Annotated in this window: 45 protein-coding genes (1 of these 45 running past the window's edge); 22 read left to right on the top strand and 23 right to left on the bottom strand. The window is 66.4% G+C overall.

The window, feature by feature from the left end:
- From GSQ76_RS17795 to GSQ76_RS17785, 3 genes are all read left to right on the top strand, one after another.
- Window positions 1–643, top strand: partial view of an amidohydrolase family protein gene (locus GSQ76_RS17795; protein ID WP_158745479.1) — the 3' portion only. 602 nt of this gene lie to the left of the window's left edge; the window shows 643 of its 1,245 coding nt (coding positions 603–1,245); the start codon falls outside the window, past its left edge; its stop codon occupies window positions 641–643.
- A gap of 518 nt (window positions 644–1,161) precedes the next feature.
- Window positions 1,162–4,326 carry a DUF4214 domain-containing protein gene (locus GSQ76_RS17790; RefSeq protein WP_158745478.1) on the top strand — a complete coding sequence of 1,055 codons (3,165 nt, stop codon included), beginning with the start codon at window positions 1,162–1,164 and terminating at the stop codon, window positions 4,324–4,326.
- A 43-nt stretch (window positions 4,327–4,369) separates the two neighbouring features.
- Window positions 4,370–6,406, top strand: coding sequence for a glycosyltransferase (locus GSQ76_RS17785; RefSeq protein WP_158745477.1), 2,037 nt, complete (start codon window positions 4,370–4,372; stop codon window positions 6,404–6,406).
- On the opposite strand, the gene GSQ76_RS17780 is transcribed toward GSQ76_RS17785, so the two are convergent.
- Together GSQ76_RS17780 and GSQ76_RS17775 are read right to left on the bottom strand one after the other, a co-directional pair.
- Window positions 6,362–7,147, bottom strand: coding sequence for an anti-sigma factor (locus GSQ76_RS17780; RefSeq protein ID WP_158745476.1), 786 nt, complete (start codon window positions 7,145–7,147; stop codon window positions 6,362–6,364). The two genes, GSQ76_RS17785 and GSQ76_RS17780, sit on opposite strands and share 45 nt — an antisense overlap.
- Window positions 7,144–7,614 (bottom strand): sigma-70 family RNA polymerase sigma factor, encoded by a 471-nt coding sequence (locus GSQ76_RS17775; RefSeq protein WP_335904912.1) that lies wholly within the window; start codon window positions 7,612–7,614, stop codon window positions 7,144–7,146. The genes GSQ76_RS17780 and GSQ76_RS17775 overlap by 4 nt, the downstream gene beginning before the upstream one ends.
- Window positions 7,615–7,837: 223 nt before the next feature.
- Here GSQ76_RS17775 and GSQ76_RS17770 point away from each other — a divergent pair, with 223 nt between their 5' ends.
- From GSQ76_RS17770 to GSQ76_RS31190, 6 genes are all read left to right on the top strand, one after another.
- A complete protein-coding gene (locus GSQ76_RS17770) occupies window positions 7,838–8,455 on the top strand; it encodes a hypothetical protein (protein WP_158745475.1) in 618 nt (205 codons plus the stop codon).
- Between the two features lie 120 nt (window positions 8,456–8,575).
- Window positions 8,576–9,187: a cytochrome b/b6 domain-containing protein gene (locus tag GSQ76_RS17765; protein ID WP_254070476.1), complete on the top strand. Its 612-nt coding sequence runs from the start codon at window positions 8,576–8,578 to the stop codon at window positions 9,185–9,187.
- Window positions 9,184–9,945, top strand: coding sequence for a molybdopterin-dependent oxidoreductase (locus GSQ76_RS17760; RefSeq protein ID WP_158745473.1), 762 nt, complete (start codon window positions 9,184–9,186; stop codon window positions 9,943–9,945). The genes GSQ76_RS17765 and GSQ76_RS17760 overlap by 4 nt, the downstream gene beginning before the upstream one ends.
- Window positions 9,946–10,012: 67 nt before the next feature.
- Complete coding sequence (locus GSQ76_RS17755) at window positions 10,013–11,701, top strand: AMP-binding protein (protein WP_216851120.1); 1,689 nt, start codon at window positions 10,013–10,015, stop codon at window positions 11,699–11,701.
- A gap of 68 nt (window positions 11,702–11,769) precedes the next feature.
- Window positions 11,770–13,257 (top strand): ATPase domain-containing protein, encoded by a 1,488-nt coding sequence (locus tag GSQ76_RS17750; RefSeq protein ID WP_216851119.1) that lies wholly within the window; start codon window positions 11,770–11,772, stop codon window positions 13,255–13,257.
- Window positions 13,258–13,283: 26 nt separating this feature from the next.
- Complete coding sequence (locus tag GSQ76_RS31190) at window positions 13,284–15,326, top strand: hybrid sensor histidine kinase/response regulator (RefSeq protein WP_216851118.1); 2,043 nt, start codon at window positions 13,284–13,286, stop codon at window positions 15,324–15,326.
- 1 nt (window position 15,327) lies between these two features.
- Here the strand turns inward: GSQ76_RS31190 and asnB are convergent, their stop codons facing one another.
- The 3 genes from asnB to GSQ76_RS17730 are packed head-to-tail and all read right to left on the bottom strand — an operon-like array spanning window position 15,328 to window position 18,979.
- On the bottom strand, window positions 15,328–17,079 hold the full coding sequence (asnB, locus tag GSQ76_RS17740) for an asparagine synthase (glutamine-hydrolyzing) (RefSeq protein WP_158745471.1): 1,752 nt from the start codon (window positions 17,077–17,079) through the stop codon (window positions 15,328–15,330).
- Window positions 17,079–18,092, bottom strand: a complete 1,014-nt coding sequence (locus GSQ76_RS17735) for a glycosyltransferase (protein ID WP_408836840.1) — start codon at window positions 18,090–18,092, stop codon at window positions 17,079–17,081. The genes asnB and GSQ76_RS17735 overlap by 1 nt, the downstream gene beginning before the upstream one ends.
- Window positions 18,089–18,979, bottom strand: coding sequence for a glycosyltransferase family 9 protein (locus GSQ76_RS17730; protein ID WP_158745470.1), 891 nt, complete (start codon window positions 18,977–18,979; stop codon window positions 18,089–18,091). The genes GSQ76_RS17735 and GSQ76_RS17730 overlap by 4 nt, the downstream gene beginning before the upstream one ends.
- 79 nt (window positions 18,980–19,058) lie before the next feature.
- On the opposite strand from GSQ76_RS17730, the gene GSQ76_RS17725 reads away from it, so the two are divergent.
- A complete protein-coding gene (locus GSQ76_RS17725) occupies window positions 19,059–19,877 on the top strand; it encodes a folate-binding protein YgfZ (protein ID WP_158745469.1) in 819 nt (272 codons plus the stop codon).
- On the opposite strand, the gene GSQ76_RS17720 is transcribed toward GSQ76_RS17725, so the two are convergent.
- From GSQ76_RS17720 to GSQ76_RS17705, 4 genes are all read right to left on the bottom strand, one after another.
- On the bottom strand, window positions 19,874–21,058 hold the full coding sequence (locus GSQ76_RS17720; RefSeq protein WP_254070475.1) for a methyl-accepting chemotaxis protein: 1,185 nt from the start codon (window positions 21,056–21,058) through the stop codon (window positions 19,874–19,876). The two genes, GSQ76_RS17725 and GSQ76_RS17720, sit on opposite strands and share 4 nt — an antisense overlap.
- A 63-nt stretch (window positions 21,059–21,121) precedes the next feature.
- The gene (locus GSQ76_RS17715) at window positions 21,122–21,577 is read right to left on the bottom strand and encodes a thioesterase family protein (RefSeq protein WP_158745467.1); all 456 of its coding nucleotides are present in this window, start codon (window positions 21,575–21,577) and stop codon (window positions 21,122–21,124) included.
- 2 nt (window positions 21,578–21,579) lie between these two features.
- Window positions 21,580–22,440 carry a DUF2076 family protein gene (locus GSQ76_RS17710; protein ID WP_158745466.1) on the bottom strand — a complete coding sequence of 287 codons (861 nt, stop codon included), beginning with the start codon at window positions 22,438–22,440 and terminating at the stop codon, window positions 21,580–21,582.
- Window positions 22,441–22,540: 100 nt separating this feature from the next.
- Window positions 22,541–22,978 carry a CoA-binding protein gene (locus GSQ76_RS17705; RefSeq protein ID WP_158745465.1) on the bottom strand — a complete coding sequence of 146 codons (438 nt, stop codon included), beginning with the start codon at window positions 22,976–22,978 and terminating at the stop codon, window positions 22,541–22,543.
- 76 nt (window positions 22,979–23,054) lie between these two features.
- Here GSQ76_RS17705 and GSQ76_RS17700 point away from each other — a divergent pair, with 76 nt between their 5' ends.
- The 3 genes from GSQ76_RS17700 to ppdK are packed head-to-tail and all read left to right on the top strand — an operon-like array spanning window position 23,055 to window position 28,658.
- Window positions 23,055–23,936, top strand: a complete 882-nt coding sequence (locus GSQ76_RS17700; protein WP_158745464.1) for a glycine--tRNA ligase subunit alpha — start codon at window positions 23,055–23,057, stop codon at window positions 23,934–23,936.
- Window positions 23,936–25,987, top strand: coding sequence for a glycine--tRNA ligase subunit beta (gene glyS, locus GSQ76_RS17695; RefSeq protein WP_158745463.1), 2,052 nt, complete (start codon window positions 23,936–23,938; stop codon window positions 25,985–25,987). The genes GSQ76_RS17700 and glyS overlap by 1 nt, the downstream gene beginning before the upstream one ends.
- 1 nt (window position 25,988) lies before the next feature.
- Entirely contained in the window at window positions 25,989–28,658 is a 2,670-nt protein-coding gene (ppdK, locus tag GSQ76_RS17690; protein WP_158745462.1) for a pyruvate, phosphate dikinase, read from the top strand.
- Window positions 28,659–28,700: 42 nt separating this feature from the next.
- Here the strand turns inward: ppdK and GSQ76_RS17685 are convergent, their stop codons facing one another.
- Window positions 28,701–29,711, bottom strand: a complete 1,011-nt coding sequence (locus GSQ76_RS17685; RefSeq protein WP_158745461.1) for a TRAP transporter substrate-binding protein — start codon at window positions 29,709–29,711, stop codon at window positions 28,701–28,703.
- A gap of 121 nt (window positions 29,712–29,832) precedes the next feature.
- Here GSQ76_RS17685 and GSQ76_RS17680 point away from each other — a divergent pair, with 121 nt between their 5' ends.
- Window positions 29,833–31,014, top strand: a complete 1,182-nt coding sequence (locus GSQ76_RS17680) for an acetyl-CoA acetyltransferase (RefSeq protein ID WP_158745460.1) — start codon at window positions 29,833–29,835, stop codon at window positions 31,012–31,014.
- A gap of 43 nt (window positions 31,015–31,057) precedes the next feature.
- Here GSQ76_RS17680 and GSQ76_RS17675 read toward each other — a convergent pair whose 3' ends face one another.
- The gene (locus GSQ76_RS17675; protein ID WP_158745459.1) at window positions 31,058–31,288 is read right to left on the bottom strand and encodes a DUF1127 domain-containing protein; all 231 of its coding nucleotides are present in this window, start codon (window positions 31,286–31,288) and stop codon (window positions 31,058–31,060) included.
- A gap of 95 nt (window positions 31,289–31,383) precedes the next feature.
- Between GSQ76_RS17675 and GSQ76_RS17670 the strand changes: the two genes are divergently transcribed.
- Both GSQ76_RS17670 and GSQ76_RS17665 read left to right on the top strand, forming a co-directional pair.
- Window positions 31,384–32,280 carry a LysR family transcriptional regulator gene (locus tag GSQ76_RS17670; RefSeq protein WP_158745458.1) on the top strand — a complete coding sequence of 299 codons (897 nt, stop codon included), beginning with the start codon at window positions 31,384–31,386 and terminating at the stop codon, window positions 32,278–32,280.
- Between the two features lie 160 nt (window positions 32,281–32,440).
- Window positions 32,441–34,576, top strand: a complete 2,136-nt coding sequence (locus GSQ76_RS17665) for a hybrid sensor histidine kinase/response regulator (RefSeq protein WP_158745457.1) — start codon at window positions 32,441–32,443, stop codon at window positions 34,574–34,576.
- Between the two features lie 114 nt (window positions 34,577–34,690).
- On the opposite strand, the gene GSQ76_RS17660 is transcribed toward GSQ76_RS17665, so the two are convergent.
- The 4 genes from GSQ76_RS17660 to GSQ76_RS17645 form a co-directional block, all read right to left on the bottom strand.
- A complete protein-coding gene (locus tag GSQ76_RS17660) occupies window positions 34,691–35,368 on the bottom strand; it encodes an ABC transporter ATP-binding protein (protein WP_158745456.1) in 678 nt (225 codons plus the stop codon).
- Window positions 35,361–36,611, bottom strand: coding sequence for a lipoprotein-releasing ABC transporter permease subunit (locus GSQ76_RS17655; protein WP_158745455.1), 1,251 nt, complete (start codon window positions 36,609–36,611; stop codon window positions 35,361–35,363). Before GSQ76_RS17655 ends, GSQ76_RS17660 begins: the two co-directional genes overlap by 8 nt.
- A 37-nt stretch (window positions 36,612–36,648) precedes the next feature.
- The gene (gene proS, locus GSQ76_RS17650; RefSeq protein ID WP_158745454.1) at window positions 36,649–37,965 is read right to left on the bottom strand and encodes a proline--tRNA ligase; all 1,317 of its coding nucleotides are present in this window, start codon (window positions 37,963–37,965) and stop codon (window positions 36,649–36,651) included.
- A 68-nt stretch (window positions 37,966–38,033) separates the two neighbouring features.
- A complete protein-coding gene (locus tag GSQ76_RS17645; protein WP_158745453.1) occupies window positions 38,034–38,408 on the bottom strand; it encodes a YraN family protein in 375 nt (124 codons plus the stop codon).
- Between the two features lie 62 nt (window positions 38,409–38,470).
- Here GSQ76_RS17645 and GSQ76_RS17640 point away from each other — a divergent pair, with 62 nt between their 5' ends.
- The 4 genes from GSQ76_RS17640 (at window position 38,471) to GSQ76_RS17625 (ending at window position 44,408) form a co-directional block, all read left to right on the top strand.
- Window positions 38,471–40,132, top strand: a complete 1,662-nt coding sequence (locus tag GSQ76_RS17640) for a gamma-glutamyltransferase family protein (protein WP_158745452.1) — start codon at window positions 38,471–38,473, stop codon at window positions 40,130–40,132.
- A gap of 128 nt (window positions 40,133–40,260) precedes the next feature.
- Window positions 40,261–41,169 (top strand): bile acid:sodium symporter family protein, encoded by a 909-nt coding sequence (locus GSQ76_RS17635; RefSeq protein WP_335904911.1) that lies wholly within the window; start codon window positions 40,261–40,263, stop codon window positions 41,167–41,169.
- 64 nt (window positions 41,170–41,233) lie between these two features.
- The gene (locus GSQ76_RS17630) at window positions 41,234–43,528 is read left to right on the top strand and encodes a penicillin acylase family protein (RefSeq protein ID WP_158745451.1); all 2,295 of its coding nucleotides are present in this window, start codon (window positions 41,234–41,236) and stop codon (window positions 43,526–43,528) included.
- A gap of 103 nt (window positions 43,529–43,631) precedes the next feature.
- Complete coding sequence (locus tag GSQ76_RS17625) at window positions 43,632–44,408, top strand: arginyltransferase (RefSeq protein WP_158745450.1); 777 nt, start codon at window positions 43,632–43,634, stop codon at window positions 44,406–44,408.
- Between the two features lie 258 nt (window positions 44,409–44,666).
- Here the strand turns inward: GSQ76_RS17625 and GSQ76_RS17620 are convergent, their stop codons facing one another.
- From GSQ76_RS17620 to GSQ76_RS17610, 3 genes are read right to left on the bottom strand one after another with little or no spacing between them, the layout of a single operon-like run.
- Entirely contained in the window at window positions 44,667–46,487 is a 1,821-nt protein-coding gene (locus tag GSQ76_RS17620; RefSeq protein ID WP_158745449.1) for an acyl-CoA dehydrogenase C-terminal domain-containing protein, read from the bottom strand.
- 22 nt (window positions 46,488–46,509) lie between these two features.
- A complete protein-coding gene (locus GSQ76_RS17615; protein WP_158745448.1) occupies window positions 46,510–48,723 on the bottom strand; it encodes a 3-hydroxyacyl-CoA dehydrogenase/enoyl-CoA hydratase family protein in 2,214 nt (737 codons plus the stop codon).
- Window positions 48,724–48,732: 9 nt separating this feature from the next.
- Window positions 48,733–49,140, bottom strand: a complete 408-nt coding sequence (locus GSQ76_RS17610) for a MerR family DNA-binding transcriptional regulator (RefSeq protein WP_254070474.1) — start codon at window positions 49,138–49,140, stop codon at window positions 48,733–48,735.
- 107 nt (window positions 49,141–49,247) lie between these two features.
- Here GSQ76_RS17610 and GSQ76_RS17605 point away from each other — a divergent pair, with 107 nt between their 5' ends.
- Window positions 49,248–50,546, top strand: a complete 1,299-nt coding sequence (locus tag GSQ76_RS17605; protein WP_158745447.1) for an aspartate aminotransferase family protein — start codon at window positions 49,248–49,250, stop codon at window positions 50,544–50,546.
- A gap of 4 nt (window positions 50,547–50,550) precedes the next feature.
- Here GSQ76_RS17605 and GSQ76_RS17600 read toward each other — a convergent pair whose 3' ends face one another.
- The 5 genes from GSQ76_RS17600 to GSQ76_RS17580 are packed head-to-tail and all read right to left on the bottom strand — an operon-like array spanning window position 50,551 to window position 56,602.
- Window positions 50,551–51,756, bottom strand: a complete 1,206-nt coding sequence (locus GSQ76_RS17600) for an ABC transporter substrate-binding protein (RefSeq protein WP_158745446.1) — start codon at window positions 51,754–51,756, stop codon at window positions 50,551–50,553.
- 58 nt (window positions 51,757–51,814) lie between these two features.
- Complete coding sequence (locus GSQ76_RS17595; RefSeq protein ID WP_158745500.1) at window positions 51,815–52,327, bottom strand: GNAT family N-acetyltransferase; 513 nt, start codon at window positions 52,325–52,327, stop codon at window positions 51,815–51,817.
- Between the two features lie 47 nt (window positions 52,328–52,374).
- Window positions 52,375–54,321 carry an RNA polymerase sigma factor RpoD gene (gene rpoD, locus GSQ76_RS17590; RefSeq protein ID WP_158745445.1) on the bottom strand — a complete coding sequence of 649 codons (1,947 nt, stop codon included), beginning with the start codon at window positions 54,319–54,321 and terminating at the stop codon, window positions 52,375–52,377.
- Between the two features lie 29 nt (window positions 54,322–54,350).
- Window positions 54,351–56,150, bottom strand: a complete 1,800-nt coding sequence (gene dnaG, locus GSQ76_RS17585; RefSeq protein ID WP_158745444.1) for a DNA primase — start codon at window positions 56,148–56,150, stop codon at window positions 54,351–54,353.
- A complete protein-coding gene (locus GSQ76_RS17580) occupies window positions 56,150–56,602 on the bottom strand; it encodes a GatB/YqeY domain-containing protein (RefSeq protein WP_158745443.1) in 453 nt (150 codons plus the stop codon). The genes dnaG and GSQ76_RS17580 overlap by 1 nt, the downstream gene beginning before the upstream one ends.
- A gap of 130 nt (window positions 56,603–56,732) precedes the next feature.
- Between GSQ76_RS17580 and GSQ76_RS17575 the strand changes: the two genes are divergently transcribed.
- On the top strand, window positions 56,733–57,671 hold a 939-nt coding region (locus GSQ76_RS17575), incomplete at its 3' end, for a carbamoyl-phosphate synthase small subunit (protein WP_158745442.1).

Here is a 57,671-nt window from a genome sequence, read left to right as displayed (position 1 = left end):
CGTCGACATCGACATGCATCTGGACATGGGTGAGACGACGGACGGCATGCAGGCGGATTACGTTTGTCATAAGACCGAAGAATACGGTTGGGGCGGCCGGGTCGCGATCGGGCATGTGAGCCAATCATCATTGCTGCCGCGCGCAGCGTTTCTGGCACTGGCGGCGCGCTTGGCCTCCGCGGGAGTCGCGGTGACGGTGTTACCGGCGACGGATCTGTTTCTGACGGGCCGTAGCCACGACCATGCCGTGCCGCGCGGCGTGCCCCAGGCGCAGTTGCTGCGGGGGGCGGGCGTCACCTGCTCGGTGGCGACGAATAATGTGCTGAACCCTTTCACCCCGTATGGCGATGCGAATTTGCTCCGCATGGCCAACCTGTTTGCCAATGTTTGCCAGGTCGCGCGCCCGGCGGAGTTGGCGGGCTGTTTGGAGATGGTAACGTCGGAGGCTGCGCGGCTGATGCGGTTGCCGGATTATGGCCTGCGCGTGGGTGGCGTGGCGGATCTGGTCCTGTTGGATGCGACGACTGCCGAGGGCGCGGTCGCACAACTGGCGCAACCGCTTTGGGGCATGAAGGCGGGCCGCATGGTGTTCACCCGCCCTCGGCCGACGCTGCACCGCCCGGGATGTGATTGCCACCCATAGCTGCGGCGGGGCGGTGTGCGATAAGATGACTGCGGACGTCACACGCTGAGCGCCCGCCGGATCCGGCGCGTTAAACGAGGGGGGTATGCGACATCGGTCGCATACCCCCTTTTTCATGGAGTTCCTGCGTGCCGGGGCAGTTCGCTGCCGGTTGATTGCACGGACGTCACGGGTAATTTATTCTGAATTCACGATGACCATTTACTGTATGGCGACGATGTTCATGGTTTAACTACTTTGTTTTTAAGTATTAAACCAGAATAGAGGTCGTTTTAATAACGTTTCTTCAATCAGTTTCCGAGAATATCTGGGTCAGCGCGCCTTGTCGGCGCTGTTGTTGGGTCTCTGCACTGTCTATGCCAGTGCGCGCGTTGCGTCGGACTACGATGTTTTCGGGAAAAAATTGGCGGGAAGGCCTGTCCTAACCCAGACCATGTTCCGGGCTACACGGATCGTTTTGGACTGTATCGATGTGCTGCGCTTCGTGGCCGTCGATACTACTATAGGAAGCGCATAACATGTCTGGCACACAGTCTGAGATCATCACGCTCGGTGGGTTCGATGCTGCCTTACTCGGGCAAATTACACTGTCCGTCGTATCCTCGCAGTATTTAGCGGGCGGCATCGCCATTGGCAGCACGAGCACCACGGTGGGCCTGCTGACCCTTGGTGGTGTGGATGGGAAGGGCGACAACTGGGGTTTCAGCTACGTCGCTGCAATTCAACCCACGGCATATACGGTCGAAGTGCTCGACAGCACAGGTTACACCGCGGTTTTCACCGTTACCAACGGGGTTGCGGCCTGGACGTCCGGCACAACGGCGCCACACTACGTCGCCACGGTTGGGCTGGCCGGCACAGCGGGTGTAACGGGCGCAGCAGGCGCGACCGGGGCCGACGGTGCGACCGGCGTCACCGGTGCGGCAGGTGCTACGGGTGCGGGCGTGACGGGTGCCACGGGCGTCGCCGGCGCGACGGGTAACGCCGGCGCGACAGGCGCCGCGGGCGCGCAGGGTATCCTTGGCCTCATCGGAGCAACGGGCGCAATTGGTGCCACCGGTGCAGTCGGTTTGACGGGCGCCATCGGCCTGACGGGCGCGATCGGTGCAACGGGTGCAGTCGGAATTACCGGTGCCATTGGGATCACCGGTGCAGTCGGCGCGACGGGTGCGATTGGCGTCACTGGCGCTGTTGGCGTCACTGGCGCTGCCGGCATCACGGGTGCTGCTGGCGCAATTGGTGATACCGGCGGCACCGGTGCGGCCGGCGCGATTGGCGTCACTGGTGCGGTGGGTGCGACAGGGGCTGCCGGGACGAACGGAGTCGACGGTGCCGCCGGCATTGCTGGCGGGGTTGGCGCAACTGGTGCGACGGGTGTTTCCGGAACGAACGGGACCAACGGCGCGACTGGCACGAACGGAGCAACCGGCGCGGTGGGTGCCACCGGCACGACCGGAACAGCCGGCTCCGACGGAACCAATGGTGCGATCGGCGCAACAGGTGCGGCAGGGACAAACGGAACCAATGGCGCCACCGGTGCAGCGGGCTCGAATGGGACCAATGGCATCACCGGCGCAACTGGCGCGGCGGGAGCCAACGGGACCAACGGTGCCACCGGAACAGCAGGCGCGGCCGGCACCAACGGGATCAATGGCGCCACCGGTGCAGCGGGCACCAATGGAACCGACGGCGTCACCGGCGCAACTGGCGCGGCGGGAGCCAACGGGACCAACGGTGCCACCGGAACAGCGGGCGCGGCAGGTACTAACGGTATCAATGGCGCCACCGGCGTAACGGGGGCAGCGGGGTCCAACGGGACTGACGGCGTCACTGGCGCAACTGGCGCGGCGGGCGCCAACGGTGCCACCGGAACCGCAGGCTTGGCGGGTATTGATGGCATCAATGGCGCCACCGGCGCAGCGGGGGCAGCCGGGTCCAACGGGACTGACGGCGTCACTGGCGCAACTGGCGCGGCGGGTGCCAACGGGATCGATGGCGCTACCGGCGTCACGGGCTCCAATGGGATCGACGGCGTCAACGGGGCGACCGGGGCAATCGGTGCGACTGGCAACACCGGCGCGGATGGTTCCAATGGGGCCACCGGCGCAGCCGGCGCGTCGGGATCCAACGGGACCAACGGCGTGACCGGGGCGACAGGCGGCACCGGTGCGAATGGTTCCAACGGTGCCACCGGAGGTACGGGTGCGGCGGGCTCCAATGGAACCAATGGTGTAAGCGGGCCGACCGGGGCAACGGGCGCAATCGGGGCAACGGGAGCCACTGGTGCCGGCGGTTCCAACGGGACCAATGGCGTCACCGGCGCGACCGGTTCGGCAGGGTCGAATGGGATCAACGGCGTAACCGGGGCGACGGGCGCAAATGGGGCGACGGGCGCGGCTGGCTCCGACGGGACCGATGGTGCGACTGGCGCGATCGGTGCGGTGGGGGCGACGGGTGCTACTGGGGCGACTGGCGCTGCTGCAGGCAGCACCGGCGCAACTGGAAGCACCATTCAGGCGCCATTGGGTGACGAAGTCACATCCGATGGTTCGACAGGGGCGGGCACGACCGGCACCAGCACCGGCGTCACCACGCCGAAAATCGCATCGACCGATGACGTCACCGGTTCCAACCCGGTGTTCACCGGCACAGCGACGCCGGGTGCATTGGTGACGCTGTATAGCGGGACCACCGCCATCGGCACCGGCACTGCCGACAGCGACGGCACCTTCAGCATCACGCCGACGACAAGCCTGGGGTTAGGCCTGAACAACGTCACTGCGACGGCGACCACGAGTGCCGGCACGTCCACTGCGTCCTCCGGCTTGACCATCCTGGCCACTACCGACCCGGTGAATGGCGTGGCAACCAGCACCCTCACCATTGCCCAAGCCCAGGCTGCGGCGGGAACAGACGGCAAGCTGAACCTGGCCCAGGGCGTGCAAGCGGTGCAGTTCGTCGATGGCACGTTGAGCGTGGGCGCAGACACACCGCAGGCAATGGTGGAACGGCTCTATGAGGGTTTGCTCGGGCGCACTGCCGATGCTGCCGGGGCGTCGTTCTATCAGACCATTCTGACGGCCGGGGCGTCGAACGTGACGGTTGGGGCCGATTTCCTCAACAGCCCCGAGTATGCTGCGCTGTATGGCACGCAGACGGACGCGCAGTTCGTCGACACGCTCTACACTGGTCTGCTCGGCCGGACGGGGAGTGACGAGTCTTCCTGGACCGCTCAACTCGCGAGTGGGACTAGCCGCGCGCAGGTCGCCGTCGACATCGCGAGTTCGGACGAGGCGAAAACGCATCTGGCCGGGACGACAGCCAATCTGTTCGTCGACAACCCACTCACCAAGGCGGCGAACGAGCTCTACGAGACTGGCCTAGGCCGCCAGATCGACCAGGATGCGGTCGATCACATCCAGGCCGCGATTGCGACCGTGACACCGCTGCAGATCGCCGAGGGGTTCTTCACCCGGTCGGAGTTCATCAACCTGCATGCAGGCCAGAGCGACACTGCGTTCGTCAGCAGCCTCTACCAGGCAGGCCTCGGCCGTACGCCAGATACCGCCGGCGGCTCGTTCTGGACCGGGTTGCTGGCGAACGGCACCAGCCGGGCAGCGGTGCTGGTCGGGATCGCCGAAAGCAACGAGTCGCTCACCCACAACGCCAGCCTGCCCGCCTAGGCAAGGACCGCGAACCGCAACCCGATAAAAACGGAGACGCTGCGTGAAGAAGATTGGCCTGTGCATGATCGTAAAAAACGAAGCACATACGATCGAGACGTGCCTGCGAAGCGTTCACCGGCTGGTCGACTATGTGCTGATCGAGGATACAGGTTCCACGGACGGCACACAGTCGATCATCCGCAGTTACCTAGCGGACCACGCCATGCAAGGTGAGGTCTTCCAGGCAGACTGGCAGGATTTCGCGACCAACCGCAGCATCGGGTTGGACCGGCTGCGTCAGAACCAGGATATCGATTACGCCCTGGTGATAGACGCCGATGATGTGCTGGAGATGGCGGCGGATTTCGAACCCGCCGCCTTCAAGGCCACGCTGCATCACGATTACTACGACATGGATATCCGACTGGGGAGCATCCTTTATGCTCGCCCGCAAATCCTTAGCAACCGGCGGCCGTTCGCCTATAGGGGCGTCCTACATGAGTTCGTCGATGCACTCAGTGAGTTCACCCATGCGCGTGCGACCGGGTTGAGCATCAAATGCGGCACTCATGGCGGCCGCAGCAAGAACCCGCAGAAATACCTGGATGACGCTGCCCTGCTGGAGCGGACGCTGGATACCGAGACCGATGCGTTCTTGCGGTCGCGCTACACCTACTATCTGGCCCAGAGCCTGCGCGACGCCGGGCAGCCGGATAAGGCGCTGGCACGGTTCCTGGAACGCAGTGCGATGGGCTTCTGGAGCGAGGAAGTCTATGTCAGCCTGCTCTCGGCCGGGCGGATGATGCAGCGGACCGGTCACGATCTGGACGATACGCTGGCCATTTACGACCGAGCATCCGCTATCAACCCGGCACGGGTCGAGGCTTTGCACGACGCGGCACGGCTGTGTAACCAGAATGGCCGCTCCGCCCAGGCCTACGCGTTTGCCAGGCGCGGGATGGGTCGGCCGAAGCCAGTCGGCGGGTTGTTCGTGGAAGCGCCGATCTATGATTACCGCCTGCCCGACGAGTTCGCCATCGCCGCCTACTGGACCGGCGCCTATGCGGAGAGCCTGGCGGCCAGCACGGCGCTGCTGGGCGGTGATACTCTGCCGGCGCAGGAGCGGACGCGGGTGAGCGCAAATGCGAAATTCGCGCTCGCCAAGCTGCCGCAACCCGCCAGTTTCGGCCAACAGAGCTTCGTCGATCAGTTCATACCGCAAACCCCGCGCGACCTGTGCGCCCGGTTGGACGATCCTCCGCGGGTGATGGTGGCGATCCTGGCCAAGCAGGCGGCGGTCGCGCTGCCGCTATATCTGGAATGCATCGAGGCACTGGACTACCCGAAAACCGCGATCACCCTGTACATCCGCACCAACAACAACACGGACGACACAGCGCAGATCCTGCACGATTGGGTCGATCGGGTTCGTCCGATGTACGACCATATCGAGTTCGACCCAACCAACCTGCCCGTCCCGGTCGAGCAGTTCGACGTACATGAGTGGAACCCGCTGCGCTTCGCGGTGCTCAGCCATCTGCGCAATAGTTGCCTGCAGAAGACGCTGGAGTATCGCTGCGACTTCCTGCTCATGGCCGACACCGACAATTTCATTCGGCCGCATACGCTGCGGAACCTGGTTGCCAGCAACCTGCCCATCGTGGCGCCGCTCCTACGCTCGGCAGACCGCGGGAGCTACTATTCGAACTTCTTCGCGCAGACGACGGAGACCGGTTACTACGCGGAGTGCGAGCAGTACCACTGGGTGCTGGAACGCCGGGTATGTGGCTTGATCGAGTTGCCGCTGGTGCACTGCACCTACCTCGTTCGGGCCGACGTCATCCCGCATCTCGGCTATTCCGACGGGTCGGACCGGTATGAGTTCGTGATCTTCAGCGACCGGGCCCGGCAGGCGGGCGTTCCCCAATATATCGATAACCGCGAAGTCTACGGCTATATAGGCCGGGACGACATCGTGACGCATGTTCGCGATGTGAACGCCCTGATGCGCGCCGAACTCGATACGGCGAAGGCTGGTCCTTATCGGGACCGGCTACAGGCCGACGCTGTCCCGCACGCGGTTGGCGATGGAATGTAAGCGGGCGCGATCGCCCTCCGACATCACGCTGTAGCCGATCTGGCGGTTGATCCAGGCATAGCCGTCGACTGTGCCTGCATCGACCGACCGCATCGGCATCTCGTCGCCCCGGCGCATCGGCTGGATGTAGACGGTGATGCGGTTGTGCTGCGCGTCCTCGTAGATCAGCATCGCCGCCGGGCCATACATAACGGCCAGCATCCGGCCGCCCAACAAATGGTAGCCGAGGGCCGTGAGGTCGGGGATTGCGACGGACCGGCCGAGCTTCTGCGTGATCAGCCCCGTCAGTTCGATCGCGCTATCTGGCCGCAACTCGATGGCATGGGCCGAGTCGTTGGCGAAGGTGCGGTAGGCGGAAGCGGCCTCCATACTCAGTCGTGCGATTTCGGTGGGGTTTTGCGGGCCGTGCGCCAGCCAGCCGCCGGCGCCGCCGACCGCCAGAGCCAGCACGATACTGGCGGCGAGGCGCCACTGATTGCCGCGGCTGCCCGCGGCCAACCGCGCCTCCGCCAGGCTGGACAGGCTCAGCGCCGGCGGGATCGGCTCGCGGTGGCGGAAGGCGAGAGCGTCCCGCAAGATGTCGCGCTGGGCGCGCCAGTCGTCGACCCGGCGTTGCAACGCCGGGTCGACGGCCAAGCGCCGTGCCACCGCCTCCCGACGCTCCGGGTCGAGGCGGTCGTCGACAAAGGCGTGCAGTTCCTCCTCCTGCACCGGGCGGGGGTCGGGAATACGGTCGCTCATTTCACACGACGCAGCGCCGGGCGCTCGCGTCCTTCCATGCGTGCGCGCAGGGCGTCGCGGCCGCGGCTGAGGCGGGACATGACGGTGCCGATGGGCAGCCCCAGCACCGCGGCGGCCTCGCGGTATTCCAACCCCTCCACACCCACCAGCAGCAGCACCTGGCGCTGTTCGTCGGGTAGGTCGCGCAGGCCCTGCATCATGTCGCGGGCCGCCAGGCTCCATTCCTGCGGCGGCGGTATCGGCAGGTCGATCGTGGCGGCGTCCACGCTGCGGCCCCGGCGGCGTAGGGTCCGCCAGCGGCTAACGCTGAGGTTGTGCAGGATGGTGAACAGCCATGGCCGCACCGCGAGGTCGCTGGACGGCGTTGGGAGCCGGCCAAGCGCGCGGACCAGACAATCCTGCACCAGTTCGTCCGCGTCGTCCCGGTTTCGCAGCAATGCCCAGGCGTAGCGGCGCAGGGCCGGTATGTTCTCCTCAATCTCGGCGATGATGGATGTCGGCTGGGAGATGGTTGTGTGCCCTTCGATATCCGGTCAACGCTGCAGATCCCGATTTATTCCAGCATCAGAGGCCAAAAGAAACTTTTGGTGCCGTGGGAATATCCGGGGGGCCGGGGCGTTGATGCTGGCAATGGCAAGGCTGGGCAACCGGCGGCGTGCATGCCAGGGCACATCACACTGAGGTTAGACCATGAACAGACGCTTGATGCTGGGCCTTCTGGGCAGCCTATCCCTCGCGGGCGGCGGCGCTTTCGCGCAGACCACCCCGGCCGCACCTGGCCCGGCTCGCATTCGCGGCACCGTGAACGCGGTCACGCCTGATGGGCTAGACCTCACCACCCGCGACGGCGCCAAGCAGCACATCGTGCTACCGGCGACCTTCCGCGTTGTGTCAGTCATCAAGTCCAAGATCGCCGACATCCAGCCCGGCAGCTACATCGGCTCCGCAGCGGCTCCGCAGCCTGACGGCACGCTGAAGGCGCTGGAAGTCACGGTGTTCCCGCCCGCCATGAAGGGCGCCGGCCAGGGCAGCTACGCTTGGGATCTGGGTCCGTCCAGCAGCATGACGAATGGCACGGTTGGTAAGCTCGAGACGACAAGCGGTCGCATGATGACGGTGGATTACGGCAGCGGCGAGAAGAAGATCGTGATCCCCGACGATGTTCCCATCGTGTCGCTGGAACTGGCCGATCGCAACATCATCGTTCCCGGCGCCCATGTCATCGTCAACGGCACCCGCGCCGCCGATGGCACGATCACGGCCGCCGGCGTGAACGTTGGCAAGGACGGCATCACGCCGCCGATGTAACACGCCGACCTAACACCGGGCACCCGGCGCGAGTGCATTGGAAACGCGGACCTCTGGTCCGTTCATGGAGGCTAGACGACCATGATCTCCGCATCGCGCCGGGATCCTTCCCGAGGGCGCTTGATCCTCGTTCATCCACTGTTGGTTCGCCTTACGCACTGGGTGAACGCGATCGCCATGGTCTGCATGGTGATGAGCGGGTGGGGCATCTACGACGCCACGCCGCTGTTTGGCTTCAGCTTCCCACGCTGGGCGACCCTTGGCGGTTGGTTGGGCGGCAGCATCGCGTGGCACCTGGCGGCCATGTGGCTGCTGGTCGGGAATGGGCTGATCTATATCGGCTATGGCCTGATCAGCCGCCATTTCCAGCGATCCTTCCTGCCGCTGCGACCGATGGACATTTGGGGTGATTTCATCGCCGCGCTCCGCTTTCGCTTGGCGCACAAGACCGGCGTGTATAATTCGGTGCAGCGGCTGCTGTACATCGCGGTGCTGCTACTTGGCGTGATGGCCGTCGCCACCGGGCTGATGCTGTGGAAACCAGTGCAGTTCCAGACGCTGGCTGGTCTGGTCGGCGGCTATGAAGTGGCGCGCCGGCTACACTTTGTGGCCATGAGCGGGATCGTCGGGTTCACCGTGGTCCACCTCGCCCTGGTCATGCTCGTGCCCCGCACCTTGCCGTCGATGATCACGGGCCGGGCGCGGGAGCATGCTTCGGAGACTGCCTCATGATTCCTCACCCACCTCGCGCGCCGGTCAAACTCGACGATCACCGCACGGCACTGCGTCGGGTGGAGCGGCGGTTGTTCCTGCGTGGCGGATTGTCGCTGGGGGCGCTGACGATGCTGAGCGGCTGCAGCCTGCAGGACGGTGACACGGTGGACAAAGTGCTGTGGGCGATGTCCCGCTTCAACGACCGTGTGCAAGCGCTGTTGTTCGATCCCAACCGCCTGGCGCCGACCTACGATGCCAGCCAGATCACCAAGCCGTTCCCGTTCAACGCCTTCTACGCTGTGGATGACGCGCCGGAGGTGGATGGCGGCGATTGGGCGCTGGAGGTGTCGGGGCTGGTGGAGGACAAAACGCCCTGGCCGCTGGCCCGGCTGCGCACGCTGCCCCAGGCCGGGCAGATCACCCGGCACATCTGCATCGAGGGGTGGAGCGCCATCGGCCAATGGAGCGGAGTGCCGTTCCGCACGTTCTTGGAGCGGATCGGGGCGGATTTGCGGGCACGCTATATCGGGTTCAAATGCGCCGACCGGTATTACAGCAGCGTCGACATGGCGTCTGCACTGCACCCGCAGACCATCCTGGCGCTGGATTACGGAACGACGCCCCTGCCGCTGGAATATGGGTTTCCGATGAAGCTACGGGTGCCGACGAAATTGGGCTTCAAGAACCCGAAATACATCATGTCCATGTTCGTCACCAACGACTATCCGGGCGGCTATTGGGAGGACCAGGGCTACAACTGGTTCAGCGGGTCGTGATCGGCGATTGACCACCTCATCCGGACACGCGAGCATCCCGGGATCATAACGACCAGGGGATACGGCAGTGACCGAGGCGCTGAGCTACGTTCACGGCGCGATGGACGTCCCGCTTCTGGGCGAAACGCTGGGCCGCAGTTTCGAACGGACGGTGGCGCGGTGGGGCAATCGGCCCGGGCTGGTGGTGCGCAGCCAGGGCGTGCGCTGGACCTATGCGGAGCTGGATGCGCGCGCGGAGGCGTTCGCTGCCGGGCTGCTGGCGCTGGGGGTGGAGCCTGGTGACCGCGTTGGGGTGTGGTCGCTGAACAATGCGGAGTGGCTGGTGACGCAGATCGCCACCGCGAAGGCCGGCATCATCCTGGTCAACATCAACCCGGCCTATCGCGTAACGGAGCTGGAATACGCGCTGAACAAGGTGGGCGTGCGGGCCCTGGTGACGGCGACGGCGTTCAAGACCAGCGATTATATGGGCATGTTGCGGGAAGTGATCCCCGAGCTGGCCGGCAGCCAGCCCGGCCATCTTCGATCGGCGCGGGTCCCCAGCCTGCGGATCGTGATCCAGATCGGCGGCGCGAGCGCGGGCACCATTGGCTTCGATGGCGTGGCCGAATTGGCCGGGGCGGCGGAGCGGGCGCGGCTGGCAGCATTGCGCGACACGCTGCAGTTCGACGACCCGATCAACATCCAGTTCACCTCCGGCACCACCGGCAATCCGAAGGGCACCACCCTCACCCACCACAACGTGCTGAACAATGGCTTCTTCATCGGCGAGGCGATGCGGCTTACGGCGGAGGATCGGCTGTGCATCCCTGTGCCGCTGTATCACTGCTTCGGCATGGTGCTGGGCAACCTCGCGGCGATCACCCACGGCGCTTGCATGGTATATCCCGGCGAGGGTTTCGATCCGCTGGCGGTGCTGGAGACGGTGGCGGAGGAGCGGTGCACCGGGCTGCACGGCGTGCCGACCATGTTCATCGCGGAAATGGAGCACCCCCGGTTCGCCGAGTTTGATCTGTCGAGCCTGCGCACCGGTATCATGGCCGGGTCGCCCTGCCCGATCGAGGTGATGCGGCGGGCGGTGGATCGCATGCATCTGCGCGACATCACCATCTGTTACGGCATGACGGAGACCAGCCCCGTCAGCTTCCAGACCACGGCGGATGACCCGTTGGAGCGCCGGGTGTCGACGGTGGGGCGCGTCCATCCGCATTTGGAGGTCAAGATCGTGGACGCAGAAGGGCGGATCGTGCCGCGTGGCGTGCCCGGTGAGTTGTGCACCCGCGGCTACAGCGTGATGCTCGGCTACTGGGACGACCAACCGCGGACCGAGCAGGCGATCGACGCCGCTCGCTGGATGCATACTGGCGATTTGGCCGTGATCGACGCGGAAGGCTATTGCAACATCGTCGGGCGGCTGAAGGACGTGGTGATCCGCGGTGGGGAGAACGTCTTCCCGCGGGAGGTGGAGGAGTATCTGTATGGCCACCCTGCGATCCTGGACGTGCAGTGCTTCGGCGTGGCGGATCCGCGTTACGGGGAGGAGCTTTGCGCCTGGGTGAAGCGGCGTCCTGGGTCAGGACTGACCGAGGACGATGTCCGCGCCTATTGCCGTGGCAAGATCGCGCACCAGAAGGTGCCGCGCTACGTCAAGTTCGTGGATGAGTTCCCCATGACGGTGACTGGCAAGATGCAGAAATTCCTGATGCGGCAGGCGATGGAGCAGGAACTGGGCGTCGTCGCCAGCGTCACCGCCTAGCTGCTTTGCGCACGAGAGACTTTCGGAGCAAATCCTCTTAAAGACGGGTCCAGCAAGGAGCATTGCAGGTGACCAAGGAAGCTTTCGGCCTGGCGCGTATCGGGATCGCCGGGTTGGACAACGTGCTGAGCGGTGGACTGACGCGGAACCGCCTGTATCTGGTGGAAGGTACTCCAGGTACCGGGAAGACCACGCTGGCACTAAACTTCCTGCTGGAAGGCGCGGCGCAGGGTGAACAAGGTCTTTACATCACGTTGTCGGAGACGGAAGTCGAGCTGACGGAGGTTGCCGCCTCGCACGGTTGGAGCCTGGACGCGCTGACGATCTTCGAATTGGTGACGGCAGACGGGTTGAACGTCGACCAGGAACAATCGGTATTTCATCCGTCGGATGTGGAGTTGGGCGAGACCGTCCGCGGCGTCATGGCAAAGGTCGACGAGTTGACGCCGACACGCGTGGTGCTCGACAGCCTGTCCGAATTGCGGCTGCTGGCGCAGAACCCCTTGCGCTACCGGCGGCAGATCCTGGCATTGAAACACTATTTCGCGACCAAGCACTGCACCGTGCTGGTGTTGGACGACCGTACCGCAGACCCTGGCGACCTGCAGCTTCACAGCATCGCGCATGGCGTCATCACGCTGGAGCAGATCCAGAGCGGCTTTGGGAAAGAGCGACGGCAGGTGCGGGTCGTGAAATATCGCGGTGTGAAATATCGTGGTGGTCAGCACGATTTCGTCATCGATCGCGGTGGCTTGCGCGTGTATCCGCGCCTGATCGCCAGCGAACATCATCGGGATTTCTCGCTGGACGCCGTCTCGACGGGGGTTCGCGAGCTGGATGGGCTGCTCGGCGGTGGTCTGGTGCCTGGTACGAGCACGCTGTTGAGCGGGCCGGCCGGCGTTGGCAAGACCACGACCTCGCTCCGTTGTATCATGTCCGCGCTGGAACGCGGTGACCGCGCCGCGTATTTCCTGTTCGACGAAGGCCTGTCCACGCTGCTCGTCCGGTCGGCCGCGTTGGGGATGGATTTCGGGCCGTATCTGGAGTCTGGCACCCTGCTGATCCGCCAGATCGACCCGGCAGAGTTGTCACCGGGCGAATTTGCCGGGGCGGTCCGCGAGGCCATCGAGCAGCACGGCGCCCACATGATCTGCATCGACAGCCTCAACGCCTACCTCAAGGCGATGCCGGACAACAACTACCTGGCGCTGCAAATGCATGAGTTGCTGAGCTACCTCAATCAACTCGGGATCGTGACCTTGTTGGTGCTCGGCTACCACGGACTTGTTGGGGACCTGCGCGTTGACGTCGATCTAAGCTATCTGGCGGACAGCATCATGTTCATGCGTTTCTTCGAGGCAAGCGGTGAGGTCCGGAAGGCAATTTCGGTAGTCAAGACCCGCACCAGCGACCACGAGAACACCATTCGGGAATATCGGATTGGCGTAGGCGGTCTGGTTGTGGGACCGCCGCTGCGAAACTTCCATGGCGTTTTGAGCGGCAGCCCGACCTATGACGGCGACCATCAGTCGCTGTTACCGCGAGGCCAACCGTAGCGACTCCGCCGATGGAAAATCGTGTCTTGATCCTGGCCCCACATGGCCGAGACGGCGCCGTGATTGGAGAGTTACTGTCCGCCAAGGCGCAGGTCGTCGAGCGCTGCGCAGACATCGCGGCATTGGTGGCGGCGCTGGAAGTCGGGGGTGCGCTTGCCATCGTGGCGGAAGAGGCATTGGGGCATACCGACCTTGCCCCGCTGCAAGCGTGGTTGGCTGGCCAGCCGCCCTGGTCGGATTTTCCCTTCGTCGTACTGGGTCATGGCCGCCGGGAAGCCCGCGCAATGCGGGCGTTGGAGCGGTTGGACAGCCTCGGCAACGTGATTCTGCTGGAGAGGCCACTGCATGCGGAGGGGTTCCTGCGCACCGTCGGCTCGGCGTTGGGCGCGCGGCGGCGGCAGTATGAGGCGCGGGCGCGCGTGGCCGAGTTGCGGGAGAGCGAGACCAAGTTCCGCGCCATTACCGAATCGATGCCGCAGATCGTCTGGTCCGCCGGGCCGGATGGCGAGCACGACTTCTATAACGAGCGATGGTTCGCATTCACCGGCATTCCGCATGGCTTCGGGTCCGGCCATGGCTGGCGGGATCTGGTGCATGCCGATGATCGATCCGAGGCATGGTCGACCTGGCGGCACAGTGTTGCCACCGGAGACGACTATACGATCGAGTATCGGCTGCGGCGGGATGACGGGCGCTACATCTGGGTGCTGAGCCGGGCGACGGCGATCCGCGACGGCCATGGCAATGTGCTGCGCTGGATGGGGACCTGCACCGACATCGAGGAGATCGTTGCCGCCCGGGAGACCCTTGCCCGGTCGCGCGAGGAACTGACGCAGTTGATCGAGACACGCACCGAGGACCTGCAGACCGCGTTGAGCCAGTTGCAGGCCGAAGTGGTGGAGCGCGAACGGGCGGAGGCGCAGCTTCGCCAGTCGCAAAAGCTGGAGGCGGTCGGGCAACTGACCGGTGGCGTGGCGCACGACTTCAACAATCTGCTGACGGTGATCGGGTCCTCGGTCGACCTGATGCGCAAGCCCGACCTGCCGGAGGAACGACGCCGGCGCTACATGAACGCGATCACCGAGACGGTGGCCCGGGCATCGAAGCTGACCGGGCAATTGCTGGCGTTTGCCCGGCGACAACCGTTGAAGCCCGAGGTGTTCGATGTCGGCCATCAGGTGGAGAACGTGGCCGAACTGATCCGCCCGCTCGTGGGGGCGCGGGTGCGGATCGATCTTCACCTCTGCTCCCCGGCCTGTTTTGCCAAGGCGGATATCGGCCAGTTCGAAACCTCACTGGTCAATCTGGCGGTGAACGCACGCGACGCGATGAGCGACGAAGGCAGGCTGTCGATCAAGCTGGCCGAGGTCGACACGATGCCGTCGATCCGCGGCCAGGCTGCCAAGCCGGGCGCGTTCGTCGCGCTCTCGATCGCCGATACCGGCAGCGGCATCCCCACCGATACGATGGACACGATCTTCGAGCCATTCTTCACCACCAAGGAAGTCGGCAAGGGCACCGGGCTGGGGTTGAGCCAGGTTTTCGGGTTCGCCAAGCAATCCGGGGGCGACATTCAGGTGGCCAGCCCACCCGGAAGCGGGGCGATCTTCACGCTGTATCTGCCGCGTGCAGACGCACCAGTGGTGGACACGGCCGAGCCCGAAGCCACGCATGTCCAGGCAGCCAATGTGCATCACGGCGAGGTACTGGTGGTGGAAGACAACGACGCGGTCGGCCAGTTCTCGACCGAGATGTTGAGCGACCTTGGCTATCACACCACCTGGGCGGCGAATGCGACCGAAGCCCTCGCGTTGCTGGCGGAGCCGGCGCGACGGTTCGATCTGGTGTTCTCGGACGTGATCATGCCCGGCATGAACGGCGTCGAACTCGCCCATATCGTGCAGGAGCGGTTTCCTGGCATCCCGATCGTGCTCACCAGCGGCTATAGCTCGGTCCTGGCGGCGGAGGGGCGGCATGGCTTCGAGCTGATCCAAAAGCCCTACTCGGTCGAGGCCCTATCGCGTCTGCTGCACAAGGTGATGGCGGAGCGGGCCGCGCTGCTGCAGTAGGCTACGCCGCGAGGACGGAGAATACGTCGCCCTGAATCGGCAGCGCCTCGATATGGGCGCGGTGCCACAGGGCGTAGAACAGCAGCGACCAGGCGGCGAAGCTCTCGTGCCGGCCGGTGGCGTTGCGGAACAGGGCGGTGACGCGGTCGGGATCGGCGATCTCCGCCACGCCAGGCTGGGCGGCGACGAGCGGGCCGAGCCGAGTGCCCTGCCCTGCGATCCAGGTACCGATCGGCACGGTGAAGCCCTGCTTCGGCGCGAAGGGCCGGGCTTCGGGGAAGTTCTTTTCCAGCCAACGGCGCAACAGCCATTTGCCGCGGCCGCCCTGCACCTTCAGTGCATCTGGCAGGCGAAACGACGCGGCGGCGACGCCGCTGTCCAGGAAGGGTGTGCGGCCTTCGACGCCGTGCGCCATGAGGCAGCGATCCAACTTCAACAGCAAGTCGTGCGGTAGCCAGTCCGCCATGTCGGTCGCCTGCGCCACCTGCAGGCGGCTGCGGCCACCCGCCGTGGCGCTCGACTCGGCTGCGGCGATGCCGTCGCGCCAGCCCGGCAGGCTGGACCGCAGCACACCCAATTTGTCGAACGTGCCGCGGGTGCGCATGCCACGGCCGCCACGCCACCAGGGGCGCATGGCGCTGCGATAGCGGCCGTAGCCGCCGAATAACTCGTCGCCGCCCTCGCCCGACAGCACGACCTTGACGTCCTGCCGCGCCCGTTTGGCCAGAAACCAGGAGGGGATGATCGCGTAATCGGCTGCCGGGTCGTCCATGGCGGCGACGATCCGGGGCAGTTCGGCCCAGACCATCGCCTCCGTCACCTCGATCGATTCGTGGTGGGCGTTGACGGCGCGGGCCAAATTTGCGGCTTGCGCCCGCTCGTCGGCAGCGCCGGGCACGTCGAAACCGGCGGTGTAGGCGCGCACGGGTTCGGTGTTCAGCCGGGCCATCAGGGCCAGCACAGTGGCGCTGTCCACGCCGCCAGACAGGAACATGCCGTAGGGGACGTCGCTTCGCTGGTGCAGATCGACAGACTCCTCCAGGGCGGCATCCAGCCGGGCGAGCGCAGCGTCCTCGCCAATCTCCTCGGGCGGGCCATCCGGCAGGGCTGCGAGGCGGGTGCGGTCGACGACGTGGCCATCGACGACGCGTACCGTCTCGCCGGGCAGGACGCGCTGGATGCCCGGGAAGATGGTGTCCGCGCCGGTGGTGAACTGGATCTGCAGCAGTTCGTCGCGTGCCGCCGTGCGCACACCACGCTTGACCAGGCCGGACGCCAGCAGGGCCTGTGGTTCGGAGGCGAAGGCGATTCCGCCAGGGACCGACGCGGTGTAGAGCGGCTTGATGCCAAACCGGTCCCGCGTCAGCGTCAGGCTGTGGGTGGCGCGGTCGTGGATGGCGATCGCATACATGCCGCGCAGGCGTTCGGCATAGGCGGTGCCCTGCTGGCGCCAGAGGTGTAGCGGCGGCTCACAATCGCTGCCGGTTGCCAGCGTGAGGCCGGGTGATAGCTCGCGGTAATTGTATACCTCACCATTGGCGACCAGGGTGGCGGCGCCGGCATAGAGGGGCTGATCGCCGGTCTTCAGGTCGATGATCGCCAGGCGGGTCTGCAGCAAGGCGGTGCGACCGACCGTGCTGTTGCCGCCGCCGTCCGGCCCGCGATGGGCGAGCGCATGGGACAGGGCGCCCACCACCGTTGCGGACGGGGGTTGCGCGCCCGGCTCCAGGGCCAGGCCGGCAATGCCGCACATCAGGGTTTCTCCACAGTGGCGAGGAAGCCGCGCCACTGATCCAGGACGGGGGCCTCGGCGAATTCGGCCGCGTAACGCGCGCGCCCAGCCTTTGCCAACGCCGCGGCGAAGCGGGGGTTGCCCAGCACCAGGCCCAGCGAGTTGGCCAGCGCCTCGTGATCCTCCAACGGAACGAGCAGGCCGTCCTCACCGGGGCGGATCAGTTCACGGGGGCCGTCGGCAGCGGTGGCGACGATGGGGCGGCCGGCGGCGAACGCCTCCACCACCACGTTGCCCAGCGGTTCATGGCGTGAGGGGCAAGCGAGCACGTCGCAACCGGCCAGCAGGGAGGCGGTGTCTTGCCGCCATCCGGGGAAGATCACACGGTCGACTACGCCGGATTGGCGGGCGAGCGCCTGCAATGGCTCCAGTTCCGGTCCCTCGCCCGCGATGATGGCGTGGACGCCGGGCAAGCGTGGCAGGGCGCGAATGAGGACATCGAACGCCTTGTTGCGGTGCAGCCTGCCGAGGGCGAGCACCAGTTTGCGTTTGGCGGGAACGCCCAGGCGCTCGGGCGCAGCGCCGGACAGGTCGGGGGCGAAATTGGGCAGATAATGGGTGCGGGCTGCGGGCCAGCCCTGGGCCACGATCCACTCCGCCAGTGTGCGGGTATTACCGATGAGATGGTCGCAATTGCGGTAGTATCGCAGGTCGTAATAGCCGCCCAGCCGCCCCGCCAGCACCCAGTCGCCGCGCGGCGCGAAGCGGGCTGCCCGGTTCATCCAGGCGACGGCGACGCGGGGGGCGAATTCCCGGAGGGCGGCGGCCAGGCGCGGGCGAGTGTGCAGGTCCAGCGCACCGCCGAATGACAGTTGGACGGGGGACATCTCGGCCAATCGCGCGGCGCGGCCGGGATCGGTGCGGATCATGGGCAGGACGGTGTCGCCGGCTCGGTATTGCGCCAGGGTCAGCCGCTCGAAGAACAATTCTGCCCCGCCATTCGGGGCGCCGGCCATGAGGTGGGCGACCTTCACAGCATCTCCCTCGCGCGGGCGACGACCAGATCGACGGGCAAATCCTCGATCGGTGCGCGGCCGGGCGTGCCGGGCGCGAGCACGGCGGTGGCGATCCGGCCGGCGGGGGCATATTCGCTGGCCGGGGTGGGGCCGAACAGGCCGATCGTGGGCGTGCCGGCCGCGGCGGCCAGGTGCATGAGGCCGGAATCGTTGCCTACGAACAGGCGGCACCGGGCCAGGCAAGCTGCGGCCTCCGCCAAGGTGAGCTTGCCTGCCAGGTCGATGGCGCTGGGCAACGCGGCCAGGACGGGGGCGGCCATCGCGCGCTCCGCCTCGCCAGGACCGGCGAAGATGGCGACGCGGGCGCCGGGTAGCGATGGTTCCAGGGCGCGGAAAAGGGCGACGAAGCGATCGGCGGGCCAGACCTTGCCGGACCAGTTGGCAGTCGGCCCCAGTGCGATGATCGGGGCGCCCGGCGGCAATAGCGCCGCAGCGCGAGCGTGGTCTTCCGGCGCGGACCAGGTGACGGGCAGCGGAGGCGTGGACAAGTTCAACGTGCCGGCCAAGTGGGTCAGCCGATGGCCCGGCCGGCGCCCGCCGCGCATGATGGCGCGATGCCTGGCGGGGATGAGGAGGGTGATTGCAGAGCCACGCAGATCGACCGCCAGATCCCACAATGTGGTGACTGTCTGCGACCATAGCGTTAGCCAGTGGCGGTCGTAGCGGCGCTTTTCCATGACGAGCGTTCGCTCACGATTCGGCATGCGGTCGAACACGCCGACTGCCACCGGCCCGCAGGCAATGGTAAACCGCGCGTCCGGATGCAGCCGCAACAGATGGTCGAGCAACCCGGTGGACAGGACCGCGTCGCCGATCCGCGTCGCGGTGATGAACAGGATCCGCACGGGGGCTGTGTTACAGCCGCTCGCGTTTGCGGGGAAGGCCCCGCTTGTTACGGGGGCACGCTCCGCCTAACTGCGATGCATGTCCCACCTTGCCCGCCTGCCCAACCGCGCCGTCCTGTCCGTCACCGGGGATGATCGGGTGACCTATTTGCAGGGGTTGGTGTCCAACGACGTCAGCCTGGCGACCGCAGGCCATGCGGTGTGGGCCGCATTGCTGACGCCGCAGGGCAAATATCTGGCGGATTTCTTCATCATCGCCGATGGCGATCGGCTGCTGTTGGACGTGGAGGCCGGGCAGCGCGACGACCTCGCCCAGCGACTGACCCGGTTTCGCCTGCGCGCCAAGGTAACAGTGGAGCCGGATACACTGGAAGTTTACGCCGGCTGGGGTTCGACCGCGCCGGAGTCCGGTTTGGTGGTCGCCGACCCACGGCTGCCGAAGGCCGGGTGGCGCGTGTATGGCAACGACCTTGCTACCACCACCGAGGCGGAAGATTACGACTACCACCGCCTGAGGCTCGGCCTGCCGGATGGCACGCGGGATATGGAAGTGGATAAGAGTGTGCTGCTGGAGGCCGGGTTCGACGAGCTCGGTGGGGTGTCCTGGACCAAGGGCTGTTACATGGGCCAGGAACTGACGGCACGAACGAAGTATCGCGGCCTGGTGAAGCGTCGCCTGGTGCCCGTAACGGCAGATTCGCCGCTGCCTGCGCCGGGCACGCCGGTGCTTCGGGACGGGGTGGATGTCGGCACGATGCGGTCCAGCAAGGGAATGCTTGGGCTGGCGCTCATCCGTGTGGATGCGCTGGAGGCCAAGCTGGACTGTGGCGTTCCGATCACGACGCAGTTGCCAGCCTGGTTGCAGATTGCGACCCCGGTGGCCAAGCCGCTCGGCTAGGCGGCGTCGAGCACCGCCAGGCCTTCTACCGACACCAGCAGGCTGGCGCGGCGCTTGTCCATGCCATTCACCGCCTGGGCGATGGCGACGCTGCCGGACCGGGCAGCCTCGGACGCCTGTTCTGCACGGCCGATGGCGTCGGCCACGGTGCCGGTGCCAACGGCGACACGCTGCACGCTGCTAGCGATCTCCGCCGTGGCAGCGCCCTGTTCTTCCACCGCGCAGGCGACCTGGGCTGCCAGGGTGCTGATATCCTCAATCCGGCCGGAGATGGCGCGGATGGCGACGATGCTGCCCTGGGTGGCGGCCTGCATGGCGGCGATCTGTCCGCCGATCTCCTCGGTGGCGCGGGCGGTCTGTGCGGCAAGGTTCTTCACCTCGCCCGCGACGACCGCGAAGCCACGACCGGCGTCGCCGGCACGGGCGGCTTCGATGGTGGCGTTTAGCGCTAGCAGATTGGTCTGGGCGGCGATGTCGCCGATCAAGCGGACAACGTCGCCGATGCGGCCGGCGGCGTTGGCCAGTTCCTCGACCGATTCGTCGGTGCGCTTGCTCTCGGCGGCGGCTTGACGGGCGCTTTCGGCGCTGCGAGCGACCTGGACAGCGATTTCGCCGATGGAAGCGGATAGTTGCTCGGACGCGCCGGCGACTTCCTGGATGCCTTTGGCGGCGAGTTCGGCGGCGCCGCGGACGGCGGCCATTTCGCGCGAGGCGGCTTCCATGCCGTCAACCACGCCCGCCGTTGCCGTGCCCACGGCATCGGCTGCATGGGTTTCACCGGCAATCTCGCGGGTCATGCGCTGCTGCAGCTTGCGGATCGAACCAATCTGTTCGGCATGGCGCAAGGCGAGTTCGGAGAGTTCCGCGTCCTTTTGCGCCACCTGCGTTTGCAGCTTGGTAATGGTGCCGCGAAGACCGACCTCCCGCCACAATGCGACGCCAACCACGCCTGCGGGGCGTATGGTGGACACCGCACCTTCACGCAGTGGCGCCAGGCCCCACCAGACCAGGCCGGCAAGCATCATCGATGCTAGCGCCAGCAGGCCGGTCGCCATCAACCAGGTGGTAAGGTCTGCGCCCTCGGCAAACAGGATCGCCGCGGCCAATCCGCCATGCAGCAGGATCGAGACGCCAACCAGAAGCGGGCCGAACGGCAAACGGTTGATGTATGTGTCGGGCATGCGGGGCATTGCGCACTCGGGTCAGTTCTGCCCGAACGCTAATCAAAGGAGGTTAAAACCTTATCAACGTGCCTGGCCGACCCGGCGACCCGCCCAATCCGGCAGCGCCACGCCCGGTGGCGGCAACAGGGCCGACACCCTGGCGGCGTCCTCTTCCGCCAACGGGGCGGTGCGGCGCGTGCCGAGGTCGACATGGAGGAACAGGACTTCCTGCATGGCGACCATGGCGTCGCCGGAGCTCATTTCATGCAGCAGATGCAGCCGCTTTCCGCCACCCTCGGCCAGGCGCGTCCGGACGAGGAGCGCATCCCCGAGCCGGACTTCCTTGCGGTAGAGGACATGGCTCTCGACCGCAAAGGTGCTGCGACTGGTCCTGGCGCGGAAGGCCGGGCCGAGCCCGGCCATGTCGAGCCAGGCGTCGGTGCCGCGGTCGAACACCACGACGTAATAGGCCAGGTTCATGTGGCCGTTGCTGTCCAGCCACTCCGGCTGAACCTGGTCGCGGTGTTCGGCCCACATGCCTAGAGCGAGTTGTCGTCGAACCCGCCGCCGCTGCTGTTGTCCTGACTGTTGTCCCAGCCGCCGCCACTATTATCGTCCCAGTTAGGGTCGGGCTGCGCGCTTTGGGTAGAGTTGTCCCAGTCAGCCGGACCACCCGCTGCCGGGGCGCCGCTGGCGGCATCACCGTAGTTGTTGATGGTGGTGTTTTCGACCGGGATGGCGGCCGCACCAAACCCACCACCCATCCCGCCTGCACCCATCCCCCCGGCGCCGTGGCCGGAGAACATGTCCATCAGCAAATTGCCGGCGACGACGCCGCCCGCCACGCCGGCCGCCGTGCCCAGTGCCGAGCCTAGAAAGCCGGAGCCGCCGCCACGCTGGAACATGCCGGGCTGCATGTTGGGCGGGTATTGCGGAGGATAGGCGCCGCCCGGGGGTGCATAGCCGGGCTGCTGCTGGGCGTATTGCGGCTGGCCCTGGTTCCAGGGGGATTGCTGCTGCTGGGGCGCCGGGCCGCTGCCCTGGCCGCCGCCGAACAAGCCGCCAAAGAAGCCGCGTGACTGCCCCTGCTGCGGCTGCGGCGCCGATTGCTGCATCTGCTGCATTTGCTGGCGCGCCTGCTCCAATTCCGCCTGCATGCGCTGAAGGCGGCTGCCGGCCTCAGCCAACGCAGCCTCCTGCACCACGGCCATCTGGGTGATGCGGTAGCGGGCCTCGGGGTGGCGGGCGAATTCATCGGCGATAAACCGGTCCGCCTCCGGGTCGATCGGGGCCATTGGCGGCTGGGTGGACGGAACGCTGCGGGAGAAGCCGCCGCTTACGCTGGTGCCTCCGACGCGCGCTACGAACTGGGAAATCAGGTCGCGTTCCTCGTTGGTCATTCTATCACCTTGTCGGAGATTGCGTGGGCAGTCGGCCTAATCCACATGCGACATGGCCCAGTTGCATGCTTGGTTCAAGCCGGGAGGGTCAAGCCGGGGGTCAAGCGACAATGCTGGGGGAGATGCGGAGCCGCGGCGCCTCGATCGCCGGACAGCGGTCCATCACGGCGTTCAGCCCGGCTGCGCGGGCTCGAATGGCGGCTGCCTCATCAATGACGCCGAGCTGGAGCCACACCGTGCGGGCGCCCAGCCGGATTGCCGCGTCCACGACGGCGCCTGCCTGGTCCGACGCGCGAAAGATGTCGACCATATCGAGCGGCCCCGCGTCGGCGAGGGTGGCGACGACGGGTTGGCCCAACAGGGTTTGGCCGGCCAGGCCGGGATTGACCGGCGTTACCTCCCAGCCCTGGGCCAGCAGGAAGCGCATGACGCCGTGAGATGGCCGGTCCGGTTTATTGGACGCGCCGACCAACGCAATCCGCCGGGTTTGCCCGAGGATGCGGTGGATTTCACTGTCGGTCAGTCCGTCTTTTGCCATGACACTCTCCTAACGCGGATGAGGCATAATGCGTTGCAGCTTGCTCTGCATCGCGGCTTCCGTAAGGTGCGCCGCCATGAACCCGGCGCCGCCCTCATTCCAAAATATCATCCTCCGCCTGCACGCCTTCTGGGCCTCCCAAGGCTGCGTCATCCTACAGCCCTATGATGTGGAGATGGGGGCTGGCACCTTCCACCCCGCCACCACCCTGCGCGCCCTGGGGCCGAAGCCGTGGCGGGCGGCGTATGTGCAGCCCAGCCGCCGCCCTAGCGACGGGCGGTATGGCGAGAACCCGAACCGGCTGCAGCATTATTACCAGTATCAGGTAATCATGAAGCCCGCGCCGGATACCGCGCAGGCGCTGATGCTCGCCTCCTACGCCGCCATCGGGCTGGACCCGGCGCTGCACGACATCCGCTTCGTCGAGGATGACTGGGAAAGCCCGACCCTCGGCGCCTGGGGGCTGGGCTGGGAAGTGTGGTGCGACGGGATGGAAGTGGGACAGTTCACGTATTTCCAGCAGGTCGGCGGCATTCCGGTCGCGGTGCCATCGTTCGAGATGACGTATGGGTTGGAGCGCCTGGCCATGTACATCCAGAATGTCGAGCGGGTGTACGATCTGGATTTCAACGGCGCCGGGGTGACATACGGCGATGTCTTCCTGCGGGCGGAGCAGGAATATAGCCGGCACAATTTCGAGGTCGCGGACACCGCCATGCTGGCCCGGCACTTCGTGGATGCGGAACGGGAGTGTGCGGCGCTGCTGGCGGAAAAACTGCCGATGCCGGCCTACGACCAGTGCATCAAGGCCAGCCATTTGTTCAACCTGCTGGACGCCCGCGGCGTCATCAGCGTCACCGAGCGCGCAGCCTATATCGGCCGGGTGCGGACGCTGGCGAAGGGCTGCTGCGAAGGCTGGCTTGCCGGCGAAACCCTCACTCCCGTGCTGAGCGCCTGATGCCCGAACTTCTTCTGGAACTGTTCAGCGAGGAAATCCCCGCCCGCATGCAGGCGAAGGCGGCGGAGGAGTTGACCCGCCTGATGACGGCCGCGTTGGGGGCGCTGGCGCCGACGGATTTGCGCAGTTTCTACGGCCCGCGGCGGATCGCGCTCTCCGCCACCGTCAATGCCGCCATTCCTGCCGCCAGCGTCGTCGAACGGGGTCCTCGCACCTCCGCGCCGGAGCAGGCGCTGACCGGGTTCCTGCGCAAGCATGGCGCGACGCGGGAGATGGTCACGCAGGAAGGCGACTACTGGGTCCTGAACAAGCAGTCGCCGGCGCAGGACGCGGCCTCGCTGATCGCGGGGGCCCTGCCCGGCCTGCTGCGACGCTTCGCCTGGCCGAAATCCATGCGCTGGGGCGGCAGCGGCAGCCTGTTCACCTGGGTGCGGCCGCTGCGGCGTATGCTGTGCATCCTCGATGGCGCGGTGGTGCCGTTTAGTCTGGCCGAGGGTGAAGACGACGGTCACGGCCTGCACGCCGGTAACGAGACGGACGGCCACCGCTTCATGGCGCCGGGTGGATTTGCGGTGCACTCGGCGTCCGAATGGCAGGCCGGGTTGCTGGCGAAGCGGGTGATCGTGGATGCGGGCGAGCGGCGGCGGCGGGTGGCGGAGGGTATTGCGGCGCTGGCGGCCGAGCGGCAGTTGCATGTCGCTGATGATCCGGGGTTGCTGGACGAGGTCGCTGGGCTGGTGGAGTGGCCGGTGCCGCTGCTGGGGCGGATCGATGCCGCCTACATGGATCTGCCGGCCGAGGTGATGCAGGTCTCCATGCGGGTGAACCAGCGTTACTTCGCGCTGCGCAACGCGGATGGATCGGCCGCGCCGTTCTTCGCCTTCGCGGCCAATATGGAGGCGCCGGATGGCGGCGCCGCGATCGTGGCGGGGAATGAGCGGGTGCTGCGCGCCCGGTTCAGCGATGCGCGGCATTTTTGGGATGCGGACCGCCGGGTTAAGCTGGCGAGCCGGGTGGCGGCGCTGGATGCGATAACGTTCCATGCCAAGCTGGGCACGCAAGGCGCCCGGGTGCAGCGGGTGATGCAGTTGGCGGAGGCAATTGCCCCGATGGTGGGTGCCGACCCAGCATTGGCTGGCCGGGCCGCCTGGTTGTCCAAGGCGGACCTGACCACGGGGATGGTTGGCGAGTTCCCCGAGTTGCAGGGCGCCATGGGCCGCTACTACGCCCTGCATGATGGCGAGGATCCCTCGGTCGCCGACGCCGTGCGCGACCATTATGCGCCGAAGGGGCCGAGCGACGCCGTACCCACGGCACACGTGACGATCGCAGTGGCGTTGGCCGACAAGATCGACATTATCGCCAGCTTCTTCGCCATCGGGGAAAAGCCCACCGGGGGGGGCGATCCGTTCGCGCTACGCCGAGCCGCGCTGGGCATCGTGCGGATCATCCGCGAGGGCGCGTTGCGCCTGCCATTGCGCAAGCTGATAAGCCTGTGCGCCGCTTCCCTGCCCGCCCCGCCGCCGGCCGACGAGGTGCTCGCCTTCATCGTGGACCGGACCCGGGTGCAGTTGCGCGCCGAGGGTGCCCGGCATGACGTGCTGGATGCGGTGTTCGCCGTGGGCGGGGGCGACGATCTGGCGGCCCTGCTGGCGCTGTCGGCACAGATCGGCGACCTGCTTGGCACGACAGACGGCGCCAGCCTGATGGTTGCCTATAAGCGCGCCGCCAACATCCTGCGGATCGAAACTGCGAAGGACGGTCCACATAACGGGCCTGCCGACCCGGCGGTGTTCGTGCTGCCCGAGGAAGGCGCGCTGCACGCGCAGTTGGAAACCGTCAGTGCTGATTTACCGTTACGGCTACGGCAGGCTGAGTTCACGGCGGCGATGCGCGATCTTGCTTCGTTGCGGCCACAATTGGATGCATTCTTCGACAAGGTTACCGTGAATGATCCCGATCCCGCGCTTCGACGCAACCGGCTAAACCTGCTACATCAGGTGCGCGGGACGATGGACCGGGTCGCTGATTTTTCCCGAATTGAGGGCTGATATGACGAAGTGGGTGTACAGTTTCGGGGCCGGCCATAACGAGGGACGCGCCGACATGCGCAATCTGCTCGGCGGCAAGGGCGCGAACCTGGCGGAGATGGCCTCCATCGACCTGCCGGTGCCGCCCGGTTTCACCATCACGACCGAACTTTGCACCGCCTATTACGACAATGGGCGCAAATACCCAGGCGATCTCGACGCCCAGGTCACGGCAGCGCTGACCCTGGTGGAGGAGGCCGTCGGCCTGCGCTTTGGCGACCGGGATCATCCGCTGCTGGTGTCTGTCCGCTCCGGTGCGCGGGTGTCGATGCCGGGCATGATGGATACGGTTCTGAACCTCGGGCTGAACGACGAGACGGTGTTGGGCTTGTCCAAGGCCAGCGGCGACCCGCGCTTCGCCTGGGACAGCTACCGCCGGTTCATCCAGATGTACGGCTCCGTCGTGCTGGGCGTGGACCATCACCGGTTCGAGGAAATCATCGAGAGCGCAAAGATCGATGCCGGTGTGACCGAGGATACCGCCCTGTCGCCGGAGCACTGGCAGCAGGTGGTCGCCGAATACAAGGAGATGGTGCATAGCGACCTCGGCAAGCCGTTTCCGCAGGACCCGGGCGAGCAGCTTTGGGGTGCGATCGGCGCCGTGTTCGGCTCGTGGATGAACCCACGCGCCAACACGTATCGGCGCCTGCATGACATCCCCGCCTCGTGGGGCACGGCGGTGAACGTGCAGGCGATGGTGTTCGGCAACATGGGTGCGGATTGCGCGACCGGCGTGTGCTTCACGCGCGACCCGTCGACGGGCGAGGACATCTTCTACGGCGAGTTCCTGGTGAATGCGCAAGGCGAGGACGTGGTCGCCGGCATCCGCACGCCGCAGCCGCTGTCCAAGCTGCGGGCCAAGCCGGGCGAGGTTTCCATGGAGGAGGCGCTGCCCGCCGTCTACGAGGATCTGGTGCGGGTGCGCACCACGCTCGAGACGCATTACAAGGACATGCAGGATATCGAGTTTACGGTGCAGCAGCAGAAGCTTTACATGCTGCAAACCCGTAGCGGGAAGCGGACGGCCGCGGCCAGCCTGCGGATTGCGGTGGAGATGGCCGAGTCCGGGTTGATCGACCGCAAGGAAGCGGTGCGCCGGGTGAATCCCGCCAGCCTCGACCAGTTGCTGCACCCGACGCTGGACCCGAAGGCGACTCGCAAGCTGATCTCCAAGGGCCTCCCGGCCAGCCCGGGGGCGGCTAGCGGCATTGTGGTCTTCAACTCCGACGAGGCGGAGATGCGGGCGGCCAAGGGCGAGCCGGTGATCCTGGTACGGGTGGAAACCAGCCCCGAGGACATTCACGGCATGCACGCGGCCCGCGGCATCGTTACCACGCGTGGCGGTATGACCAGCCACGCCGCCGTGGTGGCGCGCGGCATGGGGCGGCCTTGCGTATCCGGCGCCGGTGGTATTTCCGTCGATTACGGCGCCCAGACCATGCCGTGCGGCGGCCAAGTGGTCCGCGCTGGCGATACTATTACGCTGGATGGCGCCACTGGCGAGGTGTTCCTCGGCTCCGTCGCGATGGTGGAGCCGGCGCTGTCCGGCGACTTCGCCACGCTGATGACATGGGCGGATGGGCTGCGCCGGATGAAGGTGCGGACCAACGCGGAAACGCCGCTGGATGCCGAGACCGCGCGCAAGTTCGGGGCCGAGGGCATCGGCCTGTGCCGGACCGAGCACATGTTCTTCGACCCAGCGCGCATTGGCGTGGTGCGGCAGATGATCATGGCGCAGGACGAACGCGGCCGTCGCGTGGCGCTGGCCAAGCTGCTGCCGTTCCAGCGCGACGACTTCCGCGACTTGTTCCGCATCATGGCCGGACTGCCCTGCACCATCCGCCTGCTGGACCCGCCGCTGCACGAGTTCTTGCCGCATCACGAGGCGGAGTTGGCGGATGTGGCCGCCGGGCTGGGGGAGGATCTGGACGTGATCCGCCGCCGGGCCGACGAGTTGAAGGAAGCCAACCCGATGCTGGGCCATCGCGGCTGTCGCCTTGGGATTTCCTACCCGGAGATCTACGAGATGCAAGCCCGCGCGATTTTCGAGGGCGCGATTGCGGCCACCGAAGATGGCGGCGCAGCGCCCGTGCCGGAGATCATGATCCCACTGATCGCCACCAAGCGAGAGCTGGAGATCACGCGCGCCCAGGTGGATAAAGTCGCGGCCGAGGTGTTCAAGGAAACCGGCCGCACGATCGAATACTCGGTCGGCACGATGATCGAGTTGCCGCGTGCGGCGCTGACGGCGGACAAGATCGCGGAGAACGCGGACTTTTTCTCCTTCGGCACCAACGATCTGACGCAAACCGCGTTCGGCCTGTCGCGCGACGATGCCGGCAAGTTCCTGCCGCAATATGTCGAGCAGGGCATCCTTCCAAAGGACCCGTTCGTGTCGATCGATATCGAGGGCGTCGGGGCGCTAGTACGCATCGCCGCCGAGAAGGGCCGGGCGACGAAGAACGGGCTGAAGATGGGCATTTGCGGCGAGCATGGCGGCGACCCGGCCTCCATCGCATTCTGCGAGGAAGTTGGGCTGGATTACGTCTCCTGCTCCCCCTACCGCGTGCCGGTTGCACGGTTGGCTGCGGCGCAGGCCGCGCTCGGCGCCAGCGGCGACAAGACGGCGTAGGTTTATAGGCCCTCCCTTACAAAGGGAGGGCCTAATTTACGTCTAGGACAGGGTGCCGACGGTCGATTCCAGCGTGCTCCACGCTTGATCGCCGAACTTGCCCTTCCACTCCGCGTAGAACCCGGCCTTGCGCAGTGCGTCGCGGAACAACTCCGGATCGACGTCGTTGAACACCAGGCCGCGCTTGCTGAGGCTGTCCCGAAGGCTGGCATTCAGCGCCTGAACGTCGGCCCGCTGTTCGATGGCGGCGCGCGCGAACTCCGTCGTGGCGATCGTCTGCACGTCGGCGGGCAATGCGGCGAACGCATCCTTGTTGGCCAGCAGCCAGAAACCGTCCCACATGTGATTGGTCATGGAGCAGTATTTCTGCACCTCGTTCAGTTTGCCGGCGTCGATGACCGAGAGTGGATTTTCCTGACCGTCGCAGATCCTGGTCTGCAGGGCGGAATAGACCTCGTTAAAGTTGATCGATGTCGGGGCTGAACCGAAGGCGCGGAACATCGAGGTCCAGAGCGGGCTGGTGGGCACGCGAATTTTCACACCCTTCAGATCGGCCGGCGTGTTGATCGGCTTCGTGCTGGTGGTGACCTGGCGGTAGCCGCTGTCGTAGATATGCTCGAACGCCACCAGGCCTCGCTTGCCGATCTCGGCCCGCACCATCGCGCCCAATGGCCCGTCCATGGCGGCAAAGACCTGGGCGTTATCCTTGAACGCGAAACCGATGCCGTTGATCGCCGAGAGCGGCACCAGGGTGGACAGGATCAGCCCCGACAGGGTGAAGAACTCCAACGCGCCGCTGCGCACCTGGCTGAGCATGTCCGTGTCGGAGCCGAGTTGGCTGTTGGGGAAGATCGCGATATCCAACCGTCCGTTGGTCGCGGCCTTGATGCGCGCCGCAGCCTCCGCATTGCGGGCGCTGAGCGGGTGGGTGATCGGCAAATTGGTCGCCAGCTTGTAGCTGAACTCCGCCGCGGAGCCCCGGCGGCTGAGGATCGAGACGAGCGGTAGCGCGGTGGCGCCGGCCAGAACGGCGCGGCGGGACGTGGCGGTCATGGACATTTCCCCAGGGCTTATTACCTATTGGCGACATTGGTGTCCCATTTGCCGCTGCGCCGTCAATTCGGCATGGTGATCCCACCCCACAGCCGGGGAAGAAAAACAGGGGAAAAAGACCATGACCGAGGCATGCATCGTCGGCTGGGCGCACTCGCCGTTCGGCAAGTTGGAAGATCCGGATCTGGAAAGCCTGATCGGCCGCGTGGCCGGCGCCGCGATCGAGGATGCCGGTATTCCTAGCGCCGAAGTGGACGGCGTGTTCGTCGGCAATTTCAACAGCGGGTTCAGCAAGCAGAATTTCCCCGGCTCGTTGGCAATGCAGAGCGTGCCGGACCTGCGGTTCAAGCCCGCGGCGCGGTATGAGAATGCATGCGCGTCGGGCTCGGCAGCCGTGTATGCGGCCCGGGACTTCATCGCCGCCGGACGCGGACGGTTCGCGCTGGTGATCGGGGTGGAGAAGATGACGGCAACACCTGGTCCGCAGGTTGGCGACAACCTGCTCGGTGCGTCGTACCGCAAGGAAGAGGGTAAGATCCCTGCCGGGTTCGCGGGCGTGTTCGGCCGGATTACCGAGGCGTATTTCCAGCGCCATGGCGACCAGTCCGACGCGCTGGCGACGATCGCGGCGAAGAACCACAAGAATGGCGTGGACAATCCCTACGCGCAGATGCGCAAGGATTTGGGGTTCGAGTTTTGCCGCAATCCGTCCGAGAAGAACCCGTATGTCGCCGGGCCGCTGAAGCGGACGGATTGCTCGCTGGTATCGGACGGCGCTGCGGCGCTGATCCTTGCCGATGAGGAAACCGCGCGTGCTCTGGCGCTCGCGGGCGGCAAGTCGGTGCGGTTCCGCGCGGCGTCGCATGTGAACGAATTCCTGCCCTTGTCCAGTCGCGACCCGACGCGGTTCGAGGCTGGGGCAGTCGCCTGGCATCGCGCGTTCGAGGCCGCGGGGCTCAAGCTGGAAGACCTTTCCTTCGTCGAGACGCATGACTGTTTCACCATCGCCGAACTGATCGAGTACGAGGCGATGGGGCTGACGCCGGAGGGCCAGGGCGCCCGGGCGGCGTTGGAGGGATGGACGCAGAAGGACGGCAAGCTGCCGGTCAACCGCTCTGGCGGGTTGAAGGCGAAGGGCCATCCGGTGGGCGCGACCGGCGTGTCGATGCACGTGATGGCCGCTATGCAACTGACCGGGCTGGCCGGCGATCTGCAATTGCCGCGCGCCGATGTGGGCGGGGTGTTCAACATGGGCGGCGCGGCGGTCGCGAACTACGTCTCGATCCTGGAGCGCCAGGACTAGCCAGCCCGATCATGCCCGGGCACGCAGCCCGGGCATGAGGTTGCTAGCGGTGGTTGCCTGGGAAAAGCTCCCATACCGGGCGCTCGTTCATGAAATTCGCCTGTGCGCGGGACACGCCGATGTCGCTCAGTTCGCGGTCACCGAGTTCGGCGAGCTGGCGGCGGGTTGCGGCATCCTGCCATGCGGCGCCGATACGGTGCCACACCGCGACCAGCCGATCCTGCCAACGCGGCTGAGCCGGGACGATACGAAGCTTGGTGACGGTCTGCGACATGATGTTCTCCTTTGATCGCACGGGAAGAATGGCCCTCCAACGGGCATCAGGAAAACGAATTGTCATGATGATGGTCATCAACCATATTGATCTGCATGAGCACGACCCCGACCATCGACACCGCGCTGCTCCGCGTGTTTGCCTACATCGCGGAGGACGGCAGCTTCACCCGCGCGGCTGAGCGGGTGGGGCGAACGCAATCCGCCGTGTCGATGCAGGTGCAGCGGCTGGAGCAGATGCTGGGCGAAACGCTGCTGCTGCGTGGCAAGGGCGGCCAGGTGCATCTGACCAGCCATGGGCGCTATCTGCTGGAACGCTCACGCGACCTGTTGGCGATCAACGATCAGATCTGGGACGCTTTCCATGCCCCCACTGTGCAGGGCACGGTACGGCTGGGGACGCCGGACGATTACGCCTTGCGCTATCTGCCCGCCGTGCTGCGGCGGTTCGCGCTATCGCATCCGGCGGTGGATGTGGAGGTGATGTGCGCCCCGTCATACCAGGTGGTGCAACATGTGCAGGATGGCGATCTGGATCTGGCGCTTTGCAGCGACGGGCACACGCCGAAGGGGCTGGAATCGGTGCTGCTGTGGGAGGGGCCGTTGCGGTGGATCACCTCGGCCAAGCACGCGCCGCACCGGATGGACCCGCTGCCCCTGGCGCTGGCGTTGGAAACCCATGGCTGCACGTGGCGGCGCTCGGTGCTGGGCGCGCTGGAGAAGGATAAGCGGCGCTATCGGGTGGCCTATACCTCCGCCTCGCTGACGGGGACGCATACGCCGGTGATGGCCGGGCTGGCGGTGACAGTGTCGAACGTGACGTGGGTGCCGGAGGGGCTGCGCCTGCTGCCCCCTGGTGAGTTGCCGGCCCTGCCCAACTCGGCCATTCAATTGCTGAAGGCGCGCAAACCGGCGCAACCGGTGACGGACGTGCTGGCCGCGCACATTGCCGCCACGTTCGAGGAAGAGATGCGCCGATCGGAAGCCGCCTAGCCGGCGCTTACTATCGTTACGTCCGCCGAATTCATCTTTGGTGATAGGGTATTGTAGGATTGTTAGGTTTCGTTAACCTACAATGCAATAACGCCGTGATATTGCGGATCCAGCCCTGCTTGGTTGGGGTGACAGCTATCGCAGGGATGGTCCAGGAGACATGGCGCTGCGGCTTCGATATGGATTGTTGTCGTCGCGTCCGCTGTTCGTCATCGGCATCGTGTTGCCGACGGTCATCTTCGTCGCCGCTGGATGGTATGAGTTCAGGCTGGAGCGCAACCGTGTGCGCAACGACGTTCTGTCCACCAGTGCAGCCCTGGCGGAGCACGGGCAGAAGGTGGTGGAAACCACGGATTTGGTGTTGGCGCGGGTGCTGGACCGCACGAGCGAGATGGACTGGGCCAGCATCCAATCGTCGAAGCCATTGCACGATTTTATCGCCCAGCTTCGCGACGAACTGCCGCAGTTGGAGTCGATCTTCCTCATCGCACCCGATGGGCACACGGTCGCAAACTCCCGCACGTTCCCGTTGGACATACTGCCGGACGTGGGCGATCGGGATTACGTGACACATGCGCGGGAGGGCAATTCCGGCACATTCATCAGCGCACCCTATAACAGCCGGATTGATGGCCGGTTGACCTTCGCGGCGACGCGGGTTCGGCTGCGCGATGGGAAATTCGATGGGGTGATCGGGGCCACGATCTCTCCGGACTACCTCCACGAGGTTTATTCGGCCGTCATCGACTATCCGGGGCACTCGACGGCGACCCTGGTCCGGACGGACGGGGTGGTTCTATTCCGCCATCCGCCACTGCCGGGTGGTGTGATGAAGATGCCCGCACAATCCGCAGTCTACGAGGCAGGCAAGCGTCCCGGTGATAGGGGCATATTCGAGGGGCCATCGGCCATTGATGGACGGCAGCGGATTTGGGCCTATCGGCGGCTGACCAATCAGCCGCTCCTGGTTGGGTATTCCATCGACGACGCGGTGTATCGGCGCGCCTGGTTCATCGACATGCTGTTTATGGCGGCGTTTTCCGGCCTGTTGGCGGCGGCGCTGCTGCTGACCGAGCGGGTGATTGCCCGTCGAACGGCCAGCGAGATCAGCGCAAGCCACGCCCTGCTGGCGGAGGTGGAGCGGCGGCAGAAGGCCGAATTGGCGCTGGAACAATCGCAGAAGATGGAGGCGCTGGGCCGGCTGACCGGCGGTGTGGCGCATGACTTCAACAATTTGCTGACCGCGATCATGGGGCCGCTGGAATTGGCCACCAAGCGCAGTTCGGACCCCAGGGTCGTTCGCCTGCTGGGCGGCGCGATGCAGGCGGCGCAGCGCGGGGCGGCGTTGACCGCCCAGATGCTGGCCGTCGCCCGCAAGCGGGAGGTCGCGGTACGGCCGCTGGACCCCAACGAGGCAATCCAGGAAATGGGCGAGATGATTGCCCGCACCATCGGTCCCATGGTCCGCGTCCGCTACGAACTGGACCCAGCGGCGAGCCCGGTGGCGGTGAACCTGGTGCAGATGGAAGTGACGCTGCTGAACCTGGCGCTGAACGCCCGCGACGCCATGCCGGGTGGTGGCGAAATGGTGTTACGCACCGAACGGTTGGAGCTGGGCGCCGCGGTGGCCGGGCTGCCAGCCGGCGATTACGTCCGGATCTCCGTCGTCGATAGCGGCGAAGGCATGACGGAGGAGGTGCGCGCACGTGCCCTGGAACCGTTCTTCACCACGAAGGAGACCGGGAAAGGCACCGGCCTTGGCTTATCCACGGCCTATGGCTTCGCCCAATCCGTCGGGGGTACGGTGTCCATCGACAGCGCACCAGGGGCCGGCACGATCGTCATGCTCACCCTGCCCCGGGTTGCCGGCGCAATACCGGAGGCTCTGCGGCCTACAACCGCGCGCGCCGTGGCGCCGGCTCGGATTCTCCTGGTGGATGACGACAACGCCGTGCGGATGGCCACGCGGGAAGTCCTCGAGGATTTGGGACACGAGGTGGTGGATTTCGACAATGGACGCGCCGCGCTCGACACGCTGGCGCGGGACGTCGCGTTCGACCTGGTCGCCACCGACTTTGCCATGGCGGAAATGAATGGCAGCCAGTTGGCAGAGGCGGTGCGGCAGCGGATCCCCACCATGCCGATCCTATTCGTCACCGGGTATGCCAAGGATGACGGGTTGCAGATCTGGGACGGTCGCAACACCTGGACGCTGGACAAGCCGTTCAGTTCGCAGGATCTGGCCCGCGCAGTGGCACGGGCTGCCGGGGCGCAGCACACGTCGGCGATGACGTAGAGCAAACTCGTGCTGAAAGATGCACGAACTTTGCTGTAGCTCTCTGTTTTGGCGAGCATTTTTAGCCGCCCGATGAGTCTCATCGCGCGGAAAATGCTGTGGCGGGTCGGCTGCTCAGGCCGGGACGATTTGGCCGTCCTGCAGGGTGACCCGGCGATCCATCCGCGCCGCGAGATCGGGGTTGTGGGTCGCGATCAGCGCGGCAACGCCCTGCCCCCGCACGGTTGCCAACAGCGCGTCGAACACCACGGTGGAGGTGGCGACGTCCAGGTTGCCGGTAGGCTCGTCCGCCAGTAGCACCCGAGGGGCGTTGGCGAGGGCACGGGCGATGGCGACGCGCTGCTGCTCACCGCCGGATAGCTTGCCGGGCAGATGCGTGGTGCGGGCGCCGAGGCCGAGCGTTTCGAGCAGCTCGCGGGCGCGAATTTCGGCGTCCTTGCGGCGCTTGTTGGCGATCATCTGCGGCAGGACGACGTTCTCCAACGCGGTGAATTCGCCCAAAAGATGGTGGAATTGGTAGACGAAGCCGATGGAATCCCGCCGGATCGCAGTGCGCGCCGGGTCGGATAGCGCGCCGGAATCGCGGCCATCCACGAACACCGCGCCGGCATCCGGACGCTCCAACAACCCTGCCAGGTGCAGCAACGTCGATTTCCCGGTGCCGGAGGGGGCGACCAGCGCCACGATCTCCCCGGGTTTCAGCGTGAGGTTGGCGGCGCGCAGCACCTGTAGCGTCGCGTCGCCGGTGCGGTAGGTGCGGCTGACGTCGCGGAGTTCCAGCGGGTCAGACATTGCGTAGGGCCTCCACTGGATCGGTGCGTGCAGCGCGCCAGGAGGGATAGAGCGTGGCCAGTAGCGAGAGTGCCAGCGCCATGATGATGATCTGCGCCACCTCGTGCCAATTCAGCTTCGCCGGCAGGTGGGCCAGATAATAGACCGTCGGGTCGAACACGGTGCGGCCGGTCAACGCCTCCACCCAGCCCTGGATCCGCTCCACATTCAGACAGAACAGCACGCCTAGCAGAGTGCCAATCGCGGTGCCGGTGACGCCGATGGAGGCGCCGACCATGAGGAAGATCCGAAGCACGGCGCCACGCCCGGCGCCGATCGTCCGCAGCACGGCGATGTCCCGCGTCTTGTCCTTCACCATCATGATCAGCGAGCTGACGACGTTGAACGCGGCCACCAGGATGATCAGCGTCAGGATCAGGAACATCACGTTCTGTTCGACCTGGACGGCGGCGAAGAAACTGTTGTTGGTCTGCTGCCAGTCCACCACGCGGACCGGCGTGCCGGACAGTGCCTGCAAGATGGATTGGCCGATCGCGCGCGCGTTGTCGGCGTCGTCGACGCTGACCTCGATCTGCGTGGCCTGGCCGGGTTGCTGGAAAAAGATCTGGGCCGACTCCAGCGGCAGGAAAACGTAGCCGCTGTCGTATTCGTTCATTCCCACCTGGAACACCGCTGCCACCGTGTAGGCGCGCACCCGGGGGATGGTGCCGAACGCCGTCGCGGCCCCTTGGGGGGATACCAGGGTGATCTTGCTACCAGCCGTTAGGCCAAACCGATTGGCCAAGGTGATGCCTATGGCGATCGCATCCGGTCCCTTGAAGTTGGCCAGGGAACCGGCGCGAATGTGGTCGCTGACGGAATGCAGGCTCGCCAGATCCGCCTGGCGGATGCCGCGCACGAAACCGCCCGTGTTGTTGCCGCGATCATCCGTCAGCAGCACCTGACCGTCCACGACGGGAATGGCCGACACGACGCCAGCCACGGTGCGGATCTTGCCAGCATCGGCGTCATACTCCGTCAGCGGTTGCCCGGCGCCGTAGACACCGAGATGGCCGTTGAAGCCGAGGATGCGGCTCAGCAGATCGGTCTTGAAGCCGCCCATGACGGACATCACGATAATCAGCGTCGCCACGCCCAGCGCGATGCCGACCAGGCTGAACCCGGCAATGACGGAGACGAACCGCTCCCCTCGCCGCGCCCGCAAATAGCGGCCGGCGACGGCACGTTCGAACGCGTTGAACATGGTTAGCCTTCTCTGTTGGGGAGCGCCGCTTGGGCTTTCAGGCGCCCAGGACCCGGGCCAGCGCGTCCTCGACCGACAGTTCGACGCGCTCGCCGCCGGCGCGGCGCTTCAGCTCCACTTTGCCGTTGGCGGCACCGCGCGGGCCGACCACGATCTGCCAGGGATGGCCCATCAGATCGGCGTCGTTGAACTTCACGCCCGCGCGTTCGTCGCGATCGTCATACAACGCGTTGGCGCCGAGCTTGGCGTATAGCGTCTCGCAGATCGCCCCGGTGGTAGCGTCGCCCTGCTTCAGGTTCAGGATGGCGGCGCGGAACGGGGCGATGCTGTCGGGCCAGATGATGCCGGCCTCGTCATGGCTCGCCTCGATCACCGCGCCGACCAGGCGGGATACGCCGATACCGTAGCTGCCCATTTCCGGGATGATTTGGGCGCCGTCCGGCCCGGCAACGGTCAAGCCCATCGGCTCGCTGTATTTGCGGCCGAAGTAGAAGATGTGGCCGACTTCGATGCCACGGCCCTCGCGCCGGCGGTCGGCCGGGACCTTGGCCCAGGCGGCGGCGTCGTGCTTCTCGTCGGTGGCGGCGTACAGGCTGGTCATCTGGGTGAAGAACCGCTCCAGATCCTCGGGCTTGGACGCATCGAAATCGGCGGCCAGCCAGTCGATTTCCTCGAACCCGGCGTCGAAGAACACACCGCTTTCCCCGGTGGGGGCCAGGATGATGAATTCGTGGCTGAGGTCACCGCCGATCGGCCCCGTATCGGCCACCATCGGGATCGCCTTGACGCCCAGGCGCTGGAAGGTGCGCATATACGCCAGCATCATCCTGCGATAGCTGAGCACGGCGCCTGCATAGTCCAGATCGAAGCTGTAGGCGTCCTTCATCAGAAATTCACGGCCGCGCATCACGCCGAAGCGGGGACGCACCTCGTCGCGGAACTTCCACTGGATGTGGTACAGCATCTGCGGCAACTCGCGGTAGGATTTGACCGACTGGCGCAGCAGGTCGGTGATCATCTCCTCGTTGGTCGGCCCATACAGCAGGTCCCGCTCGTGCCGGTCCTTCACGCGCAGCATCTCCGGGCCGTAGGCGTCGTAACGGCCGGATTGGCGCCACAAATCGGCCGGCTGCAGGGTCGGCATCAACACTTCCTGGCAACCGATGGCGTCCTGCTCCTCCCTCACCACCTGGCCGATGTTGCGCAGCACGCGCAGACCGGCCGGCAGCCAGGCGTAGATCCCCGCGGCGGTCTGCCGCACCAACCCGGCCCGCAGCATCAGCCGGTGGGAGGCGATTTGCGCCTCGGCGGGCGTCTCCTTCAGAGTGGGGATCAGGGATCGGGTCAGGCGCATCGCACGGGTTCCGGTTGGCTAGGGTCGCGGACCCTACTCGGCGCCGGGCTTTCCGCCAACACCTGGTGCTATTGCTGGCGGAAGGCGTCGGCGATACGGCGCACTTGGCCGGCGGCGTCTACCACCATCACGTCGAACCGCACGCCAGCCGCACCCCAGCCCGGATGCTCGGCCAACACGATCTCAGCGGCGGCGATGAGGCGTGCTTGCTGCGCGGGGCCCAGGGCGAAGGCGGCGTTGGTCAGGCTGGGGCGGGCCTTTACTTCCACGAGGGCCAGGAGGCCGTTTCGTTCCGCCGCCAGGTCGATCTCCCCGGCGGCCGTGCGCAGGCGCCGGGCCAGGATGGTCCAGCCATCGGCGACCAACGCGGCGCACGCGGCCTCCTCCGCGGCGAGGCCGCGGATGTAGGCGACGGTGCCCCGCGCTTGCCTGATCTGGGTCATGGCGGCAATTTCCCGCTGCGCGACGCGGCTGGCAACGGCGGCCTCGCTTGGGGAACGACTTTATGCGCCACCGCCGAGCCGTCTTGCTGCTGCTGCTGGCTGCGACAAGGCCGATTGCCGCCCAGGAGGCGCCAAGGGGCGTGGCGGTCGCGCCGCATCCGTTGGCGGCCACGGCGGCGCAGCAGATCCTGCATGCGGGCGGAACGGCGGCGGACGCGGTGATTGCGGCCCAAATGGTGCTGGCGGTGGCGGAACCGCAATCCTCCGGCCTGGGTGGCGGGTCGATGCTGCTGGATTTCAATGCCGCCACCCATGAAGTAACGCATTGGGATGGGCGGGAGACGGCGCCCGCAGGGGCAACGCCGGGCATGTTCGGCGGTGCCAATGGCGCGATCCTGCCGGCGACAGGCGGTCGGTCGGTCGGGGTGCCCGGCACCCTGCGGATGCTGGAGCAACTGTATCATGCCCGCGGTGGCCATCTGCCCTGGGCCGATCTGATGGCCCCGGCCATTCGCGCGGCGGAGGGCGGGGTGCCCGTATCCCCCAGCCTGGCCGCCGCCATCGCCGCGCATGCCGACCGCCTGCGTCGCCAACCGGCCGCGCGCGCGTTGTTCTTCACGCCAGACGGGGCTCCGCTGGCCGCAGGAAGCACGTTGGTGAACCAGGCGCTGGGGCAGACGCTGCGTGCCGTCGCCGCCGGGGGCGCCAATGCGCTGCAGCACGGGCCGATCGCCGCCGACATCGCCACCACCGTGCGCGGCGATACCGAGCCGGGGCTGATGACGGTGGACGACCTGGCCGCCTACGCCGTGAAAAAGCGAGCCCCAGCCTGCCTCGCGTATCGCGATCGCACCATCTGCACCGCGGCGCCCCCCGCTGCCGGGCTACAAGTGCTGCAGGCGTTGGGCCTGTTGCAGCATTTCAACATGGGCGCGCTGGACCTGACCAGCGCCGATGCCGCCCAGTTGATGATCGAGGCCGAACGCCTGGCCGCCGCCGACCGGGCATTGTTTCTGGCCGACCCGGACTACGTGCAGGTGCCGTTGGCCGGATTGCTCGCCTCCGACTATCTGACCGCGCGGGCGCAGGGGATCGACTGGGACCACGCCGCCGATGCGCCGCGCGCCGGCAACCCGGCCTGGACCGGCCCCGACATCCCACTGGCCGCCAGCCCGCCGCAGCCGGAGCATGGGACCAGCACCATCGCCGTGGTCGATGCGTCGGGGAATGCCGTCTGCCTCACCAGTTCGCTGAGTGGCGCGTTCGGGTCCTACCTGCTGGTGCGGGGTTTTATGCTGAACGCTGCCATGAGCGATTTCGCCACCCAGGCGGAGCAGGATGGGCGGCCGGTTGCCAACCGGGTGCAGCCCGGCAAACGCCCGGCCACGTCGATGACGCCCGCCTTCGTGTTGGACCTGAAGGGCGCGCTGGTTGCCGTGCTAGGCAGCGCTGGCGGCTCGCGCATCCCGGCCTATGTCGTGCAGGGCGTCGTGGGGCTGGTCGATTGGGCGCTGCCGCCAGCGCAGGCGATCGCCCTGCCGCACGTCGCCGGCCTGCTGACCGGGGCGGAGTTGGAGGCGCCGGGCCTGCTCGCCGCGTTGGAGGCGCGGAGCCAACAGGTGACGCAACAGATCATGCGGTCCGACACTGTCATGATCGTGACGCAGCCTGCCCTGCTCGGCGCGGCCGATGCGCGGCGCGAGGGTGCGGTCGCCATCGAATGACCATCCGGGCCGCAGACCGGTCGTGAGCGGCTATCGCCCGATCGGGCAGTCAGCTATGCCTGCCCGCCGATTTCAACGTCCAGAGTATTGCCGTGTCCCTTACCCGCTTGTTCCCACTATGGGCCGCGATGATCGCGGTTGCCGCCTACCTCTTTCCCGAGTGGTTTCGGCCGCTGCTGCCGTATGTGACCGGGCTGCTGACGGTGGTGATGTTCGGGATGGGCATCACGCTCACCTTCGGCGATTTCCGCCGCGTGATCGTGCAGCCGGCGCCGGTGATCGCCGGGGTGGTGATCCATTACATCGTGATGCCGTTGGCGGCGTTTCTGCTGGCGCGCGGGTTGCACATGCAGCCGGAGCTGACGACGGGCATGATCCTGGTCGGCAGCGTGGCCAGCGGCACGGGGTCGACCCTGATGGTGTTCCTGGCCAAGGGAGATGTGGCGCTGTCCATCACCATCAGCGCCATGTCGACGCTGGTGGGCATCGTCGCCACCCCGCTGTTGACCCGGTTGTATGTGGACGCGGCCGTGCCGGTGGACGTGGGCGGCATGCTGCTGAGCATCCTGCAGATCGTGGCGCTGCCGGTGGCGGCCGGGCTGCTGCTGAACCAATTCGCCGCCGGCTTCGTCCGCCGGGTCGAGCCGGTGCTGCCCTTCGTGTCGATCATCGCAATCCTGGCGATCATCGGCGCGGTGGTGGCCGGCAGCCAGGCGAGCATCGCCACGGTGGGGCCGATCGTGGCCGTGGGCGTGGTGCTGCATAACGGGTTGGGGCTGCTGGGCGGCTATTGGGGCGGCCGGCTGCTGGGGTTCGAGGAGAATGTCTGCCGCACCCTGGCGTTGGAGGTGGGCATGCAGAACTCCGGCTTGGCGGCGACCTTGGGCAAGATCTATTTCTCGCCGCTGGCGGCGCTGCCAGGCGCGTTGTTCTCGGTCTGGCACAATCTGTCCGGCTCGATGCTGGCGGGGTATTGGGCCGGGCGGAACCCGGTGGCGGCGCCGGAACCGGCCCGGGCGCTGCCAGGGGAGTCCTAACCGTCATATGGCAGTCATCCGGCAGGGCTTTTCCCACCGCCCCTGCCGGGCCATGTAGAGGGGAATGCGCGCCCTCCGCCTCCTTCGTCGCATCGGCGGCGTTCTCACGGTTCTAGTTCTGTTGGCGGCGGTGGCCGTGGTCGGGGTGGCGTTCCTCTGCCTGCCGAGCCCGCATGGGGAGGCGCAGATCCCGGGGCTGACGGCGCCGGTGTCGATCGCGTTCGACGGCAACGGCATCCCGCATATCCGCGCTGCTACGGCGGAGGATGGCGCCGCGGCGCTTGGCTTCGTGCATGCGCGGGACCGGATGTTCCAGATGGATCTGATGCGCCGGGCGGCGTCGGGCCGGATTTCCGAGTTGGCCGGCAGCCGGGCCTTGCCGCTGGACCGCATGATGCGGGTGCTGGGATTGCGCCATCAGGCGGAGCTGGAGATGGCCACCATTCCTGCCCAGACCCGCGCGATGCTGGAGGCGTATTCGCGTGGGGTGAACGCGTATCTGGACGCCAAGGGTCGCTGGAGCGCGCTGCAATTCGCCGTGCTGGGCCGGCCGGAGCCGTGGACGGCGGTGGATAGCCTGCTATGGGGCAAGACCATGGGCATCTATCTGTCGGGCAACTGGCGGTCCGAACTATCGCGATTGGCGCAGTCTGCCAGCGTGCCGCGGGATGTGATCGACCAGATGTGGCCGACGCAGGACACGACGCCGGCGCCGAGTGCCAGCCTGCTGCCGTCCAGCCTATTCGGGTTGGCAGGCGCGGTGGATGCGTTCATGCCGCGCTTTCCGGACCCGTTCACCTTGCCGGACGAGGCATCCAACGAATGGGCGGTGGATGGCGCGCATAGCGATACTGGCGCGCCACTGCTGGCAGGCGATCCTCATCTGGGGTTTAGCACGCCGGGCATCTGGTACCTGGCGCGGATCGACACGCCGGATGCGACGCTCGCCGGGGCGTTCGCACCGGGCGTGCCGTTCCTGGTGATCGGCCGCACCGGCAAGATCGCCTGGACGTTCACCACCACCGGCGCCGACACGCAGGATGTATTCGTGGAGACGGTGCTGCCGGATGGGCGCTACCTGACGCCGAGCGGGCCCGCTGCCTTCACCACCCGCACCGAACATATCGTCGTCCACGGCGCCCCGGCCGAGGACATCGTGATCCGCGAATCCCGGCATGGCCCAGTGGTGAGCGATATTCCTGGCCTTGCCGCCCCGGCCGGCGCGGTGTTCACCGCCCAAATGGCCAATCTGTCGCCCGGGGATGACGCAGCGACAGGATTGCTGGCGCTGAACCGCGCATCGAGCGTGACGGAGGCTCAGCATGCCGCGCCGCTGATTACTTCGCCGATCCAGAACCTGCTGGTGGCCGACGCGACCGAGATCGGCCAGTTCACCACGGGGCGCATTCCGGTGCGCAAGGCCGGCGATGGGGAGTGGCCGCAGCAAGGGGCCGATGGCGCGCATGATTGGGTCGGCTGGGCCAGCGGCGACGCCCTGCCCCACGTGGTGGCGCCGACCAGCGGGCGCATCGTCAACACCAACGAGCGCGTGGCGCCGCCGGACTTCCCGGTCTTCATGGGGCGGGATTTCTACGGCGACTGGCGGGCTCAGCGCGTACGCACATTATTTGGCAGCGAGAAACAATCCGTTGGTGATTTCGCCGCTATTCAGATGGATGTGACCAGTAGCTTCGCCCAACACATCCTGCCCATCCTGCTAGCCCGGCCGCGCAAGGACGATCTGGCCGGCCACGCCGCGGGTCTGCTGGCGGGTTGGGACGGACGGATGGGCATGGAGCTGCCGCAACCCATCATCTTCAACGCGTGGGTGCAGCGGTTCGAGGCATTGCTGCTGGAACGCCATGGCATCGGCCCGAATGCGCCGCGGCCCTGGGCCGACCTGGTGGCGTGGGCGCTGAGCCCGGCGGGCGCCAGTTGGTGCAACGGCGATTGTGGCCCCCTGCTGGACCAGGCGCTCGCCGAAGCGTTGCCGCCGCTAGTCGCTCGATTGGGGCCGGACCTTCAGGCCTGGCGCTGGGGCGACCTGCACGTCGCCACCTTTGCCGATCCGGTGCTGCCGCAACTGACCAACCAGATCGCCCAACCTGGCGACGACACCACGATCTTCCGCGGTGGCAGCCGGCCCGGCAATTTCGACTCCGTGCATGGCCCGGGCTATCGTGGCGTCTACGACCTGGCGGACCTGGATCGCAGCCTGTTCATGACGGCGCCGGGGCAGTCGGGCAATCCGCTGAGCCCGCATTTTCGCGACCTCCTGCTGCGGTGGCGGGACGGCGGGACCATACGGCTTGGCCGACATGCGGAAGGTGGGCACGAGACCTTGGCGCTGCATCCGTGAGCCCATCGCAGTGTCATCTACGATGCAACTAAAAGTGCGTCCGCGAGCAACTGCGAAACAGATGATTGACCGGAAAGGGTCTGCCGTGGACGATGCGCGACCAATGACCTACAAGCCACCGCGCCGGCCGCAATTCTTTTACACGACAGCCCCGCTGCCGTGCCCCTACGTGGCTGGCCGGACCGAGCGCAAGGTCGTTACCGAGATCACTGGCCCGGATAGCGACGCGCTGCACGACCGCCTGTCCCGCGCGGGGTTCCGCCGCAGCCATAACATCGCCTACGCCCCGGTTTGCCCGTCCTGCAACGCCTGCGTGCCGATCCGCATTCCGGTGGCGACATTCCAGGCCGACCGGACGCTGCGGCGGGTCGACCGCTACAATGCCGACATCGCCGGGTTCGAAGTGCCCGCCCGCGCCACGGCGGAGCAGTTCCAACTGTTCCAGCGCTACCAACTCGCCCGGCATTCCGACGGCGATATGGCGACGATGGGCTTTTACGATTACCGCGCCATGGTCGAGGACACGCCGATCGAGACCTCGATCATCGAGTTCCGTGACGGGGAGGACCGGCTGGTGGGCGGCTGCCTGACGGACAAGCTGGGGGACGGGCTGTCGGCGGTATACAGCTATTTCGCGCCGGAGATGGAACGGCGGTCGCTGGGCAACTTCGCCATTCTATGGCTGATCCGCCGGGCCAAGGCGTTGGGCCTGCCATACGTGTATTTGGGCTATTGGGTGCCGGAAAGCCCGAAGATGGCCTACAAGGCGCGGTTTCGCCCGTCCGAGGTATTGGCCGGGGGCACGTGGCGCGTGCTGGCCGATGGCGACCATGCGCCGATGCCGGTTGCCGAGCCAGCGATGGTGTCGCAAAGCGGCTAAAGGCGGCGCGCAGTAATGCCCTAAAACGGCGAACGCCCCGCGCCGGTCGGGACCGAGGCGGGGCGTTGGGCGCGTCGCATCGGACGGCCTGGTTACTCTTCGATGTCGCGGCTGCGAAGCATCACGGCGAAAAGGCCTGCCATCGTCAGGAGACCAGTGATTCCGAAGGTGAGCGTCAATGACATCATTGGAGTGGACCCGTTTTGAATTAGCACACGGTCCAAGAATACGATCCAATTACTAACGGACGGTGAAAGTTCAGAACATTTCTTCGGCCATTTCCATCATGCTGCCCTTGCCCGACTGGATCGTCGCGGCCAGAGCCGCGGTTTGCGGCAGCAGGCGATCCATGAAGAACTGCGCGGTGTGCAACTTAGCCTGGTAGAACCGCGCATCCCCGTTGGCGGTGGGAAGCTTGCGTTGCGCCACCTGGGCGGAGCGAACCCACATGAAGCCCAGCGCCACCAGGCCAAACAGCCGCAGGTAGTCGGCGGCGGCAGCGCCCGGTTCCTCCGGATCGCGCTGCCCGGCGGCGGTGATGTGGGCGGTGGTCGTCTTCAATGTGTCGAACGCGTGGCCCAGCGCGCGGGCCATGCCACCGAGGCTGGGGCCGCCGAGGCTAGAGTCGTCGCGGTTGGGGTCGTCGCGGTTGGCGGCGAGGAAGGCGGCAACCGGCTCGAAGAACCGGGTGAGCAGGCGACCGTCTTGCGCACCCAGTTTGCGCGCGACGAGGTCCATCGCCTGGATGCCGTTGGTGCCCTCGTAGATCATCGCGATGCGGGCATCGCGGACGTATTGCTCCATCCCGTGGTCACGGACGTAGCCGTGGCCGCCGTAGACCTGCATGCCCAGGCTCGCCATGTCGAAGCCGATATCGGTGAACAGCGCTTTCACGATGGGGGTCATCAGCGCGGTGAAATCCTCCGCGGCCTCCCGCACCGCCGGGTCGTCGGCGTGGACCACCTGGTCGAGTTGCTGCGCCACCCAGCCGCCTAGGGCACGGCAGCCCTCGGCATAGGCGCGGATCGTCATCAGCATACGGCGAACATCGGGGTGGACCAGGATCGGGTCCGCCGCCTGGCCCGGCGACTTCGTGCCCGAGGGGGAGCGGCCCTGGATCCGGTCCTTGGCGTAGAACACGGCGGATTGGTAGGCCGCCTCCGCAATGCCCAGGCCTTGGACGCCGATGGACAGGCGCTCGCTGTTCATCATGGTGAACATGGCGCGCAGGCCCTTATGCGGCTCGCCCACCAGCCAACCGGTCGCGTCGTCGAAGCTCATCTGGCAGGTGGAGGAGGCCTTGATCCCCATCTTATGCTCGATGGCGGTGCATAGGACGCCGTTGCGCATGCCGGGTTCGCCGGACGCGTCGGGGATGAATTTCGGCACCAGGAACAGGCTGATGCCTTTCACGCCCGGGGGCGCATCCGGTAGGCGGGCGAGCACGAGGTGGATGATGTTCTGCGTCAGATCATGCTCCCCGGCGGTGATGAAGATCTTGCTGCCGGTGATCTTGTAGGTGGCGTCGGGCTGGGGCACCGCCTTGGTTCGCAGCAGGCCGAGATCGGTGCCGCAATGGGATTCGGTCAGGCACATCGTGCCGGACCAGGTGCCATCCACCATCTTCGGCAGATAGAGTTGCTTCAACTCCTCCGACGCGTGGTCGAGGATGGCCTGGTAGGCACCGTGGGTCAGACCGGGGTAGAGGCTGAACGAGAGGTTGGTGGAGCAGAGCATTTCCTCGACCTGCTTGCTCACCACTTCGGGCAGGCCCTGGCCGCCGAACGCCGGGTCGGCAGCGATGGCGGTCCAGCCGGACTCGCGGAATGCGTCGTAGGCTGGTTTGAAGCCGGCGGGCGTACGGACGACGCCATTCTCGTAGGTACAGCCTTGCTCGTCACCGCTGGCGTTGATCGGGAGGAGGACGCTCTCGGCGAACTTGGCGGCTTCCTCCAGGATCGAGTCGATCAGGTCGGGCGTGACCTCTTCGAACCCCTTCATGGTGGTGAGTTTGGCGCTGTCATGCAGTTCGTGGATGACGAATTGCATGTCGCGCAGCGGGGCTTTGTAGGTCTGCATGATGAGCGGCTTTCGGTATGTGCTAGTTGCGCAGGGGCTTGCCGGTGGCGAGCGTATGCTCGATCCGGGCTTGCGTGCCCGGCGTGGCGATGAGGTGATCCAGCGCCGCGCGTTCGCGGGCGAGCATCGTGCCCTCGGTTGCGTTGTCTGCGCCGTAAAGGATGCCGGCCAGGGCGGTGGCGACGATGAGGTCGTGATTTTCCGCGGCGATCGGCGTGGTGCGGGGTGACGTGGGTATGTGGGGCGGCGCTGGCGGAGTGTAACCGGGCACCATGGACAATGCCCGCGCCTTGGCGTCCGCCAGCACGCGGTCGCGGTTCATGCTGATGCCGTCCGTTGGGCGCAAATAGCCCCATTCCTTCGCCTGGGCAGCGGATTTGGTGATGGCGGCGCTGCGAATGAGGTCGAAGACCCGGTCGGCGTCGCGCAGGCGCAGCAGCATCTCCTTGCAGCCGCCCCAGCCGGGCACCAGGCCCACATTGCATTCCACCAGGCCGATTGCGGCCTCCGCATGCGCCTGCACCGCGCTCGAATGCAGCAGCACTTCGCAGCCGCCGCCCAGCGCCATGCCGACGGGTGCGGCGACGACCGGGAATGGCGCGTATTTCAGCGCCGTGAGTGCGTGTTGGCCGGTGATGATCTTGGCCTCGACCGCGCCCGCCTTGCCTTCCTTCGCGGCGGCAAGCAGGCCGGGCAAATTGGCGCCGACCGAGAAATTCGGGCCTTCGTTGTAGATCACCAGCGCCTTGGGTGCGGCGGCAATCACGTCCCGCAGCAGCGCCATGATGGCGTCGTCCAGGGAGTTTGCCTTGGAGGTGAATTCGAAGCACAGCACGCCGTCGCCAATATCCCATACGCTGGCGGAGGAGTTTTGCATCACCGGCTTGGTCTGGCGCTTCACGTCGTCCAGCGGCAGCACACCGTCGGCGCGCAGGATGTCGCGGTACTCGCCATCGAGGCCGAGGAATTGCTCCCGCCCCAGCTCGATCCGGTAGAACGGTCGTCCCGCTGCCACTTGCAGCAGCTTAGGAACGTCCTTTCGCTCCGCCCGCAACCGCTCGGCAAACCAGGCGGTGCCGAGCTTGTCGATCAATTGGAATGGACCCCAGCGCCAGTTGTAGCCCAGGCGCATCGCGGCATCGACGTCGACCAGCGTGGCCGCGGCCTCCGGCACAACGCTGGCGGCATAGGCGAGCGTGGCGCCCATTACGGCCCAGGCGTACTGGCCGGCCTGGCTCGGCGCGTCCATCAATTGCGCCAGCACCGGGGATTTCAGTTCGGGTAGGTCGGGGGTCTGCTCCGCCCGGTAGTCGCCGGTGGCGAGGTCGATTGCCTGCCGGGTGCGGGTTTTGCGGTCGAACAGATAGAAGCCGCCCTTGCCCTTTCGGCCGATGAACCCGTCCGCGATCATCCGCGTCATCAGTGTCATTTCGCGGTTGTGCCGGTGGAAGGCGTCGTCCTTTGCCAGCGTGCGGGCGAGGCTGGCGTTGACGTGGGGGATGAGGTCGATGCCCACCAGATCCAACAGCCCGAATATGCCGGTGCGCGGGATGCCGAACGGCTTGCCGATGACGGCGTCCGCCGCCTCCACGCTCACACCGCCATCGAACGCCGCGACGATCCCAACCTGCATCCAGAAGCTGCCGACGCGATTGGCGATGAAGCCGGGCGCGTCGTTGCAGATGACGATGGACTTGCCGAGCGTCGCGTCCGCGAAGTCGCGCACCGCTTGGACGATCGCCGGGTCGGAATGCGGGCCGGGGACGACCTCCAGCAGGCGCATGTAGCGCGGTGGGTTAAAGAAATGCGTGATCAGAAAATCGCGCGCGAACTGCTCGCCAAGCCCAGCCGTCAACACGTGTAGGGGAATAGTGGAGGTGTTGGAGGACACGGCAGTGCCGGGGCGACGCACCGCCTGCAGCTTGCGATACAGATCCTGCTTCACCTCGGGCCGTTCGACGATCACCTCGATGATCCAGTCGCACTCGGCCAGGCGGCCCAGATCGTCCTCGATATTGCCGGGCTCCACCAGGGCGGCAGCGCCTGGCGTCATGAAGGGCGCGGGCTCGGTTTGCAGCATCTTCGCCACGACGCTGGTGGCGACGACGCTGCGATCGTTGGCGCCGGGCGGCACGATGTCCAGCAGCATCACGGGCACGCCGGCATTGGCGACCTGGGCGGCGATCCCCGCCCCCATCACGCCCGCACCGATGACGCCGACCTTCTTGATGACCATAGGATTCCCCTATTCCACCCGCTCGGCGAGCTGGTGTTTGGTTTGCTGCGATAACTCGTGCAGTTCGGCCAGCGTCTGGGCCAGCGCGGTGCGCTGCTGCTCCAACCGCTGGATGCTGGCGGTGACAGCGCGGTCCAGCGCGCGCAACTGCTCCGCCCCGGTGGCGTCGGCCTTGTAGAGCGCCAGGTATTCGGCGATTTCGCGCAGGGAGAAGCCGAGGCTCTTGCCGCGCAGGATCAGCACCATACGGGCGCGGTCGCGTGCGGCGTAGACGCGGGTGGTGCCCAGGCGGCGGGGCGCGATGAGCCCGCGATCCTCGTAGAACCGTAATGTTCGCGCCGTCACCCCCAGCTCGGCCGCCAGGGCGGAGACGGTGAACAGACGCTCCGGCTCGGGCGGGGTGACCAACGCGTGCAAGGGCTTCCCTATACGTCAACCTGGCGATTGGTTACTGCCGCCACTCCGGCTTTGCAAGCGGGGGGTGAAGCACCGTAGGCTCCCGCCAGCGACACAAGGCCCCCACCATGACCGAGACCCTGCCCGCCTCCGCCACCCGCCACCTGCTGCGCTTCGGGGGTGACTTCGTGCCGTTCATCGCCGACCGGGCGGAGGGATCCTTCGTGTTCGACAAGGCCGGGCGCCGGGTGCTGGACTTCACCTCCGGCCAGATGAGCGCGATTCTCGGCCACTCCCACCCCGAGGTGACCGAGACGATCCGCGAGGGCGCCGGGCGGCTGGTGCACCTGTTCTCCTCGATGCTCAGCCAACCCGTGATCGACCTGGCGGAGAAGCTGGCGAGCCTGATGCCGGGCCTGCCCCGCGTTCTGCTGCTGTCCACCGGCGGCGAGGCGAACGAGGCGGCAATCCGCATCGCCAAACTGGTAACGGGGAAGTTCGAGATCGTCGGCTTCGCGCAATCCTGGCATGGGATGACCGGCGGGGCCGCGGCGGCGACGTACAAGGCCGGACGGCGCGGCTATGGCCCGGTGGCCGCCGGGTCGTTCGCCATTCCCGCCCCCAACGCCTTCCGCCCCCGCTTCCCCGGCGTGACCTGGCGGCAGGAGTTGGATGACAGCTTCGACCTGCTGGACCGGCAGAGCACGGGCAATCTGGCCGCCTTCATCGTGGAGCCGATCCTGTCCAGCGGCGGCATTCTCGTGCTGCCCCCCGGCTACCTCCGTGCGCTGCACGCCAAGTGCCGGGAGCGTGGGATGCTGCTGATCGTGGACGAGGCGCAAACCGGTGTCGGCCGCACCGGTCGCATGTTCGCCAGCGAACACGACGGCATCGTGCCCGATATCATGACCCTATCGAAGACGCTGGGCGCTGGCCTGCCACTTTCGGCCGTCATGACGTCGGACGAGATCGCGGCCGAATGCAATGCCCGCGACTTCCTGTTCTACACCACCCACGTGAACGACCCGCTGCCCGCCATGGTTGGGCTGAAGGTGCTGGAGATCGTGCAGCGCGACGGGCTGGCCGCCTGGGCGGACATTAAGGGCGCGCAACTCCGCGCCGGGCTGAAGGCAATTGGCGACGATCATTCCTGCGTCGCGGATGTGCGCGGGCGCGGGCTGCTGCTGGGGCTAGAGTTCGGCGATACGGCGGATATGGCGGCAGCGGCGCTGTCGGACGCGGTGACCGATCGAGCGCTGGACCTAGGACTGTCCGCGAACATTGTGCGTGCTGGGTCATCTGGAGGGGTAATGCGCATCGCCCCGCCACTGACGATTTCGACGGAGGAGTTGGACCTTGGCGTGTCGATCCTGCGCCAGGCCGTGGTGGACGTCACGTCTGGGAAGATGGCGCAGGCGGCGGAGTAGCGCCCTACTTCACCAGCGGGCAGCCACCATCGGCGAGTGGGCGAAAGGCTTGCTCGGCAGGGATGGTGAGCACTGGCTCGTAAAGGTCCCAGTCGGATTTGGAGGCGGCGGGGATTTTCACCCGGTAGACGTACATCGGGTGGATCGCGCGGCCATCGGCACGTACGGCGACCTGGCCGAACAGAGCGTCGTCGATCGGGTGGCTTTTCATCGCCGCCATCACCTTGTCGCCCTCGATGCTATCCGCTTGCTTCGCCGCGTGGAGGTAGGCAAGCACGGAGGAGTAGACGCCGGCCTGGTTGGATGTCGGTACGCGGCCGGGCATTTTCTCGGCAAAGCGCTTGGTGAAGGCGCGGGTGGCGTCGTCGCGATCCCAATAAAACGCCTCCGTCAGCAGCAAGCCTTGCGCCAATTGCAGACCCATCGCCTTCACGTCGGTGATCTGGGTAAACAGCCCGGTGACCTTCTGCGCCGGGGTGACGCCGAATTCGGCCGCCTGCTTCACCGCGTTCACCAGATCGCTGCCGGTATCGCCGAACGCCACCACGTCGGCACCGAAGGATTGGGCCTGCAGCAAGTAGGACGAAAAATCCGTGGTCCCCAGCGGATGCTTAACCGAGCCGACGACCGTGCTGCCGCCGAGCTTCTTCAGCGCGTCGGTCGTGTCCTTCTCCAACGCAGCGCCCAGCGCGTAGTCGAACGAGATGAAGTACCATTTCTTCGCCCCAGCCTGCGTCAGCGCGCGGGCGGCGGCGTTGCCCAGGGCCCAAGTGTCCATGGTCCATTGCACCGTGGTGGGCTGGCAGAACTTGCCCGTGAGGTCGGAGGTGCCGACGCTGCTGCCGATGAAGGTGCGGTTCTTGTCGTGCAGCACCTGGTTCACAGCGAGGGCTACGCCGGAATTCACCGCATCTGCCACCGCGGCAACACCGTCCTGGTCGACCCAGCGACGCGTGATGGTGCTGCCGACATCAGGCTTGTTCTGGTGGTCGCCATACAGGATCTCGACCTTGATGCCGCCGGACTCCTTGGCGAAATCATCGGCTGCCAGTTGCGCCGCGACGACGGAGCCCTTGCCGGATTGGTCGGCGAACGGGCCCGACTGGTCGTTCAGCACGCCAATTTTGAGGGTGTTGCCAGGAACGTCCGCCCAAGCGGGAGACGCCGCAGCCAGAAGTGCCATAGCGAGCCAGGCGGCGGTGGTCTTCATGCGTGACGTTCCCGGGTTTTCGTTTGGAGCAGGCTATAATGCCGGGCAGGCGACCGGGCTAGACCCGCAGATGGTCCGGGATCGACATGCCCAACCGGGTCGGCACATCCCAAATTTCTCGCACGGAGCGGATCGGACGAAAGCCGGTGCGCAGGTAGGTGGGGAGCGCCCTTGGATGGTCGGCGGTGCAGGTGTTCACCGTCACGCCGCGTGTCGTCATGCTGAACGCCTGGTCCACCGCGGCACGTAGAAACGGGCCGCCCAGGCCGCGGCCGACCGCATTCGGCATCAGGCCGAAATAGCTGAGGTTCACGTCCGGCCGCGCCCGGCCATCCAATTCGAAGAAGCCAGCGGGTTCACCGCCGCGATACAGCACGTGGATGCCGACCGCCGGATCTTGCAGGATGCCCTCCAGCGCCGAGTCCGGCATGGCCCGGCGCAGCCACCACAGATGCGGCGCGCCCACCGTGTCATACAGAAACCGGTAGAACGCGATGGTAGGCCGGGTCACCCGCACCAGGTTGGTGTCGGGCGGCAGCGCGACCGCTGGGTTAGCCGGCGGGCGCTCCATCCGCAGAAACGTCACCGTGACGGCGACACGGGAGGCGGGTTGCACCTCTAATCGTCGAGGAACGAGCGCAGTTTACGGCTGCGGCTCGGGTGCTTCAGCTTGCGCAGGGCCTTCGCTTCGATCTGGCGGATACGCTCGCGGGTCACGTTGAACTGCTGGCCGACCTCTTCCAGCGTGTGGTCGGTGTTCATGCCGATACCGAAGCGCATGCGCAGGACGCGTTCCTCGCGCGGCGTCAGCGACGACAGCACGCGGGTAGTCGCCTCCCGCAAATTGGCCTGGATGGCGGCATCCAGCGGAATGACCGCAGCCTTGTCCTCGATGAAGTCGCCCAGATGGCTGTCTTCCTCGTCGCCGATAGGCGTCTCCAGGCTGATCGGCTCCTTGGCGATCTTCAGGACCTTGCGGACCTTCTCCAGCGGCATGCCAAGCTTCTCGGCCAACTCTTCCGGCGCCGGTTCCCGCCCGATTTCGTGCAGCATCTGGCGGCTGGTGCGCACCAGCTTGTTGATCGTCTCGATCATGTGCACGGGAATGCGGATCGTGCGGGCCTGGTCGGCGATCGACCGGGTGATCGCCTGGCGGATCCACCAGGTTGCGTATGTGGAGAACTTATAGCCGCGACGATACTCGAATTTATCCACGGCCTTCATCAGGCCAATATTGCCTTCTTGAATAAGATCAAGGAATTGCAGGCCGCGGTTGGTATATTTCTTCGCGATCGAGATCACCAGGCGCAGGTTCGCCTCGATCATCTCCTTCTTGGCGCGCGCGCTGTCCCGCTCACCGCGGCTCACCGTCATATAGACCCGGCGGAATTCCGGAATCGGCAACCCGCCATCCTGGGCGACCGCCATGATCTTCTCGCGCACGTCGACTACGGCCTCGAAGTGCTTGGCAACGAAGGTCTTCCAGCCGCGACCGGGCAGGTTGGCCACCCGCTCCATCCAATTCGGATCCAGCTCGTAGCCGCGATATTCCTTCAGGAACTCGTCGCGGGAGATCTTGCACGTCTCGCCCAAGCGCAGCAGTTGCCCCTCCAGCGTGTTCAGCCGCTGGCTGAGCTGCTTGAGCTGGGTGACCAACTCCTCGATGCGGTTGTTATGCAGGCGCACTTGCTCGACCAGCGCGACCAGTTCTTCACGCTGCTTCTCGTAGCTCTTCTCGGAGCGGAGGTTCATCTCCTCGCCGAGCGTCATCGTCTCCAACCGGCGCGACTGCACCTTGTGGAGCTTCTTGTAGAGCGACTCGATCTCTTCGAAGTTGGCGAGAACCTCGGGCTTCAGCTTCTCTTCCAGCGCCGAAAGCGACATGCCGGGGCCTTCGCCCTCCTCGCTGTCATCATCGGGCTCTGGCGCTTCCGGGGCCTCCGCCTCGGCCGCCTCGCCGATCGCCTCGGGCGGTGGCGCGCCGGCGCCCTGCGTCGCCTCGAGGTCCACGATGTCGCGCAGCAGCATGCGGCCCGCCTTCAGCGCCTCGTGCCAGGCGATGATGGCGCGGAAGGTCAGCGGGCTTTCGCACAGCCCGCCGATCATCATGTCGCGCCCGGCCTCGATGCGCTTGGCGATGGCGATCTCGCCCTCGCGCGACAGCAGCTCGACGGAGCCCATTTCGCGCAGGTACATGCGCACCGGGTCATCGGTGCGGCCGATATTGGCTTCGTCGACGTTACCGGCGGGTTCGGCGCCTTCGGTGCCCTCCTCCTCCTCGGCCTTCTCGGCCTTGGCGGGGGCAGCCTCACCGTCCTCGGTCTCCTCGCCCTCGACGACCTGGATGCCCATCTCGCTGAGCATCGCCATCACGTCCTCGATCTGCTCGGAGCTATTGTGCTCCGGCGGCAGGACGGCGTTCAGCTCATCGAATGTGATGTAGCCCCGCTCCTTGCCACGCGCGATCAGGCGCTTGACGGCGGCGGCGTTGGTGTCGAGCAGGGTGGTGTCGGCATCCTGCTCCGCGGTAGCGGATTCGGCGGTCGCTGCGGGCTTCGTCGCCATATCGGCTGTCTCCAACTCTTTCGGGCCGGCTAGGCCTCTGCATCATCAACCATGGCGTCCTGCGCCAGGGCCTCACGCGCCGCGCACAGCGCGACCAGGCGGGTCTGTGCGGCCGGGCTGGGCGACCGCTGGAAGGCTGCCGCAGCGGCGGCGACCTCCTCCTCCAGGCGCGATCGATTGAGCAATCCGAAGAAGTGCCACCATCCCGCCTCTGCCTCTGCCGGCATTGCCGTCGGCCCAGCGCAGGCCGGCAGGGGCATCGGGCGTGTAGCCAACACGCGATGCGCCTGCGCGGCGTGTCCAGATAGTGCGAGGTGGTTCATGAGACCGTCGAAGTCAAGCGCAGCCTCGGATTCATAGTAACGAATTAGGGCATCACGCACACCATTGTATTCCGGAAGCAACGGCAGGCCGGATAGCGCCTCGGCAACGTCACCGATCAGGCCTGGATGGTTGATTAGGATGGCCAGCATGGCGCGGTGCCGCTCGGCGATCGCCTGGTCCTCGCCTGGGGCGACGCGGGCGGGTGGCGGGGCAGCGGGCTTGCTGCCGGCCCGCATGCCGGGCCGGCGGCGGGTGGACTCGAAGAAGCGGTCGCGCAGGGCGCTGCGATACTCGCTGGCCAGGCCTTTGTCGCCGATACGGGCGGCAGCAGCGTCCAACCGGGCGCGCAGGGCGGAGCGATTCTCCGGCGTGTCGGCGGCGAACCCTTCCCGCAAGATCTCGAACAGGGCCTGCGCAAGGGGGCGCTTGGTGGCCAGCACGGCCGTGAATGCCGCCGGGCCGCCGCGGCGCACCAACGTATCAGGGTCCTCCCCGTCCGGGAGCGTTACGAGGCACAGCGTGCGGTCGGGCGCAATCAGCGGCAGTGCGACCTCGGCCGCCCGGGCCGCCGCGCGCGCACCGGCGGCGTCACCATCGAAACACAGGGTCGGAGCGTCGGACAGGCGCCAGAGCTCTTCCAGCTGGGCTGCGGTCAAGGCCGTGCCCAGAGGCGCGACGGCGCCGCCGAACCCGGCCTGGTGCAGGGCGATGACGTCCATGTAGCCCTCCGCCACGATGACCCCGTGCTCGGATTTGCGGGCGCCTTCGCGGGCAAGGTCAAGGGCGTAGAGGTTGCGAGATTTGGAGTAAACTGCGGTCTCTGGCCCATTGATATATTTCGGTTTTGCGTCGCCAAGGGCGCGGCCGCCCATGCTGATCGTACGGCCGCGGCGATCGCGGATAGGGAACATGACGCGGTTGTAGAATAGCTCGCGGTTCGTGCCGTCGTCGCGGCTTTGCAGCAGTCCGGCTTCCGCCATGCAGGCGGGCGGGATGTCTTGGTGGGCGAGTTCGGCTGTCAAACTGCCGCGACCGTCGCCGGACCAGCCAAGGCCGAAGCGATGGATCGTCTCGTCCGTCAGCCCACGGCCGCGGAGGTAAGCCAGCGCCTCCCGACCCTGCGGTTCATGCAGCCGGCGCGTATAGGCGGCGGCAACCAGATCCAACACGCCGGTCAGGTCCAGCCGAGCCCGCTCCGCCTCTGCAGCGGCGGGCGATGGCTTCGGCACGTCCAACCCAGCCTCGCCAGCCAGGCGCTCCACCGCCTCGATGAACCCGGCGCCTTCGGTGTTCATGACGAATCCGATCGCGTCGCCGTGCGCACCGCAGCCGAAGCAGTGATAGCCGTCGTCGTAGACGTAAAAGGACGGGCTCTTTTCGCCGTGAAACGGGCAGCAGCCTTTCCACGACTTGCCGGACCGCGCGAGCTTTACCTTGCGGCCGACGAGCGCAGCCATTGGCGTGCGCGCCCGCAGCTCATCCAGGAAGGCGGGAGGAAGCGCCATTAGCCGGCCAGACGCGCCTTCACCAGCGGGGTGGCGCGCGCCATGTCCAGCGCTGCGGCGTGCTTCGCCTTTAGGGCGGCCATGACCTTGCCCATATCCTTTGGCCCTGCGGCGCCGGTTTCGGCGATGGCCGCATCGACGGCGGCGCCGACCGCCGCTTCGTCCATTTGCTGCGGTAGAAACGCTTCGATCACTGCGATCTCCGCCTCCTCTTTCGCGGCAAGCTCGGGCCGGGCGCCTTGGTTATACATCACCACCGACTCCCGGCGGGACTTCACCATGCCGCGCAGCACCGCCGTCACCGCGTCATCGCTCAGCGGGTCGGCCGGGCGGACGGCGATGTCGGCATCCTTCACCTTGGCCAGGACCATCCGCAGCGTCGACGTTCGCGCGGAGTCGCCAGCCTTCATCGAAGTCTTCAAGGCATCGGTGAATTGGGTGCGAAGCGTCATGGGGACTTGTTCCGAGAGAGAGCGGCGGCGAGTCGGTGTGCTGCCGAGACATACCTGCTCATATGGCCATTCACAGAGTCGCCGCCAACGAGTCTTTGCGTTGGGAAGTTTTTTCCCATATGGATTTCCCATGCCCAGCGTCGAAGAGATCATCGCGCAGATTGGCGGCCCAGATGCCGCAGCCCGGCTTACCGGCGTCGGCCACGAAGCCATTCGAAAGTGGCGCCAGTCCCGCGCGATCCCGTCCAAACATTGGGCCGCGATCGTCGCCGCCACCGGCCTCGCCTTTGCTGACCTGCAACCCACCCAGTCGAGTAGCCCCATGCCCCAGTCCGAAACCACGCCCCCCGGCGCGACCGCCGTCCTCGTGCTGGCCGATGGCTCCGTGTTTTGGGGCCGCGGGTTTGGGGCGCATAGCAGCGGGCGCGTGGGGGAGTTGTGCTTCAACACGGGAATGACCGGCTACCAGGAAACCCTGACCGACGCGTCCTATGCTGGGCAGATCATCACCTTCACCTTCCCGCATATCGGCAATGTCGGCACCAACCCCGGCGATATGGAGGCGATCAACCCCGCCGCGCTGGGCCTGGTGGTGAAGCAGGATGTGACCGAGCCATCCAACTGGCGGTCGATCCAGACGCTTGACGCGTGGCTCAAGGCGCAGGACATGCCCGGGCTGGGCGGCGTCGACACCCGGGCACTGACCTTGCGCATCCGCGACGGCGGCCCGCCGAACGCGGTGATCGCCTTCCCCGGCGACGGCAAGTTCGACATTCCTGCCCTGACGGCCCGAGCGCAGGCTTGGCCGGGGCTGGAGGGCATGGACCTCGCCAAGCAGGTGTCCTGCACGCAGAGCTACGAGTGGGACGAGGGTACCTGGTCGATCGAGCATGGTTTCCAGACGCAGACTGCGCCAAAATATCACGTGGTTGCAGTTGATTACGGGGCGAAGCGCAACATCCTCCGCAGCCTTGCCTCGGCTGGATGCCGCGTCACCGTGGTGCCAGCGTGCGCCACGGCAGAGGACATCCTGCGCCACAAGCCGGATGGCGTGTTCCTATCCAACGGA

It is taken from the genome of Acidisphaera sp. L21 (assembly GCF_009765685.1).
Lineage (GTDB): Bacteria > Pseudomonadota > Alphaproteobacteria > Acetobacterales > Acetobacteraceae > LMUY01.
Note: the sequence above shows the minus strand (reverse complement) of the source record. Positions and strands in the feature narration are given on the sequence as shown.

Coding starts and splice junctions, on each gene's coding strand:
- GSQ76_RS17790 (WP_158745478.1), top strand. CDS start 1,162: ATGTCTGGCACACAGTCTGAGATCATCACGCTCGGTGGGTTCGATGCT.
- GSQ76_RS17780 (WP_158745476.1), bottom strand. CDS start 7,147: ATGAGCGACCGTATTCCCGACCCCCGCCCGGTGCAGGAGGAGGAACTG.
- GSQ76_RS17770 (WP_158745475.1), top strand. CDS start 7,838: ATGAACAGACGCTTGATGCTGGGCCTTCTGGGCAGCCTATCCCTCGCG.
- GSQ76_RS17760 (WP_158745473.1), top strand. CDS start 9,184: ATGATTCCTCACCCACCTCGCGCGCCGGTCAAACTCGACGATCACCGC.
- asnB (WP_158745471.1), bottom strand. CDS start 17,079: ATGTGCGGCATTGCCGGCCTGGCCCTGGAGCCGGGCGCGCAACCCCCG.
- GSQ76_RS17725 (WP_158745469.1), top strand. CDS start 19,059: ATGTCCCACCTTGCCCGCCTGCCCAACCGCGCCGTCCTGTCCGTCACC.
- GSQ76_RS17720 (WP_254070475.1), bottom strand. CDS start 21,058: ATGCCCGACACATACATCAACCGTTTGCCGTTCGGCCCGCTTCTGGTT.
- GSQ76_RS17715 (WP_158745467.1), bottom strand. CDS start 21,577: ATGTGGGCCGAACACCGCGACCAGGTTCAGCCGGAGTGGCTGGACAGC.
- GSQ76_RS17710 (WP_158745466.1), bottom strand. CDS start 22,440: ATGACCAACGAGGAACGCGACCTGATTTCCCAGTTCGTAGCGCGCGTC.
- GSQ76_RS17705 (WP_158745465.1), bottom strand. CDS start 22,978: ATGGCAAAAGACGGACTGACCGACAGTGAAATCCACCGCATCCTCGGG.
- GSQ76_RS17700 (WP_158745464.1), top strand. CDS start 23,055: ATGAACCCGGCGCCGCCCTCATTCCAAAATATCATCCTCCGCCTGCAC.
- glyS (WP_158745463.1), top strand. CDS start 23,936: ATGCCCGAACTTCTTCTGGAACTGTTCAGCGAGGAAATCCCCGCCCGC.
- ppdK (WP_158745462.1), top strand. CDS start 25,989: ATGACGAAGTGGGTGTACAGTTTCGGGGCCGGCCATAACGAGGGACGC.
- GSQ76_RS17685 (WP_158745461.1), bottom strand. CDS start 29,711: ATGACCGCCACGTCCCGCCGCGCCGTTCTGGCCGGCGCCACCGCGCTA.
- GSQ76_RS17680 (WP_158745460.1), top strand. CDS start 29,833: ATGACCGAGGCATGCATCGTCGGCTGGGCGCACTCGCCGTTCGGCAAG.
- GSQ76_RS17675 (WP_158745459.1), bottom strand. CDS start 31,288: ATGTCGCAGACCGTCACCAAGCTTCGTATCGTCCCGGCTCAGCCGCGT.
- GSQ76_RS17670 (WP_158745458.1), top strand. CDS start 31,384: ATGAGCACGACCCCGACCATCGACACCGCGCTGCTCCGCGTGTTTGCC.
- GSQ76_RS17665 (WP_158745457.1), top strand. CDS start 32,441: ATGGCGCTGCGGCTTCGATATGGATTGTTGTCGTCGCGTCCGCTGTTC.
- GSQ76_RS17660 (WP_158745456.1), bottom strand. CDS start 35,368: ATGTCTGACCCGCTGGAACTCCGCGACGTCAGCCGCACCTACCGCACC.
- GSQ76_RS17655 (WP_158745455.1), bottom strand. CDS start 36,611: ATGTTCAACGCGTTCGAACGTGCCGTCGCCGGCCGCTATTTGCGGGCG.
- proS (WP_158745454.1), bottom strand. CDS start 37,965: ATGCGCCTGACCCGATCCCTGATCCCCACTCTGAAGGAGACGCCCGCC.
- GSQ76_RS17645 (WP_158745453.1), bottom strand. CDS start 38,408: ATGACCCAGATCAGGCAAGCGCGGGGCACCGTCGCCTACATCCGCGGC.
- GSQ76_RS17640 (WP_158745452.1), top strand. CDS start 38,471: ATGCGCCACCGCCGAGCCGTCTTGCTGCTGCTGCTGGCTGCGACAAGG.
- GSQ76_RS17635 (WP_335904911.1), top strand. CDS start 40,261: ATGATCGCGGTTGCCGCCTACCTCTTTCCCGAGTGGTTTCGGCCGCTG.
- GSQ76_RS17630 (WP_158745451.1), top strand. CDS start 41,234: ATGCGCGCCCTCCGCCTCCTTCGTCGCATCGGCGGCGTTCTCACGGTT.
- GSQ76_RS17625 (WP_158745450.1), top strand. CDS start 43,632: ATGACCTACAAGCCACCGCGCCGGCCGCAATTCTTTTACACGACAGCC.
- GSQ76_RS17620 (WP_158745449.1), bottom strand. CDS start 46,487: ATGCAGACCTACAAAGCCCCGCTGCGCGACATGCAATTCGTCATCCAC.
- GSQ76_RS17615 (WP_158745448.1), bottom strand. CDS start 48,723: ATGGTCATCAAGAAGGTCGGCGTCATCGGTGCGGGCGTGATGGGGGCG.
- GSQ76_RS17605 (WP_158745447.1), top strand. CDS start 49,248: ATGACCGAGACCCTGCCCGCCTCCGCCACCCGCCACCTGCTGCGCTTC.
- GSQ76_RS17600 (WP_158745446.1), bottom strand. CDS start 51,756: ATGAAGACCACCGCCGCCTGGCTCGCTATGGCACTTCTGGCTGCGGCG.
- GSQ76_RS17595 (WP_158745500.1), bottom strand. CDS start 52,327: ATGGAGCGCCCGCCGGCTAACCCAGCGGTCGCGCTGCCGCCCGACACC.
- rpoD (WP_158745445.1), bottom strand. CDS start 54,321: ATGGCGACGAAGCCCGCAGCGACCGCCGAATCCGCTACCGCGGAGCAG.
- dnaG (WP_158745444.1), bottom strand. CDS start 56,150: ATGGCGCTTCCTCCCGCCTTCCTGGATGAGCTGCGGGCGCGCACGCCA.
- GSQ76_RS17580 (WP_158745443.1), bottom strand. CDS start 56,602: ATGACGCTTCGCACCCAATTCACCGATGCCTTGAAGACTTCGATGAAG.